This window comes from Paraburkholderia largidicola (assembly GCF_013426895.1).
In the GTDB taxonomy this organism is placed as follows: domain Bacteria; phylum Pseudomonadota; class Gammaproteobacteria; order Burkholderiales; family Burkholderiaceae; genus Paraburkholderia; species Paraburkholderia largidicola.
In genome coordinates this window covers 1,146,351-1,202,988 of the sequence record NZ_AP023175.1, presented here as the reverse complement: position 1 = coordinate 1,202,988, position 56,638 = coordinate 1,146,351, and the positions used below count along the sequence as shown (strand labels likewise).

Sequence of the window (56,638 nt, the reverse complement as noted above, 5' to 3'; positions counted from 1 at the left end):
TTCAAGACGCTCAACGACACGCTCGGTCACGACAAGGGCGATCTGCTCCTGAGCCAGGTCGCGCGACGCCTGCTCGCGAGCGTGCGCGAGGGCGACACGGTGGCGCGCATGGGCGGCGACGAGTTCGTGGTCGTGCTGGGCGACCTGAGCCGTATCCGCGAAGAAGCGGCCAGCGAGACCGAGGGCGCCGCCGAAAAAGTGCTGGCCGCGCTGTCGAGCCCTTACTACCTCGAAGGCACGGATTTCCGCACGACCGCGAGCATCGGCGCGACGCTGTTCACGGGCCACGAGACGTCGATCGACGAGTTGCTGAAGCAGTCGGATCTGGCGATGTACAAGTCGAAGGAAAGCGGGCGCAACGCGATCTGCTTCTTCGATCCGGCGATGCAGACGGTGGTGATGGAGCGCGCAGCGCTGGAAGCGGCGCTGCGCCGCGCGATCGATGAAGACCAGTTGCTCGTGCATTACCAGGCGCAGGTGTTCAACGGCAACCGCGTGACGGGCGCCGAGGCGCTGGTGCGATGGCAGCATCCCGAGCATGGCCTCGTGCCGCCTGCCGAATTCATTCCGCTGGCCGAAGAGACGGGACTGATTCTCTCCGTTGGCGACAAGGTGCTCGATACGGCCTGCCGGCAGCTCGCGCAGTGGGCACAGCGCGCCGACCGGGCGCATCTGTCGATCGCCGTCAACGTGAGCGCGCAGCAGCTACGCGAGGAAAATTTCGTCGCCACCGTGCTCGACGCGCTCGCGCGCACGGGCGCCGAACCGAGCCGTCTGAAGCTCGAACTGACGGAGAGCGTGCTGGTCGACAATGTCGAGGACATCATCGGCAAGATGATGTTGCTGCGCACGAAAGGCGTCGTGTTTTCGCTCGATGATTTCGGCGTCGGGTATTCGTCGCTGTCGTATCTGAAGCGGCTGCCGCTGGGGCAACTGAAGATCGACAGGTCGTTCGTGCGCGACGTGCTCGACGATCCGAACGATGCCGTGATCGCGCGCGCGATCGTTACGCTCGCACAGAGTCTCGGTCTGGGCGTGATCGCGGAAGGCGTGGAGACGGAAGCGCAGTGGCAGTTCCTGGCCGACGCGGGGTGTCAGGCGTATCAGGGCTATCTGTTCTGCCGGCCGTTGCCGATCGAGGACTTCGAGGTGTTCGCGGATACCTTCGATTCGAAGGAGTGGGCGCTGGAGACGCCTTGAGACGGAGTTGTTAAACTTGCGGATTCAATCGCGCGCTTCACGCGTCGTGCCGTTGTACGTGGGGCGCCCCGTCATCCTCAAGGAAAAGCACATGATCGATTTGCGCAGCGATACCGTGACCCGTCCGACCAAGAACATGCTCGCGGCAATGACAGCCGCCGAAGTCGGCGACGACGTCTGGGGCGACGATCCGACGGTCCTGCGGCTGCAAGCCACCGTCGCCGAGCGCGCGGGCAAGGAGGCCGGGCTGTTCTTCCCGAGCGGCACGCAGAGCAATCTCGCCGCGCTGATGGCACACTGCGCGCGCGGCGACGAGTACATCGTCGGCCAGGCGGCGCACACGTACAAATACGAAGGCGGCGGCGCGGCCGTGCTGGGCAGCATCCAGCCGCAGCCCATCGAGAATGCGCTCGACGGCTCGATTCCCCTCGACAAGATCGCCGCCGCGATCAAACCCATCGACAATCACTTCGCGCGCACGCGCCTGCTTGCGCTGGAAAACACGATCGGCGGCAAGGTGCTGCTGGCGGGCTATGTCGCCGAGGCCACGCAGCTGGCGCGCGATCGCGGGCTGTCGACACACCTCGACGGCGCGCGTGTATGCAATGCGGCCGTCGCGTCGAAGCAGCCTGTCGAAGCGTTGTGTGCGCCTTTCGATACAGTTTCGATCTGCTTTTCGAAAGGGCTCGGCGCGCCTGTGGGATCGGTGCTGGTGGGTAGCAAGGCGCTAGTCGACGTTGCGCACCGCTGGCGCAAGGTGCTCGGCGGCGGCATGCGCCAGGCGGGCGTGCTGGCGGCTGCGTGTCTGTATGCGCTCGATCACAACGTCGAACGGCTTGCTGAAGATCACGACAATGCCGCGCATCTCGCGGCGGGACTTGCGCAGATCGATCAGGTAAAGGTGCAGTCGCAGGCCACCAATATGGTGTTCGCGCAGTTCCCGCAAGAGCATTGCGCGCCGCTTGAGACGTGGCTCAAGGAGCGGGGTATCCTGACGCAGATGTTGTACGCGTCGCGGTTCGTTACGCACATGGATGTGTCGCGTGCGGATATCGATACGTTTGTGACGGCGGTGAAGGAGTATTTTGCGCGGTAAGTGAGGGGCCGCACTTCACGCTTCTCGCGTGAAGTGCGGTGGCGGCGAGCGCAATACTCGCCCTTGCTAGCTACTGCTCTTCTGCCGCAACCGTCGTAACCGTCACGCTTGCCTGCCCCCGATGCGACGGCGCAAACAGCCGCAACCCGCTGGCAATACTCGCGGCCCCCGCGAACACCGCGCCCGTCGCCAGCGAAAGCGTCGGGCCATGACGTCCGGCAATGCTGAAGCTCAACGCAACCAGCGCTGCGCCCGTCGTTTGCCCGATCAGCCGCGACGTCGCGATGATCCCACTCGCGCCGCCACTACGATTGGGCGGCGCGCTCGCCATCAGCGCCTTCAGATTCGGTGACTGGAAAAATCCGAAGCCTGCGCCGCAGATCGCCATACGGATCGAGATGTCGATCACGCTCGGATGCGGCGGCAGCATCGCGAGCGCCGCCATGCCGGCGCACAGAATCGCAAGGCCGATTGCGCCGAGTAGTCCAGGCGGATAGCGATCCGACAACCGTCCCGCGAACGGCGCCGCCAGCGCGACGATCACAGGCCAAGGCGTCATCAGGAAACCCGTTTCGACCTGGCTGCGATGCAAGACGTCCTCGAAATAGAACGGCAGCGACACGAACGCGAGCCCTTGCGCAGCGAACGAGCACACGGCCGTTACCGCCGACAACGCGAACACCGGCAGCTTGAACAGATCGACGGGCAGCATCGGTGCGGGGTGACCGGACTCGCGGCGCATCAGCAGCGCGCCGAATACGATCGCGACAGCCGCGGCACCGAGCACGACGGCAGCCGACGCGCGCTGCGCCGCTTCGCCGAGCGCGAACACCAGCGCGGCGAACGTGATCACGTTGAGCAACGCCGCAACCCGGTCGAAGTGATGCGTGCCGCGCGGCGTGCGCGGCAGTCCCGGCAACGCGAACGACAGCGCCAGCACGCCGAGCGGCACATTGACGGCAAACAGCCACGGCCAGCTTGCCACCGACAGGATCAGCGACGCCACCGTCGGCCCCACGGCAAACGACACGCCCACCACCAACGCATTCAGCCCGACGCCCGCGCCCAGCCGATGTGGCGGATACAGGTGCTTGATGAGCGCGGTGTTCACGCTCATGATCGCCGCCGCGCCGAGGCCCTGCACGACGCGCGCGCCAGCCAGCCATGGCAGCGTCGGTGATAGCGCGCAGGCCAGCGAGGCCGCCGTGAACACGATGATCCCGCTGATGTAAATGCGCCGATGCCCGACGATATCGCCGAGTGCCGCGAGCGGTAGCAGCGTCGCGACCATCGCCAGCTGATAGGCGTTGATGATCCATACCGACGCGGCGGGCCGCGCGTGCAGATCCGCGGCCATTGCGGGCAGCGCAGTGTTGGCGATGGCGGTATCGAGTGAGGCGAGGGCGACCGACAGCATGATCGCCGCCATCGCGAAACGGTGACCGGCGGACATCGGCACGTCGGCGACGCGGGCCGGATTGGGTGTGTTCTCGGACAAGGACAGGCTCTGCAGAGGACTGAGCGGGGCGCATATCGGCATCGGCCACATCATGGGGCGACGCGCGTGCTCGAAGCGAATGAAGCGATTGTTACAGAGCGGCGCGGATCGTGCTGGGAGCCGCCCAAAAATGGGCCTTCTGAAAGCTGCCTGGAAGCTCAGCCCCCCACGCCGTCGTCGCAACTAACTGTCGACACCCGAGCGCGCCAACAGGACAAAATGCGCCGACGGCGACACGACGTCAGTTACACGACGCCAGCAGAATCGACAGCTTGCGGATATGCGCCTTGAATGCGTCGGTCATTTCTCGGTCGTGACCGGCGCTCAGATGCGGAGCCTCGGCCAGTTCGACCTGATCCTGGAACTCGTCGGACACTTTGCGCCGTTCGCCGGGCGGAAGCGCGCGGATCAGCGACACAATGAGCAGTTCCTGCGCATGGATGATACCGAGCACGGATTGTGCGTTCATTTCGACCTCCGTCGGAGCACGACGACGCTAGCGGCTTTTACAGCAGGACCCGGCGGGACGCGGCACGGCGATACTGTCTCCGATCCGCCTTGTTACTCATCCATACTAGTGCAAGGAACAGAGCCGTCTGCACCGGCATCGTGCTAGTCGCAAGGACTTCAGCGTTAAGCCAGGCAAAATCCAACCCGGCAGTCACGGAACTGCGCGGCGGTAGGTGTTGTCTGCTTGGATTAGCGGGTTTTCGATAACGCAATGGCCGCAGACGCGGGATTACGCAAAATGTCCTACTCTGCTTATTTATCCACCAGACCGGCTCGCGCCGCCCGCACCCGATACGCAAGCCATTCAGCGCGCGCCGCGTCGTTCTACCGGAGGCTTCGATGACAGCGGTGGATCTGGAATTCGACCAGCTCAACAGTACCGTCGATGCGCTGCGGCGCTCGATTTCCAACCGCATGATGTACGGCGTCGGCAAGGACGCTGTGACGGCGCGTCCGCAGGACTGGCTGCACGCCGCGGCGCTCGCCGTGCGCGACCGGCTCGTCGCGCGCTGGATGAAGACCACGCGCCTGCAGTACGAGCAGGATGTGAAGCGCGTGTATTACCTGTCGATGGAATTCCTGATCGGGCGCACGTTCACCAACGCGCTGCTCGCGCTCGGCATCTACGATCAGATGAAGGAGGCGCTGTCGGGCCTCGGCGTCGATATGGAAGCGCTCACCGATCTCGAGCCCGATGCCGCGCTCGGCAACGGCGGCCTCGGGCGCCTTGCCGCATGTTTTCTGGATTCGATGGCGACGCTCGGCATTCCGGGCTTCGGCTACGGCATCCGCTATGAGTACGGGATGTTCAGGCAGCAGATCGTCGACGGCGAGCAACTCGAAACGCCCGACTACTGGCTGCGTGCCGGCAACCCATGGGAATTTCCGCGTCCTGAAGTGCAATACATCGTGCATTTCGGCGGGCGCACGGTACAGCGTGACGGTCATGTCGAATGGATCGAAACGCAGCACGTGAACGCGATGGCGTACGACACCGTGATTCCCGGCTTCGCGACGAGCGCGACGAATACGCTGCGTCTGTGGTCCGCGCGCGCGACGGAAGAACTCGACCTGTCTGCGTTCAATAAGGGCGACTATCGTCGTGCCGTCGATGCGAAGAACATGTCGGAGAATGTCTCGCGTCTGCTGTATCCCGACGATTCGACGCCTGCCGGCCGCGAACTGCGTCTGCGCCAGGAGTACTTCTTCGTGTCGGCGACGATGCAGGACCTGATCCGCCGCTATCAGCGCACGCACAGCACGTTCGGCCGCTTTGCGGAGAAGGTCGCGGTGCACCTGAACGACACGCACCCGGTGCTCGCGATTCCCGAGCTGATGCGTCTACTCGTCGATGTGCATCATGTGCCGTGGGCGAAAGCGTGGAAAGACATCCAGCAGATGTTCTCGTACACGAACCACACGCTGATGCCCGAGGCGCTCGAGACATGGGACGTCGAAACGCTCGCGCGCCTGTTGCCGCGCCACCTCGAAATCATCTTCGAGATCAACGCCGAGTTTCTGAAGCACGTCAGCGAGCATTCGGGCCATGACGTCGACATGATCCGGCGCATTTCGCTCGTCGACGAGTATGGACAGCGCCGCGTGCGCATGGCGCATCTGGCGATCGTCGCGAGCCAGAAGGTCAACGGCGTGTCGAAGCTGCACTCGCAACTGATGACGCGCGACATCTTCTCGGACTTCGCAAAGATCTGGCCCGAGCGCTTCACTAATGTCACGAACGGCGTGACGCCAAGGCGCTGGCTTGCGCAGTCGAGCACATCGATGTCGCATCTGATCGACGAGCAGATCGGCACGCACTGGCGGCGCGATCTGTTCGAGCTTGGCAAGCTACGCGATCTGCGCGACGACCCGTCGTTCATCCACGCGTTTCATGAAGCGAAGCGGCAGAACAAGCTGCGTCTGATCCAGCGCCTGCAGCAGCACACGAAGATGACGTTCGATCCCGATGCGCTGTTCGATCTGCAGGTCAAGCGCATTCATGAATACAAGCGGCAATTGCTGAACGTGCTGCATGTGATCGTGCGCTACAACCAGATTCGTGCGAACCCGGAGCGTGAGTGGGTGCCGCGCGTCGTGATGTTCGCGGGCAAGGCGGCGTCCGCGTACCGGATGGCGAAGACGATCATCAAGCTGATCGGCGACGTCAGCAAGGCGGTGAATGAAGATCCCATCATCGGCGACAAACTGAAGGTCGTGTTCGTGCCGAACTACGGCGTGAGCGTGGCCGAGCTGATCATTCCTGCCGCCGATCTGTCGGAGCAGATTTCGATGGCGGGCACGGAAGCGTCGGGCACGGGCAACATGAAGCTCGCGCTGAACGGCGCGCTGACCATCGGCACGATGGACGGCGCGAACATCGAGATCTGCGATGCAGTGGGGCGCGAGAACATTTTCATCTTCGGGCACACGGCGGATCAGGTCGATGAGTTGCGCGCGACGGGGTATCGTCCGCGCGAAATCTACGAGCACAATCCGGAACTGAAGGTCGCGCTCGACCAGATTCGCACGGGCTTCTTCTCGCCGGACGATCCACTGCGCTTCTCTGACATCTTCCATACGCTGGTCGATTGGGGCGATCACTACATGGTGCTCGCCGATTTCGCGGCGTTCGCGAAGGCGCAGGACGAAGTCGACAAGCGCTATCTCGACCGGCGCAGTTGGACCAAGAGCGCGATCGAGAATGTCGCGGGCATGGGGCAGTTTTCGTCGGACCGCACCATCGCCGAGTACGCACGCGATATCTGGAAGGTGAAGCCGCTCGAACTCGAATGACGCGACGTGATGTGTGCATGATAAAAAGCCGCCGCGCGATTGAGCATCGCGCGGCGGCTTTCTGTTTGCAGTCTGAGTGGAACTTGCGTCAGTTGCCCATGCGCTCGATGTTGCGCGGCGCGCGCAGTCCGAGCTGGCCATGCGCGAAGTCGAAGTACAAGTCGATGTTCTGCAGCGCCATCAGCCCGATCACGATGCGGTTCCCGCCGCGCGCGGCCTTCGCGATGATGGTTTGCGCGTCGTTGAAGCGGTGTGCCCAGTCGCCTACGCCCAGCACCACGTCGTAGTTGCCTTGCGCGAACGGCTTGTGTTCGTCGACGTCGTCGGCCCAGTCGGGTGCCTTGTCGGTTTCGACTCGGATCATGTCGGTGCCGCCCGTCGAAAACACCACGGGCGCGCAGAAGCGCATCTTGCTGCCGACCTGCACGCAGCCGACCGGCCATTGCGCGGAGCCGTCCTTGCCCATCGTGAGCGGGACGAGCGTGAAGTCTTTCGTCAGCGCATTCGATGGACTCAACACGAGCAACGGACGATCGAGATTGGCGCGCACCAGATAGCGCTGGCCGATGTTCGCAGGCAGCGCGCGCAGCGGCTGCGTGCAGCAGGCATCGCGCGGATCGTCGGCGCCGATACCGAGAATGCCCGAGAACGCCCAGCCGAACTCGCCCGTGTATCCATCCTGCGCAACGCAGCGCTTGTTGATCTTCAGACAGCTGACTTCGTCGACGGCTTGCACGGCGAGATCGACGGGCTTCGTGCCGGCGATGCTGAACGGCACGGTGACGGTTGCGCCGGAAACCTGCGCGTCCGTGGCGAACGTGTACGAGGTCCGCGTGCCCGCAACGGGATAGCTCGAACGCGGCAAGACCTTCGACAGCACGCGCACGCCCGTCGTGCCCGTATCGAGCATCAGATAGACAGCCTTGCCGTCCATCTGCACGGGCAAGCCGATCGACGCGCGGCCGCGCGTGTCGCTGCGTTCCGCGGACAGCAGCACGAGCAGGCCGTCGCGTCCTTCGTTGATGAGGCTTGCTTTCGTCGCGGGCGGGACGGGCGTGGAAATCGGCGTTGAACAGGCCGAGAGCGAGGCCGCGAGCGCGAGCACGATCGACGCGCCCGCAAAGCCGGCGAGGCGCCGGAAGAAATGGACAGACATCGCACACACCTTGCAGAAGTGCGTGACCTCCGATGCCAGCCGTGCGAGCCGTTCAGGCGTCGGCGGGTGCAGTCGATCCGGCCCGACGGTGTGCGCGGGCCTGGCGCGAGGACACGCGAGATGACAGGAGCGCCGACTCTACGCGCGCGAGCATCGCGACCTGCAAAAATGTGTGAAGGTGTGGCCTTGCTTCAGTGCTGCGGCACGACCTGATGCGCGAGCGCGATCGAGCGCACGCGGCCAATCGTCGCGCGGCGCAGCACGCCCGCGAGTGCGCCGACCACATCGCCGACACTGCGCGCCATCACATCGACGCGAAACGTGATGGCGTCGTTGCGTTTGTCGACCGTCATCACGAACAGACGCGAGCCTTCGCCGAGCGCCGCGAGCAGCGCGCGGCGGCCCGCTGCCGACGAAGTGCCGGGCACGGTCACGTCGAGCGTCACGAGCGACAGGGCGGGTTGTGTGGAGCGGTCGATGGCGGGCGCGCGGCGCGGCAGCGTGCGCGATGAAGCGAAAGCGGTATGCATCGTCGATGCGCCGCCTCGAAGTGGGCGGCGCGGCTGTGGAGACGCATTCACTGTAGCGGGCTGCATCTCAACCCGATGCAAAAAAAGACTACGTGCGCCGTCAATTTTGTGTAAAGACGGCGAGGCGGCGCGCGAGTTTTATTGGTTCTTCGGCGCGGCGGCAGCGGCGCCGGCCGAGGCGAGCGCGTCACGGACCGTTTGCGCGACGCGTTCGACGAACGACAGATCGATGCTCGACAGGGCTTCGCGTTCGCTGCCCGCTGTCTGGACCATCAGGCGATGCGTGACGTCCTGCGTAATCCACGTGAGCCAGCCGACGACGATCAGCATCACGCCAACCACCACACCCGCCGGCGACGCAAACACGCCGCCGACTACCGCGGCCACGGCGCCGACCAGCGAAATCGCCCAGGGCACGAGCCTGTTCTTCTGCACGGTAACGACGCGCACGTCTTTGATCTCGCGCAACGGAAAGACCTGGCCGGCCGCCGACAGCGCATTGCGCGTGACCGACACGCCGCGTTCGTTGAAAGGGGTATCCATCTATACGGGTTCAAGCTGGGAGAAAGGGCGCAGGGTAACAGAATATTCAATCGCCCTGTCAGATGCACATCAACCCGCCCGTCAACCCGCCGATCAGGGGAAAAACGCCAGCGCGCCCGTGCTCAGGTTGTACATCGCGCCGACGATCTTGATCGCGCCTTGCTGCTCCATGTCGGCCAGCACAGGGCTATCGCGGCGTATGTTGCCGATCGTCAGTTCGACGTTCTTGCGCGCCACGGCATTCACGAACTCATAGTTGGTCGCGGAGCGCTCGCCGGTGTACTCGGTCGCCTGGACAGCGGGTTTGATCTTGTCGAGCAATGCGGTGAGATTGCCCAGCTCGGCGTTCGCAATGGCGCCCTTGATCGCGCCGCAGGCCGTGTGGCCCATCACGACGACGACCTTCGCGCCCGACAGCTTGCACGCAAACTCCATGCTGCCGAGGATGTCGGTGTTCTCGACGTTGCCCGCAACGCGGCAGTTGAAGATGTCGCCAATACCGAGGTCCATGATGACCTCGGCGGGTGCGCGCGAATCGATGCAGCTCAGCAGCACGGCGGCCGGATATTGCCCCGCTGCGCTTGCGCGTTGCTCGCGCAGATAGTTGCGTGGTTTTCGCTCGCCTTTCTGGAAGCGCGCGTTGCCCTTTTTCATGTCGTCGATGATGTCTTGCGGCGACATCCGGTCGCGCTGCGCCCGGGTCAGCGCATCGGCGCGTGCCACGCCGGACAGGAACGTGATCTGGGCAAAGCCCGCGACGGCCGCAGCACTCGTCAACCTGAGAAATTGCCGGCGGCCCGAGCCTTTGTACTGCCGTGGATATTCATACGTATTGCACATGAGCGGCCTCACTCGTTTAGCAACGTCGTTACGACTCGAGGCGCTGCGTTCGATGCGGCATGCATGAGTCGAAATATAGGCGATGCCGGATCGCGTTCAAGAGAAATGAAACCGCACGACACTTCGGTTCGCTACGGATGCGACCGCAATTGACTGTACAATATGAGTAATATTAGATGAAACGTCTATCATGAAAAAAAGCGCGTTGGCGCGGGAGCACGAGTCGCTTCTCGATCAGGTGAAGCAGATCGCCGACGGTCTGGGGCAGACGTTCGCCCCATTTTGCGAAGTCGTCGTCCACGATCTGCGCGACCCGGGGCATGCGATTCTCGCGATACACAACAACCTGTCTGGGCGCGCTGTCGGCGACCCGGCAACGGAACTCGGACTCGCGCGGATCGCGGACGAAGACTACCCGCAGTTGCTGACCAACTATCCGAACCAGTTCGGCGACGGCCGCCGCGCGAAGAGCACGTCGGTCGGGATCAAGGATTCGTCGGGACGCTATGTCGCCGCGTTGTGTCTGAACGTCGATCTGAATCTGTTTCGCGGTATCCAGAATGTGCTGGAGCAGTTTTGTACGGCTTCGGGCGCAGGCGTAAAGGAATCGCTCGATCCGGCAAATGCCGAGGCGATCAGGGAGCGCATCGACCAGTACGCGATGTCGCTGTCCACCACGCCGCAGGCGCTGAAGACGGAGCATCGGCGCGCGTTGATGCAGGAGTTGAAGCAGGCGGGTTTTCTGGAGGTGCGCAAGTCGATGGAAATCATTGCGGCGCACCTGGGCGTATCGCGAGCGACGGTGTACAACGATGCGAAGTGACGCGGCGTTGTTATTCCCGCCCGCTCACCAGCCATAAAATCGCGGCCACGCCGACACACTGCCGTCGCGTGACAGCGCGTGATACTCGGGATGTTGAGCGCCCGTCGCACATGCGTGGTTGGGCAAAATACGCAATCGCGTGCCAACCGGGAAACGCTGCGCGATCGACGTGTCCGGTACGCCGGCTTGCGAGACGATGCCATGCTCCTGATTCGCGGCGCTCATCACGAAGCCTTCGACAGGCACGCCGTCTTCGGTGCAGACGAGCCCGTAGCCGAAGTCCTGCTTCTGGCGCTGCGTGCCGCGGTCGCGGCTCATCGCCATCCAGCCCGCGTCGACGATTGCCCAGCCTTTGCTCTCCTGATGACCGATCACCGTGGTCAGCACGCTGAGCGCGATTTCGTCGATGCCGCACACGGTCACGTTGTGCATCACGAGATCAAAGAATACGTAGACGCCCGCGCGCACTTCCGTCACGCCGTCTGGATGCCGCGCGGCGAGCGCGGTGGGTGTCGAGCCGATGCTGACCGTGTCGCAAGGTAGACCCGCCGCGCGCAGCCGTTCGGCCGCATGCGCGCAGCCGGCGCGCTCCTGTTCCGCAATCCGCTCGAGCTCTGCCGACGTGCTGTAGTCGTAGCTCGAGCCCGCGTGCGCGAGCACGCCGCCCAGCTTCATTTTTCCTTCGTGCAGAATGCGCCCGACTTCGAGCAGCAGATCGTCATCCGGCGCGATGCCCGAGCGATGTCCGTCGACGTCGACTTCGATCCACACCTCGAAGGTCGCCGCATGAGCATTGCCGAACGCCACGATGGCCTGCGCCGAATGGACGCTGTCCGTGATGATCTTCAGGCGACAGCCACGGCGGAGCAGTTGTAGTGCCTGTTCGAGTTTGCCGGGCGCCATGGCCACGGCATAGACGATATCGTCTATGCCTGCAGCGAAGAATTGTTCCGCCTCCTTCAGCGTCGAAACGGTGATGCCTTGCGCGCCGGCGGCAAGCTGCGCGCGCACGACCTGCTCGCACTTGGTCGTCTTGACGTGCGGTCGGAACCTGACGCCGAGTGCGTCCATCCGCGTTTGCATGCGCTGGATGTTGCGCGTCATGACGTCGACATCGACGATGGCAGCGGGCGTATTGAGCGAGGCGAGACTCACGGTGCTTTCCTTGTGGCAAGTGTGCGCGCATTGACTGTAGAGCCGTTGGGCTATAGTGTGGTTAATGATCCATCAACCTTCCATTTAATTGAGTTTAATGATCGATCTCGACGACATGCGCATGTTCAGGGCGCTCGGCACGACGCATTCGCTTGCGGGTGCCGCACGACTGCTCGACGTCACGCCGCCCGCGCTCACCGTGCGGCTGCAGAAGCTCGAAGAGCGCCTCGGCGTGCATCTCGCCGTGCGCGAGGCGCGCGGCATCTCGCTCACGGACGAAGGCACGCGTCTGATGCTCGAAGCAATCGATCTGCTCGAACGTCTCGAAACGCTGCCTGAGCGGATCGCCGCGGAACATCAGTCGGTATCGGGGAGCTTGCGCATCGTCGCGCCGCTGGGTTTCGGACGCGTTCACGTGGCGCCCGTTCTCAGGGACTTTCACCTGATGTACCCGAACGTGAAGGCAAGCCTGACTCTCTCTGATAACCCGCTTGCTGACAGCGCGGGCGCGGATATCGTGATCCATATCGGCGAAATGAAGGATTCATCGTGGGTCGCGCATGTGCTCGCGCCGAACGAGCGTTATCTGTGCGCGAGCCCGCGACTGGCGGCCAGTCTTGCCGCGCTCGAACATCCTCATGAACTCACGCATCTGCCTTGTCTGTGCCTGCGCGAGAACGACGAGGATGTATCGCGCTGGCGTTTCGAGCAGGCGTCAGGCAAACAGGCGAAACAGGGCAAGGCGGTGACGGTGCGCGTGACGGGCGCGCTGTCGTCGAACGATGGCGGTGTGATCGGTGATTGGGCAATGCGCGGGCTCGGCATCATGATGCGATCCGAATGGGACGCGGGCGCGCTGATCGCAAGCGGAAAGCTCAAGCGTTTGCTGCCCCAATGGCGGCTGGCGCCAGCGCCCATCGTCGCGCTCGTGCCGACGCGAAAGGGCGTGCCTGCCCGCGTGCGGCTCTTTCTCGACGCGGCGCGGGCCGCGATGGATCCGCCTCCATGGCGCAAATAGCACTGCACGGCGGCGTCGATTTACAAAATGTATTGACATAGACAATATGTCTAATCACAATTCGATCAATCCAGCGGGATAATTGCGCGTCGCTGTAGCTCGCGCGTTCCACGCCCGCGTCGCTCAACACCCTGTCTCCCGGACCACCATGCTCACTCTGCCCACTTATGACGACGTCGTTGCCGCATCCAGGCGGCTCGAAGGCGTCGCGCACCGCACGCCCGTTCTGACTTCGCGGACCGTCAACGACATGTTCGGCGCCGAAGTGTTCTTCAAATGCGAAAACTTCCAGCGCATGGGCGCGTTCAAGTTTCGCGGCGCGTTCAACGCGTTGTCGAAGTTCGATGAGCAGCAGCGCCGTCAGGGCGTGGTCGCGTTTTCGTCGGGTAATCACGCGCAGGCCGTGGCGCTGTCCGCGCGTCTGCTCGGCATGCCCGCAACGATCGTGATGCCGCACGACGCGCCGCACATGAAAGTCGAGGCGACCAAAGGCTACGGCGGCAACGTCGTCATTTACGACCGCTACAAGGAAGACCGCGAGCAGATTGGCCGCGACCTCGCGCAGAAGCACGGCCTGACACTGATTCCGCCCTACGATCACCCCGATGTGATGGCCGGGCAGGGTACGGCGGCGAAAGAACTGTTCGACGAAGTCGGGCCGCTCGACGCGTTCTTCGTGCCGCTCGGCGGCGGCGGATTGCTGTCGGGCTCGGCGCTGTCGACGCGCGCGCTGTCGCCGGACTGCGCGCTCTACGCGGTAGAACCGGAAGCGGGCAACGATGGGCAGCAGTCTTTCCGCTCAGGCAAGATCGTTCACATCGAGACGCCGAAGACGATCGCCGACGGCGCGCAAACGCAGCATCTCGGCCAGTACACGTTCCCGATCATCCAGCGCGATGTCACCGATGTGCTCACGGCGAGCGACGCGGAACTCATCGATTGCATGCGTTTCCTTGCGGCCCGGATGAAGATCGTCGTGGAGCCGACCGGTTGTCTGGGCTTCGCCGCCGCACGCCAGATGAAGGACAAGCTCAAGGGCAAGCGGATCGGCGTGTTGATCAGCGGCGGCAATGTCGATGTGCAAAAGTTCGCGGAGCTGGTCTCGGCGAGTTGAAGTCGATCGGCGCTCTGGCGACGGGACTAGCAGTACACGCCGAGATGCGCTGACATCGACGGTCCGCCTGCTTGAGGCGGAAAGACGCACCAGCCGCCGTCGTGATGACGAAAGAAGAAGATTGCCCGCGCGCCGCGCGTCGTCGATGCCTCGACGTGCGCGTATCTCGTTCCGTCCCTGCGCCGATGACCGAACCGCACGACCCGAATCTGCCCCAGTGGTCCGGGGGCGAGCCACTTTTCGACCTGAGAGTGCAGCGATTGGGCGGCGGTGTTCATGATCCACTCCTGTTGCTCATCCCGGTGTTTCGCATCGCTGCTTGCGCACGATGCCGTGGGATGAACTGAAGAGTAGGATCATCGATTCATTTATGATAGTTAATGTTTTTTATATTTATCATAAGCAATGATTGATTGATATTGCCCGAACGGGGACGGCGAGGTGCATGTCAACGGCGCGGCAAGAATTTGCGCAAGCTCATAGAATCGTCGCGCGCCCGGCTACGCGGGCGCCACTTTTTGACGAACATAGCTGGCGCGGCATGCGAAATGACGCTTTCCATGTGGCCGCAGCGGGAAGGAAGTACCCGACATGGAAGAGGTTTTCACATCGAGATCGAGCGCAGTCGCGCGCATCATGGCCGCGCGTATGGCGCTGATGAAGGATTCGGACACGCTATCGTTGAACGCCGGCGAAAAGGCGGCACGGCTCGAGCGCCTGGAACGCCTGCTCTTCGACGTCCGCGCGGACCGCATCAATGACTTCACGATGCCGACGGCGGACGGGGAAGTGCGGATTTTTGTGTCGCCGGATTAGTGTAGATCTGTTACCCGTACATCACGGCCGCGCCGACCGAATGGTGCCATTAATGGTACCATTCGTGCATGACAGAAAAAATCCTTGAACAAATGCGTCGTGAACCCGCGAACGTCCGTTACACGGCATTGTTCAAGGTCTGCGAGGAGTATTTCGGAAAGCCGCGTCAATCGGGTTCGAGTCACGCAGTTTTCCGCATGCCCTGGATGGGCGATCCACGCGTCAATATTCAAAACGAAAAAGGAAAGGCCAAGGCATACCAGGTTCGCCAGGTGCTGCAGGCCATCGATAAGCTGAAGGAGAGTCAACGTGCCCGCTGATCACTACACCTACCGCGTCACCTGGTCGCCGGAAGACGGCGAACATGTGGGGCTGTGCGCGGAGTTTCCATCCCTTTCGTGGCTTGCCCGTTCGCCCGACGCCGCGCTCAAGGGAATACGCGCTGCTGTCGCGGAAGCCATCGCCGACATGATCGAACAAGGTGAAGCCGTACCTGAGCCGCTCGCGGAGAAGCGCTATAGCGGCGAGTTCAGAGTACGCATTCCACCTGAGCAACATCGCGCGCTGGCGATGCAGGCGGCCGAGCAGGGCGTGAGCCTGAACCGGCTCGTCAGCATGAAGCTGGCAGCCTGAGTTTCACTTTTCACCTATCACCACCAACAAAAACGCCCCACAAAAGCGGGGCGTTTCCAGTCCATCTGCAAGCGTTCAGGCAAAGCGCCCGCAAGCGCTTCGCCCGACAACACAGCTTAGAACTTGTGACGCATGCCGACGCGGAACGCGAGCTGGTTCTGCGAGCCCGAACCCGACGTGTTGAAGTACGACGTCGACGAACCGATCTGAGCCTGGATCGGTGCGCCCGAAGCCGTCTTGCCCGACGCGTCCTGATAGATCACCAGGCCGTAGACGTCGGTACGCTTCGACAGCGCGTAGTCGACGCTTGCGTCCACCTGGTTGAAGTGGCCCGTCGTCGCGCCCGTCAGACGCGAGTACGTGTAGCCGAGGCCCGTCGTCAGCGCCGGCGTGAACGCATACTTCGCGCCGCCTTCGAAGTTGTTGAACGTCGTCGACGCGCCCGTGATCGGCTCGAAGTGCGTGTTCGTCCACAGCGCGTACAGCGTTGCCGGTCCGATGATGTAACGGCCGCCCAGACCGAACGTACGCAGGTCGCGCACGGTGGTGGTCGTGGCGCTCGTGTTCACGTTGGCGATCGACGTCGAGAATGCCGGCGTTGCCAGGCTCGGGAAACGGATGTCCGTGTACGCTGCGCCCAGGCCGATCGGGCCGTTCGCGTAGTTCACGCCGAAGCTGTAAGCGCGCGACGAGCCCGTCGCCGTGCCGACGGTCGGTGCGCCGCCGAATGCGCCAGCCTGGTTCGAGAAGCCATACATCGCACCGAACGTGAGACCTGCGTAGTTCGCGCTGCTGAACTTGACCGCATTGTTGATACGGCTCGACGTGAGCTGGTCGACGTCGTTGATGTGGTAAGCGTAGTTACCAGCGACCGTCAGGCCACCCGTCGAATAGTTGCTGCCCAGATAGTCGGTCGTGAACGCGTATTGACGACCGAACGTCAGCGAGCCGATGCCGTCCTTCGACAGACCCACGAACGCCTGACGGCCGAACAGTGCGCCGCCCTGGCCCGACGTGCCGTTGCCGCTGTTGAAGCCGCTTTCGAGCACGAACAGTGCCTTCAGGCCGCCGCCCAGGTCTTCCGTGCCGCGCAGGCCCCAACGGCTGCCTTGCGCCACGCCGTCGTCATACTTGAACAGCTTGTCGCTGCCGCCTGCTGCGTTCTTCGAGTGGTTTGCGTAGCTGATACCTGCATCGATGATGCCGTACAGCGTGACGCTGCTTTGTGCGTGCGCGGTCCCTGCAAATGCCGAGGCGAGTAGAGCGGTGGTAAGTACTTTCTTGTTCAAAGCTTTCTCCGAATTGAAAAATGGCGATCGCGAGCCAGACTCTGCGGCAGGTCGCGCGACGGGCGCAAATGTAACGAGGAGAAAGGAAAGGAATATGACAGCAAATGTTTTTGCTAAATATGTAGTACAAATACGACAGCGATTGCTTTGCGCGCAAAAGGCTCGTGCGCAAATCTGTGCATATGCTTCATATTTGCCGCGTCGCCACGCGAGTCACGAGCAGGTTTGTTTAGTGCCCGTCACGAAACAAATGTCGTTATGCATGAATTCAGAGCCAAAGAAAACGCCCGCATAAAGCGGGCGTTTTTCATTCGATGCGACGCAGTGTGCACGCCGCGAATGTCGTCAGGCCGACAGCAACTGCCCTGTGCGGAACGCCTTCGCGCCCGCAATCCGCACGATCTCCATGCCCGCCTGCGCGAAGCGCGACAGATGGCGCGCATACATCACGCCCGCCACCGTCGACTTCAACGTAATGACCTGATCGGTCAGCGGATCGATGATATCGGCGATGGGCTCGCCGGCATCGATCCACTTGCCCACTTCCTGGCGATACACGACGATACCGCTCACGGGCGTCACGATCGGCTCGGTGCCGGCGAGCGGCGTCGCGGCGAATTCGAGCGGCGGCATCGGCGCGGCTTCGCCGGCAATCACGCCGCGATGCGTCAGATATTCGATGATGCCCTGCGCGTCGTGCTCCGCGAACTCATACGACACGTCGCGCTGGCTGCGCAACTCGACGGTCACCGAGATCGAGCCGTTCGGGATCGGGAAACGGTCGCCGACGCGCGTGCGCAATTCCGACCAGCAGAAGCTGTGAATCTCGTCGAACGGATTGCCGACGGAATCCACCGCGAGCAGCGAAGCCTTCGAATCCAGATAGCGCGCAAGCGGCTCGACATCGGGCCACAGGTCCGGGTTCGTATACAGATGCAGGGCCGCTTCCCAGTCGCAATGCAGATCGAGCACGACGTCCGCGTCGTACGACAGCTGTTGCAGCGCGAGGCGTTGCGATTCGATCTCGGTGCGCGGCTTTTGCGCGTCGAGCGCTTCGCCCATGGCCTGACGGATGATCGTGCGGTTCTGGTCGGCGTCCGTCGTCAGACGCGCTTCGATCACGGGCTCGATCAGGTCGAACAGGTTGTAGAAGTTGCGGTTGAAGTTCTGCGCGGTGTTCGTTTCGAAGCGGCCAGCGAGCAGGCCGAGCACATGCTGGTTCAGGCCGATGGGGTTCGCGACGGGCACGATCACGACTTCGCCGCGCAGCTTGCCGGCAGCTTCGAGCGCTTCGAGCTTGCGGCGCAGCGCCCACGACACCAGCATGCCGGGCAGTTCGTCAGCGTGCAGCGATGACTGGATATAGACCTTCTGTCCACCGCTCGGACCGTAGTGGAAGCTCGTCAGGCTGCGAGCGGTGCCGAGGGTCGGGGAAATCAGCGGATGATTGAGGGTTTGCATGATTGGTGTGGCGCCGCCAGCAATGCGCGGGCGCCCTATAGTTGCAGAGGTATGACTTCGGATTGACTGCTGAAAACGGTGGCGCGCGCAACGGCTGCGCCGTGAATCGTTCGATCTTAGCCCATTTGCGCAGCGCGGGCGACGCTGTGCCGCTGCATGGACTCGCCTCCTGTCTCGGCGTCAAAAGCAAAACGGGCTCCGAATGGAGCCCGTCTGCATACCGGCGCGTCGCGCGGGTGAACCGCGCTACGCACTGCCGTGTCGATCAGCCGCCGTACACGTCGAACGTGAAGTACTTCTTCTCGATCTTCTTGTACGTGCCGTCCTTGATGATCTCGGCGATCGCCTTGTCGACGGCCGCCTTCAGGTCCGTATCTTCCTTGCGCATGCCGATGCCTGCGCCTTCGCCGAGGATCTTCTTGTCTTCGAGATCCTTGCCGACGAACTGGAAGCCCGCGCCGCGCGGCGTCTTCAGGAAGCCGATGTCAGCCTGCACAGCGTCTTGCAGTGCTGCGTCCAGACGGCCCGAGATCAGGTCGGCATAGACCTGGTCCTGGTTCTGGTAAGGCACGACCTTCGCGCCCTTCGGTTCCCAGTAGGTCTTCGCGTAGGTTTCCTGGATCGTGCCCTGTTCGACGCCGACCGACTTGCCCGACAGCGATTCCGCCGTCGGCAGGATGTTCGAGCCCTTCTTGGCGACGAGGCGCGTCGGCGTGTTGAACAGCTTCGACGAGAAAGCGATCTGTTCAGCGCGTTGCGGCGTCATCGACATCGACGACAGCACGCCGTCGAACTTCTTCGCCTTCAGTGCCGGGATCATGCCGTCGAAGTCGTTTTCGACCCACACGCACTTCGCTTTCAGGCGCGTGCAGATTTCATTGCCGAGGTCGATATCGAAGCCGACCAGCTTGCCGTCAGAACCCTTCGATTCGAACGGCGGGTAGCTGGCGTCGACGCCGAAGCGGATGGTGGTCCAATCTTTGGCGTGTGCGCCGATCGATACGGTGGCGAGCAGGGCAACCGTCAAAGCCGCAAGCAGTTTCTTCACTGATGTACTCCCGGGAGTGGTTCAAAGTGTCCCGCATGCGGTTGTGCCGCTGCGCGACGTTGCCCGGCCGTTGTGCCGGGCTTGTCTCTATGTGGTTGCCGGCTGGCCCAGCCAGCAACGCGCGCCAAGCTTAACAAATCAAAATATTTGCGGTGCTAGTGAAACACCGGATGGCACAGGAGTATTGCCTCTAACGGGCGGTTTTGTGATATGGGGCAGGAAGGTCGTTCTGAAAGCAAAACGAAGGCGAACAGAAGGCGAAACAGGCGTTTGCCGCCCATGCGGCAGTGCGGCAAACGCTTTTCGTTCAAGCGCTTAGGTCGTCGACGAGGTGAAGGCGGCGATCAGACGATCCGCTCGCCGCCGCGATAGGTCGCGCGCGGCACCGGCAATGCGTCGAGCATGGTGACGCGCACGAAATCCGCGCGCAGCCCGGCTTCGATCGCGCCGCGGTCGTGCAGCCCAGCTGTGCGCGCCGGTTCCGCCGACACGGTCGCCATCGCGCGAGGCAGGCTCCAGCCGGCTTTTTCGACGAGTTCGAACGCGGCCGTCAGCAGACTGGACGGCACATAGTCCGACGACAGGATGTCGAGCAGATCCGCCTTGGCCAGTTCCAGCGCCGACACGTTGCCCGAATGCGAGCCGCCGCGCACGATGTTCGGCGCACCCATGATGGTCGCGATGCCGTGGCGATGCGCGGCTTCGGCGGCGATGCGCGTGGTCGGGAATTCGGCGAGCACGATGCCTTCTTCGGCGGCCTGCTGCACGTGCTCGACGAGCGTATCGTCGTGGCTCGCGACGGGCACGCCCAGCGCCTTGCAGCGCTCGACGATCTCGCGGCGGTGCGCATCCGCGAAACGCTGCTGTTCGTCTTCGAGTTCGACGAGCGTCGCGGCCATGTGCTCGTCCGTCATCTTGCCGTGGCGCTCCTGGAAGCGGCGCCACTGCTCGCGGTCATGCCACTGGCGCTGTCCGGGCGTGTGATCCATCACCGACGCGAGACGCAGCAGCGGATGGCCCTTGAGCGCATCGAACAGTTCGACGACATCGGCCGTTGCGATTTCGCAGCGCAGATGCAGAAAGTGCTCGGCGCGCAGCAGCTTGCGCTCGGAGAAACGCTGCAGCGCTTCGGCGCAGCGCGTTTGCGTATCGGCGCGGCGCAAGCCGACGTTCGAGCGCGAGCCGATTGCGAGCGCGTCGAACACGGTCGTGATGCCTGCAGCGGCGACCTGTGCGTCGTGAATCACGAACGCGGCATCCGTATTCCATTCGACGCCCGGCCGCGGCAACAGATGCTTCTCCAGATTGTCCGTGTGCAGTTCGATCAGGCCCGGCAGCAGATAGTCGCCCTCCCAGTCCTGCGCGTCCGCAGCCGACGTCGTGCCGCGCGCGACGTCGCGAATCACGCCGTCCTCGACGCGCACGACGCCTGTGAATACTTCGTCCCGCGTAACGACGCGGGCGTTCTTGATCAACATGTCGATGCTCCGTAGCGGATCGATATCAGTGTAATGCCGTTGCGTGACGCAGCGGTGGCGTCAATTCCAGCCTGCGTGTGGCGACCTTCGCGCGCGTGTCTTCATCGTGGAAGATGCCGACGATCGCCGCGCCGCGCCCGCGCGCCTCGACGATCAGATCGGCGACGATGTCGCGGTTTTCCGCATCGAGCGAAGCGGTCGGCTCATCGAGCAGCAACACGGGATGCCCGGCGATCAGCCCGCGCGCAATGTTCACGCGCTGTTGCTCGCCGCCCGAAAACGTTGCGGGCGCAAGCGGCCACAACCGTTCGGGCACGTTGAGCCGCGCGAGCAAGGCGGCGGCGCGCGCATGTGCTTCGTCTTCATCGACGCCGCGCGAAACCAAAGGCTCGGCGACGAGATCGAGCGTGCTCACGCGAGGAATCACGCGCAGAAACTGGCTCACGTAGCCGACCACGCCGCGCCGCAAATGCAGCACGTCGCGCGGTTCGGCGCCCGTGATCCGCAAATGTTTAGCTTGCTGCGCGTCGTCGCGAATCGCGATCGTGCCCGCACTCGCCAGATAGTTGCCGTACAGGCAGCGCAAGAACGTGCTCTTGCCCGCGCCCGACGGCCCGACCAGCACGACGCACTCGCCGCGTTCGACGTCGAGCGACACGCCCGCGAGCGCGTCGATCTGCACGCCACCCTGGCCGTGTAGCGTGAAGGTCTTGCCGATACCGACGGCGCGCAGCATCAGCGCGTCGTTGTCGATGAACGATGTTTCGATGGACGTTGTCATCGCGTGAGACCTCAAACGGGGAGAACGGAGGAAACCAGCGTCTGCGTGTACGGATGCTGCGGGTCGTCGAGCACCTGATCGGTGAGACCGGCCTCGACCACTTCGCCGCCTTGCATCACCATCAGCCGGTGCGCGAGCAGGCGCGCGACGCCGATATCGTGCGTGACGATCAGCACGGACAGATGCAGCGTCGATGTCAACGTGCGCAGCAGATCGAGCAGACGCGCCTGCACGGACACATCGAGACCCGCGGTGGGTTCGTCCATGAACACGAGACGCGGCCCCGTGACGAGATTGCGGGCGATCTGCAGACGCTGCTGCATGCCGCCCGAAAACGCGGAAGGCAATTCGTCGATACGCGATGCATCGAGTTCGACGCGCGCCATCCATTGCGTGGCCGTGTCACGAATCTTGCCGTAATGGCGCGCGCCGACAGCCATCAACGGCTCGCCGATATTCGCGCCCGCCGACACGCCGTTGCGCAGCCCGTCGCGCGGATTCTGCTGCACGAAACCCCACTCGGTGCGCATCAGAAGACGCTTGCGCGGCTCGGACAAGGCAAGCAGATCGAGCGTCTCGCCGTGCGCGCTCGCATAGTGCAGCGTGCCGGAATCGGCGGTATTACGGAGCGCGAGCGTGTTAAGCAGCGTCGTTTTGCCCGAACCCGATTCGCCGACGATGCACAGCACTTCGCCCGGATACAGATCGAAGCTGACATTGCGGCAACCGTTGCGGCCGCCGTACTGTTTGGTGAGCGCGCGTGCGCTCAGAAGCGGCGTCATGCGCTCTCTCCTTCGCTGTTTTCAGTGCCTTGCTGTTCGCGGCGGTCGTGGCAATAGTCGCTGTCGGAGCAGACGAACATGCGCTTGCCCGCATCGTCGACGATCATTTCGTCGAGGAAGCTTTCCGTCGATCCGCACAACGCGCAGGCATGATCCCAGCGCTGCACTTCGAACGGATGGTCGTCGAAATCGAGGCTTTTTACCGGCGTAAAAGGCGGAATCGCGTGGATGCGCTGCTCGCGTCCCGCGCCGAACAGTTGCAGTGCGGGGTTCATATGCATCTTCGGGTTGTCGTACTTCGGAATCGGCGACGGCGACGCGAGGTAGCGCCCGTTGACGATCACCGGGTAGTCGTACGTCGTCGCGATGCTGCCGTGATGCACGATGTCTTCATACAACTTCACGCTGATGAGGCCATAGTCAGCAAGCGCGTGCAGCTTCTTGCATTCGGCCGTGCGCGGCTCCAGCCGATACAGCGGCTCGGGCATCGGCACCTGATAGACGAGAATCTGCTTGTCGGTGAGCGGCGTTTCGGGGATGCGGTGACGCGTCTGCACGATGGTCGCTTCGCTCGTCTTGCGCGTGGTGTTGACGCCTGTCGTACGCGCGAAGAAGCGGCGAATGTTGACCGCGTTGGTCGTTTCGTCGGAGCCCTGGTCTATCACCTTGAGCGTGTCGTCGCGCCCGATGATCGACGCCGTCACCTGAATGCCGCCCGTTCCCCAACCATACGGCAACGGCATTTCGCGCGACGCGAACGGCACCTGATAGCCAGGCACGGCCACGGCTTTCAACAGCGCGCGGCGGATCATGCGCTTGGTCTGTTCGTCGAGGTAGGCGAAGTTGTAGCCTTCGGCGGCGCTGTCGTGCGCGGCCGTTTGCATCGTCGTGTCGGGCGCGTTCATGCCGCTTGCTCCTGTTGATCGTTGTCGTCGTCGCGTGCAGCATGCTTGGCGCGCAAGCGTCGCACGAGTTCGAGTTCGGACTGGAAGTCGACGTAATGCGGCAGTTTCAGATGCTGCACGAAGCCCGACGCTTCGACGTTGTCGCTATGCGACAGCATGAATTCGACGTCCTGCGTCGGCGAGCCGATCGTTTCGCCGAGTTCTTCCGCACGCAAGGCGCGATCGACGAGTGCCATCGCCATTGCCTTGCGCTCGGAATGACCGAACGCGAGACCATAGCCTTGCGTGAAGGTCGGCGGCACTTCGCTGCTGCCCGCGAACTGGTTGATCATCTGGCATTCGGTGACGTCGATTTCGCCGATCTCGACGGCAACGCCCAGTTCGTCGGGTTCCATTTCGACCGCGACCGTGCCGAAGCGGATTTCGCCCGCGAACGGATGCGAGTGCGCGTAACCGCGTTGCGTCGCGTAGCCCATTGCGAGCAGGAAGCCTTCATCGCCGCGCGCGAGGTTTTGCAGGCGCGTCGCGCGGCTGGCAGGAAACGACAACGGCTCGCGCGACAGGTCGCCGGGTTCGGGCGCGTCTTCCGATACGCGCTCCTGTTCGATCAGGCCTTCCTTGTCGAGCAGCGAGACGACGCGTGGCATGGCGTCCTGCGCGGCGGGTTCGGTGCGCTTGACGTTCAGCGCGCTTTCGCCGTCACCTTCGGCCAGCAGCGTGAAGTCGAGCAGACGCTGTGTGTAGTCGTAGGTCGCGCCGAGCATCTGTCCGCCGGGCACATCCTTGAAGGTCGCGGAGATGCGCCGTTCGATCCGCATGTCTTCCGTATCGACGGGCTGCGTGTAGCCGAAGCGCGGCAGCGTCGTGCGATACGCGCGCAACAGGAAGATCGCCTCGACGAGATCGCCCGCGGCCTGCTTGATCGCCAGCGCCGCAAGCTCTTCGTCGTAGACGGAGCCTTCCGTCATCACGCGCGCGACGGCGAGCCGCAGCTGCGTACGAATCTGCGCAACGCTCAATTCGGCGAACTGCGTGTCGCCGCGGCGTGCCTTGTCGAGCAGGCGCCACGATGCTTCGATCGCGCGCTCTCCACCTTTGACGGCAACGTACATTAGTTGAGCTCCACGTGGGTTGTGCGCGGCAAGCCGATCAACGTGTCGCCGCAGACGAGATAACAGTCGATGCCGCACGGAAAGAGCGGCGCGAGTTCGGCGCGTTCGCGCCAGAAGCGCTCGGGCAGTCCGGCGGGCGCGATCGTGTGCGTGTGTTCGATGCCGGGACCGCGCAACACGACAGGCGAACCTTGCGTCAAGGAATCGACGCGCACGATCAGCGTCACCGATTGTTCCGGCGTTTCCGGCTCGCCGAGCGCGAAGCACGACAGCGGCGGCAACGTGCTCGCGTCGTGGACATAGGCGAAGGCGGCGTCTTGCGGTTCGTCGACGAGCGGCGCGCCCGTGTGAAAGCGCAACGCGGAGCCGAGCACGGCGTCGGGCTGCGCGAGCCAGACGGGCGTCGAGTAGTCGCACAGCGCGAGCAGCGCGGCAAACGCGGCGAGATCGGCGCGCGCGTGCGGCAGCGTGTTGCGCGCGTCGCTGCGGGATGCAGGCAAGACATTGTCGATCGTGCCGATCTTGCCCGGACGCGACAGCGTATCGAGCAGCGTGCGGAACACGGATTGGGTGTCGTGCACAGGGTCAGTGAAGCCCGGCGTCAGCGTCGACAGCGCGATCTGCGGAGATTGAGCGGAAGTGTTCATCAGTCGCCTCGGACCATCGTGAAGAATTCGACGCGCGTCGATGCAGCGTCCTGCTGGCGTTGCGCCTGTTTCGCCGCGAGCTGCGAAGCGAGCGGCGCAATCAGTTGCGCCTGCAATCGTGCGTGATGCTGCGGCGTTTGCAGCAGCGCGTCTGCAATAGCAGCGAGTTCGGCGCGGCGGCGGTCGCGGCCCAGATGACAGGCAACGCCAACGGTGGTGCCTTCATCCGATTCGTCGCGCAGACGCAGCGTCGCGCGCGTCACGGTCGCTTCGCCGAGATTGAACGCGTCGCCCGTGCCGCCGACCCGCCCGCGCACCATCGCCAGCCCGATTTCGGGCGGACGCAGCCAGTCGAATGCGGGAAGCGGCAGGCCTTCCATTGCGCGGTTCAATGCGGCTTCGAGATCGGTGCGTGCGGAGCGGGCCATGACTGCCATCCACGCGCGGCGGGCAGGGTTGGCGGAAGCGGGGGAGTCAGCTAAAGGAGGAGAGGCGGCGGCACTCATCGGGTTTCCTGGAAGTTTCCTGGAGAAGGGATACTCGGTGGCGAGTCCAGACATTTGAGCATCTATTCGTCTAAACGTCTAGACGTTTAGAGCTAAACTGTCGCTTGCTCGTGACAGAAGGCGCAGTTTCATATTTCCGCCACGGCACGCGGACTACAATGCACAGAACGCTTATTGGAACCGAAGGGAATGACAGCACCATGACATCGAACGACGACGCGGCGCCGGGCACGATGCTAGAGCGGGGAGCGGGCGTCGCCGTGTGGCGGCAGATCGAGCAGATACTCGCGAAAGAGATTGCGGCAAGCGGTTTCGGCGACGACGGGCGTCTGCCGAGCGAAGGCGAACTGGCCAAACGCTTCGACGTGAACCGCCATACCATCCGCCGCGCAATGCTGGGTCTTGCGGCCCAAGGGCTCGTCAGCGTCGAACAGGGACGCGGCACGTTCGTGCAGCCGGGCGCGATCGATTACACGATCGGCCGTCGCACGCGCTTCACCGAAAACTTGCGTCAGCAACATCATTCGCCGGCGGACGCGATGTTGCTATCGGCGGCGCGCGTGAAGGCGGATCCGACTGTCGCGAAGGCGTTGGGTCTGCGAGCGGGGGCGTTCGTCTACCGCATCGAGTCGGTGCATGCAGCGGACGGCGTACCTCTCACCTACTCGCGCAGCTTCTATCCGGCTGCACGGTTCGTCGATCTGCCCGATGTGCTCGAACGCAAAGGTGGTATGACCAGGGCGATGGCCGAGTATGGCGTGACCGACTATCTGCGCAAGTGGAGCCGTATCGGCAGCGTGCTGCCCGAGCCGGAAGTCGCGCGGCGTCTTGGCATCAACCGGCAACAGCCGGTGCTGTGGGTCGAGAACGTCGATGTCGATACGGAAGGCATGCCGATCAAATACGGCTTCACGCATTTCGCCGCCGACCGCGTGCAATTGATGGTGGAGCACGACGTATGAGCGCGGCCATGCAGAACGCGTGGAGCGCGCAGGCGCGCTTCGCGATCTACTACGCGCCTGCGCGCGCGTCGGGCTGGTGGGATGCCGGCTCGATATGGCTCGCACGTGATGCCGAAAGCGATACATCACTCGATCCGCATGATGCGCCCGCGCTGTCGCAACCGCTCGCGCAACTGACGACCTCGCCGCGCCGTTACGGCTGGCACGGCACGCTGGTCGCGCCGTTTCATCTCGCGGAGCATGTGACGGTCGCCGATCTGCTCGACGTATCGGAAAGCTGGGCGCAAACGCAGATGCCGTTTGCATTGCCCGTCGAAGCGGCGACGCTGGGCGGCTTCGTTGCGCTGCGTCCGGCTACGCCATCCGGTGAAGAACAGATGCGCGCGCTCGCCGCCGATGCGCTGCGCACCTTCACGCCACTGCGCGTCGCGCCATCCAGAGCGGATATTGCGAAACGCATGGAAGCGCCGCTCACGGAACGTCAGCGCGAATTGCTCGTCGAATGGGGATATCCGTATGTGCTCGACGAATTCCGCTTCCATATGACGGTGTCCAATTCGCTCGACAACGCCGCCGATCGCGCCGCGATAGTCGAATGGTGGCATCGCGAGGCGCAGCGTCTCGGGCCGTTGACGATCGACGGTGCGGCGATCTTCGTCGAGCCGGCGCCGGGCGAGCCGTTCATGTTGTGGCAACGGCTCGCGTTCACGGCGAAAGAAGGACAGGAGAACGCATGAAAGGCCGCTTGATCTATGTGGTCGGCCCGTCGGGCGCGGGCAAGGATTCGCTGCTGCATTTCGCGCGCGAGCATGTCGCGGGCACGTCCGTCGTGTTCGCGCATCGCTACATCACACGCGAGACGGGGCACAACGAAAACCACATCGCGCTGACCCGCGAAGAGTTCGACGCACGCTCGGCGCGAGGTCTCTTTGCGCTCGAATGGTCGAGTCACGAATTGCACTACGGCATTGGCATCGAGATCGATGCGTGGCTCGAGCGGGGCTGCACGGTCGTCGTCAATGGCTCGCGCGCGTATCTGTCGCGTGCGTTGAAGCGCTATCAGCATCTCGAAGTCGTGCATGTTCACGCGGCGCCCGATATTCTCGCGGCGCGTCTGTCGGCGCGTGGCCGTGAAACGCGGGAGCAGGTCGAGGCGCGCCTCGCGCGTCAGGCGCCGTTTGCGCTGCCCGACGGCGCGCATCTGACGCATATCGACAATTCCGGTTCGATCGAAGAAGCGGGCCTCGCGTTCGTCAACGTGCTAAAGGGCTTCGCGCGCACACAAGATCGGGCGCATGCCGCCGAGTCGGCGTCCAGTGAAAGCGTCAAGTAAGCTGAAGGTGTCGTCGTCTTACGGGAAAAGTCGCGCGTTGCTATAGTCTGCGGTTTAACGCTGCGCGCAAGACGCAGTACGTGAACCCCGGAGTACACCTGATGACCGACGCCACCCGCCTGACCGAAATCGCCGACCTCGAACCTGCCGCCGCCGCGCTGCGCGACATTCGCCATCACATTCACCACCATCCGGAACTCGCGTACGAAGAGGTCGCAACGGCGGCGCTCGTCGCGGAAAAGCTGGAAGCGTGGGGTTGGCAGGTGACGCGCGGGGTTGGCAAGACGGGCGTGGTCGGCACGTTGAAGGTGGGCGACGGCGCGCGCAGCATCGGCTTGCGCGCGGATATGGATGCGCTGCCCATCATCGAGCAGACGGGGTTGCCGTACGCGAGCGGCACGCACGGCAAGATGCACGCATGCGGCCACGACGGCCACACGACGATGCTGCTCGGCGCCGCGCAGCATCTGGCCAAGACGCGCCGTTTTTCGGGCACTGTGCATCTGTATTTTCAGCCGGCCGAGGAAAGCGGCATCGACAGCGGTGCGAAGAAGATGATCGAAGACGGCCTGTTCGAGCGGTTTCCGTGCGACGCCGTGTTCGGCGTGCACAACCATCCGGGCGCGGAGCCGGGCAAGTTCCTGTTCCGCAAGGGCGCGTTCATGGCGGCGGGCGACAAGGCGACGATTACGATCGAAGGCGTCGGTGGTCACGCGGCGCGCCCGCATCTGACCGTCGATCCCATCGTGATCGCGTCGAGCATCGTAATGGCGCTGCAGACCATCGTCGCGCGTAACGTGAACCCTTCGCAGCCTGCCGTGGTGACGGTCGGCACGATGCATTCGGGCGTGGCGAACAACGTGATTCCGTCGAGCGCGAAGCTCGAATTGAGCGTGCGCTCGTTCAGTCCGGAAGTGCGCGCGCTGTTGAAAGAGCGCATCAAGGAACTCGCGGAAAGCCAGGCCGCGAGTTATGGCGGCAAGGCGCACGTCGAGTATGTGGAAGGGTATCCCGTCGTCGTGAACACGGACGCGGAAACCGAGTTCGCGATCGAGGTGGCGCGCGAACTGGTCGGCGCGGAAAACGTCGAGCCGAACGCCGACATCCTGATGGGCAGCGAGGACTTCGCGTTCATGCTCGAACAGCGGCCGGGTTCGTTCCTGCGCCTGGGCAACGGCGTCGGCGAAGACGGCTGCATGGTGCACAACCCGCACTACGATTTCAACGACCGCAATCTGCCTGTCGGCGCGGCGTACTGGGCGCGTCTGGTGGAGCGTTATCTGGGCCGTTGATCGGGTGCGTTGCGCGCAGGCGTCGAGCGACGTCAGCCGCGCAACGCGACCATGTCCGACACCGATTGCGCGGCTTTCTGCAGCGGTTCGAGAAACGCCTTCACCATCTGCTTCGCGGAATTGCGCTGCGCATTACCGCTGATGTTCATCGCGGCGATGACCTGTCCGCGCCGGTTACGGATCGGCGCGGACAGCGAGATCAACCCGCCTTCCAGTTCCTGATCGACAACGGACCAGCCCTGGCTGCGCACCTGCGCGATCACCTTCTTCAGTTCATCCTTGTCGGTGATCGTGCGCGGCGTGTGCGCGACGATGGGCGACGCGTCGAGGGTCGCGTCGAGCGTCGCCGGGTCGAGCGCCGACAGCAGCACCCGGCCCATCGACGTGCAGTACGCCGGCAAGCGGCTACCGATCGACAGATTGATCGTCATGATCTTGTGCGTCGGCACGCGCAGCACATAGACGATCTCCGTGCGGTCGAGCACGGCGGCCGAACAGCTTTCGTGAACTTCCGCCGACAGTTCTTCCATGAACGGCTCGGCGAGATTCCAGAACGGCATCGAGGTCAGATAGGCGAAGCCGAGGTCGAGAATCTTCGGTGTCAGTCGAAACAGGCGGCCTTCCGCCTCGACATAGCCGAGCGTCTGCAGCGTCAGCAGAATGCGGCGCGCGCCCGCGCGCGTGAGGCCGGTCGCCGATGCGACGTCCGTCAGCGTCTGCTCGGGGCGCTCGGCGTTGAACGCGCGAATCACTGCGAGGCCGCGCGCGAACGACTGCACATACGAGTCGCCTGGTTTGTCCGGGGCGTCCGTCTCGTTGGCGGGGACGGCTTGTGACGCGGCAGGTACTTTGCTCATGGGACTATGTGAAATCGATGCGAAACGTCCGGACGTCGGGACGGGCGTTCGTTAGTCTGCAGAAAGCCGTGACGATAGCGCAAGCGCCAGGATTCGCCAACTTTACGGCTGAGGGCATGTGGCGGGGCGTGCCGGCCGTTCAGAAGCCCGGTGGGGCACGCATTCCTGCCGTTTCCGCCGCACTTTATTGCCGTTTTCGACGACCCACCCACCCGCCGGCGCGCTTGACAGTCTTTCCGCGCCCCGCCTATTATCGAACCTGAAATGTTCGATAGATGATCGTTTGTTCGAGTATAGAACAAATCTTGCTTTGTCGACACGTTTTTTGTGGCGCTGCCCAAGGCGCCGACGCTGGCGCCTTCACCGATACGCCGGCTAGCCATTACTGGAGACATCTCATGACGGAAGCTTTCCTGTGCGACGCGATTCGCACGCCGATTGGCCGCTACGCGGGTTCGCTGTCGTCGGTGCGCGCCGACGATCTGGGCGCCGTGCCGCTCAGGGCGCTGATGGAGCGCAACAAGGAAGTCGACTGGAGCGCGGTCGCCGACGTGATCTACGGCTGCGCGAACCAGGCGGGCGAAGATAACCGCAACGTCGCGCGCATGTCGCTGTTGCTGGCGGGCCTGCCGAAAGACGTGCCGGGTTCGACCGTGAACCGCCTGTGCGGCTCGGGCATGGATGCCGTTGGCATCGCGGCGCGCGCGATCAAATCGGGCGAGGCGGGGTTGATGATTGCGGGCGGCGTCGAAAGCATGAGCCGCGCGCCGTTCGTGATGGGCAAGGCGACGAGCGCGTTCTCGCGTCAGGCCGACATCTACGACACGACGATCGGCTGGCGCTTCGTCAACCCGCTGATGAAGCAACTGTACGGCGTCGATTCGATGCCGGAAACCGGCGAAAACGTCGCGACGGACTACAACATCAGCCGCGCCGACCAGGACGCGTTCGCGGTGCGCAGCCAGTTGAAGGCGGCACGCGCGCAGCAGGACGGCACGCTCGCGCAGGAAATCGTCTCCGTGACGATCCCGCAGAAGAAGGGCGATGCGATCGTCGTATCGAAGGACGAGCATCCGCGCGAAACGAGCATCGAGGCGCTCGCGAAGCTGAAGGGCGTCGTGCGTCCGGATGGCACGGTGACGGCGGGCAATGCATCGGGCGTCAACGATGGCGCGGCGGCATTGCTGCTGGCGAACGCCGAGACCGCGAAGCGTTTCGGCCTGACGCCGCGCGCACGCGTGCTCGGTATCGCGACGGCGGGTGTTGATCCGCGGGTGATGGGCATTGGTCCTGCGCCTGCGACGCAGAAGCTGTTGGCGCGTCTGAACATGAACATTGGGCAGTTTGATGTGATCGAGCTGAACGAGGCGTTCGCGTCGCAAGGTCTTGCTGTGCTGCGCGCGCTTGGTGTTGCTGATGATGATGCGCGCGTTAATCCGAACGGTGGTGCGATTGCGCTGGGGCATCCGCTTGGGATGAGCGGGGCTCGGCTCGTGACCACGGCGATGTATCAGTTGCAACGTACGCAAGGCCGGTTTGCGTTGTGCACGATGTGCATTGGGGTGGGGCAGGGGATTGCTATCGCGATTGAACGCGTCTGATCGATACGCGGTTGAATCGTTTGTCACGCGGCGCGTGAAGGCTCGTACTGGGTGCGGGCCTTTTTTTATGGGTTTGCTGGTTGTTGCGCTGGCATTCGCGTGATGTTATTGGTGCGTCAAGCGTTGCCCCTGTGCGGGGCGGCACCTACTTTTCTTTGCCGCCGCAAAGAAAAGTAGGCAAAAGAAAGCGGCTAACACCGCCAGTTCTTGTTCCTGCCTGAGGGCCCCCAAAGGTTCTTACACTTCACACGGCAACCATGTGACCCACGATAGTTGCCAGCGCTCTAGCGGTGCGCCTCACCCGCTTCACGCGCCCGCACTACAGCGCGCCGCGCCAGACAGTCCACGGCTGCCCAGGTGGCAAACTGTGTGTAGGCCGTAGCACCTCACACGCCTCACTTCGGACCGATAGCGCATGCGCCCCACCATGTAAGAGCGCCGGGTTATATGACGCGACAACCTACACACAGTTTGCCACCTAGGCGGCGCATACCATTCGCGATCGTTAGCCGTTGTACGGGCGTGCGAAGCGGGTGAGGCGTTCATTCGAAGCGTTGGCAACGGGTAGCAGCCTGGGCACTGCCGTGTGAAGCGTGGGGACGTTGGGGGCCCGTGGATAGGAACATGGGCAGGCGGTGTTAGCCGCTTTCTTTTGCCTACTTTTCTTTGCGGCGGTGTACAGACTGGAGACATGGTTGACACATGTACAGGGACATCGCTGACACATGATGGTCAGGGTTTTACTGTCTTCAGGTCAAGTTTTGCGACTCGCTGATGGGCAAACCAGAGCTCGATCACTCCGTCTTCGTTTTCGCTCGGGCGGGCTGCCACCTGCAGCCCCTTGAGCGCAATCGAGAGCTTCACTTTCTCGCCTCGCACGCGCACCACGCCGCTTGCATTGACCTGTAGCACTTCATCGCCGCAACCGTATTCGGGCTCGGGCAGCCGCTCCGGCATCCTGCGCAGGCTGCACGCGTAGCGGGTGACCGGCACCGCCATGTCCAGTGCCTCATGCGGACGCTCGGTGTTGTACACCTGCCGCCAGCGATCCAGTACCTGCTGCACGTGCGCGTGCGTGGTGAACGTGTGCCGCTCCAGCACTTCGGCCTTCAGCGAGCGGTGAAACCGTTCATCCTTGCCATTGGTCTGCGGGTGATACGGGCGGCTATAGCTCACCTGGATGCCCAGCCGGATCAGCCAGACCGCGAGCTCGGTGAGCTGCCCCGGCGCACTGGGCGAGCCCCACGGCGCGCCGTTGTCGGTGTTGATGCGCGATGGCAGCCCGTAGCAGCGAAACGCCCGCTCAAGCTCTGCCTGCACGATCCCGGTGGTGGTGCGCGCGCAGGCGCTCAGCACGATGTTGTAGCGCGAGTGGTCATCGATGACCGTCAGCGGCGCGCAGCGCCCGCTCTCCAGCGTCGGGAAGTCGCCCTTGAAGTCCATCTGCCACAACGAGTTCGGATGCTCGTGCTCGAAGCGTTGCCAGTGCTGGCGCTGGCGGGACGCCTGCTCGTCAATGAGCCCGTGGCGTCGCAGGATCTCGGTGATGGTGGCGGGCGCGGGAACCTCAATCTGGCCCAGATCGCGCAGGCGCCGTGCGATCTTGCGTCCGCCCCAGCCATGCTCGCGGCGCAGGTCCAGCACCAGTGCCTCGATGTGCTCCGGTGAGCGTGTGGGGCTGTGATGCGGGCGCCGGGAGCGGTCGGCCAGCCCCTTGCTACCCTCAGACTTGTGGCGGGCGAGCCACTTGTAGCCGGTCTGGCGGGTGATCTTGAATTTACGGCATAGCTCGCTGAACGGGAGCGCCTGTGTGGCGGCCTCGCAGACGAAGTCTTCGCGACGATTCATGGTGTCTTTTACATCCCAGGGCATGGTTGGAATCCGGGCGTTTGATTACCCGAAAGTGTCAGTCATGTCCCTGTACACCTGTCAGCGATGTCTCCAGTCTGTACACGGCGGCAAAGAAAAGTAGGTGCCGCCCCGCACAGGGGCAACGCTAGCGAACCAATAACAAAACGCGGATGCCAGCGAAAAGGCTAGCAACCCCGAACGCCAACGCCCCCGTGCAGGCATAACGCGGACGCCAGCGAAACACCAAGCAATCCAACGCAAAAATCAAAACCACCCCAGCCCCGCTTGCGCAGCAAAAAAAACCACTCACCGCGACCGAGGCGCAAAAATATCCGCCCCCAGCGAAGAACAGCGCTCGAGCAGGCGCGCAAGCCTGCCCTGCACCCTCACCGGATGCGTGGTCAACGAAAGACGTGCCGCCACATTGCCATCCGCGCTAATCCACACGCGCTCGCCGCGATGCAACCGAAACGTCTCTCCAATCTGCAACCAGTGGTCGTATGGCGACGCCGCGCGCGTCAACCACACCCGCGCGCCTTGCACGAGAAGTTCCGTGTTCGCGTCGACGCGCCACGACATCGTCGCGCCGGGTTGCACTTCAAAGTGGATGACGACTCTCGGCAACCGCTCTTCGTGCGAGCGCGGAAAGCAGAGTGATTCGTCATCGGTGAACTGCTGGCAAGCCTTGTCCATCATGCACTCCGTCAATTGAGCCAGAGACCGGAAGGCTTACCCAAAACAAAAGGCCCCTTCCGTTTCCGGCGGGGCCTTGGGATCGTTTTGCTGACTGCTGCAGATGCTAACGCACGCACGCTCCCATAGGCCCGCCGCGATGGCGTGCCATACGGTTTTTAATGACGTAGGCGTTGGTGATGAGTGTCAGCATGCGTTCGAGTTTGTCTTGACGTCGATGTGTTGTCAACCAGTTTTGTCGTACGTGTTGCCTCGTCATGGCATTGCCCTCTCACGGGAAACGAACGTTCGCGTGCTCATGCGCGCGCCTCGGCCAGTTCTTCGGCGTGGCCCGATTGCAGCGATTCAGGCGTCGCATCGCGCCGGTCTGCGCGCACCGTGTGCCATTGCGTCACTTCGCGCGGCCGCACGAGCAGATCGGCGAGCGCCTCGTGATATCTGCGACGGTAAGGCCTGTGAACCTGTTCATCGCTCGCGTCCTCACGGCTCTCCCACGTCTCATAGAGCATCAGCCGACACGGCGAATCAGGATCGCGATGCAGTACGGCCTCACGGAAATCGTGCTCGTCGCGCATTGCGTCGAGCACGCCGTCCAGCAGCGTCAGAAAGCGCTCGAGCTTGTCGGGTAACACCTGAAAACGGACTACGTAGGTCACGTGCATGCCGCACACTCCGGATGATCTTGGTCTATAACTACCTTTATACTCGTCAATAACTGACAACCCATGTCATGAATTAAAAGGAGCGCAAAAATTGGCGACGAGCCGACTCGTTTCGATGCTGTTGATGCTCCAGGTGAAAGGCCGTGTGACCGCGCAGGCGCTCGCCGACGAATTCAACGTGTCGATCCGCACCGTGTATCGCGATATCGACCAGCTGAGCGCGGCGGGCGTGCCCGTTTACGCGGATCGCGGGCCGGGCGGCGGCTTCGCCTTGCTCGATGGATATCGCGCGAAGTTGACAGGGATCACGCGGGCCGAAGCGGAAACGCTGTCGATCGCCGGGCTGACAGGCGCGGCGTCCGATCTCGGTCTGTCCGAGCAACTACGTGCCGCGCAGCTCAAGCTCGTGACCGCGCTGCCCGACGCCGCGCCCGATACGTCGCGCATTGGCTCGCGGCTGCATATCGATCCTGTCGGCTGGTATCAGCGGCCCTCGCCCACACCGTGGCTAACGATGCTTGCGGGCGCCGTGTGGGAACAGAAGCGTATCTCGATGCAATACCGCGCGTGGAACGCCAGCGGCGAAAACGAAGGCGTGCGCGTGCGCGATCCGCTCGGGCTGGTGCTAAAGGGCGGCGAATGGTATCTGGTCACGCGCGTGCGCACGCAGTTGCGCACCTACCGCGTGTCGAGCATCGCGCAGCTCACGGTGCACGACGAAACGTTTGAACGTCCGGAAGGTTTCGATCTGCGCGACGAATGGACGGCGGCCGTCGAGTCGTTCGAGACGAGCCTGCTCAAGCACACCGCGCGTTTGCGGCTGTCGCCGGAAGGGATGACGCGGCTTCACAGGCTCGGCGCGGCCGCCGTCGAACAGGCACAGATCTCGCCGCCTTCGGAGCAGGACGGCTGGCAGGAAGTGACCTTGCCCGTCGAGCAGCTCAGCTACGCGGCCGAGCAATTGCTCGGTTTAGCCGGTCATGTCGAAGTGCTCGATCCGCCGCAGTTGCGCGAGGGCCTGCGCAAGCTGGGCGAGCAGATTGCGACGCTCAACGCAGGTTGACTGTTACCGTTGAAACGCATCAACTCCGATGCGGTCCGACGATCCCCAGTTTCGCAATCCGTCGATACAGCGTCGCGCGCGACATGCCGAGCGCTTCGGCTGCCGCGTTCGGTCGCCAGTGGTGCTGCGTCAGCGCCTCGACAATGCGCGCCCGCTCATCGTCGAGGCTAGTGAGCGCAGGGCGCGGCGCGGCTTCGTCGGGCGCGAGTAACGCCGCCACATCGGGCGACACATGTCGCAATTCGACGCGCGTCGCATCGCACACCGCGCATGCGTAGCGCAGCACGTTGCGCAGTTGCCGGATATTGCCAGGCCACGAGAAACGCGACAGGCGTTCGGCGAGCCGCGCATCCAGAGTGAGCACGTGTCCCGCGCTTTGCGCTTCTTCATCGAACACCGCGTGCACGACGTCCAGCACATCGGCGCGCTCTCGCAGTGGCGGCATGTGCAGCGTCGCGCCGCTCAGCCGGTAAAACAGATCCTCTCGAAACGTGCCTTCATCGACCATGCGGGCGAGATCGCGGTGCGTCGCGCAGATCACGTCGATATCGACGCGCACGGGCGCATCGCCGCCCAGCGGCAGCACTTCGCCTTCGGCGAGCACACGCAACAGGCGCGTTTGCAGATTGAGCGGCATGTCGCCGATCTCATCGAGGAACAGCGTGCCGCCGTTCGCCTGCGCGATCTTGCCACGCGCGCCGCGGCTGCGCGCGCCCGTGAACGCGCCCGGCGCATAACCGAACAGCTCGCTTTCGATCAGCGAATCGGGGATCGCGCCGCAATTCACGGCGACGAACGGCTTGGTGCGCCGCGCGCCCGACGCGTGCAATGCCTGCGCGAACACTTCCTTGCCGACGCCCGTTTCGCCGAGAATCAGAATCGGCAGATGCTTGCCCGCGATGCGTAGCGCGACTTCCGCATTGCGCGCGATGCGCGAGTCGCGGCTGTGCAGGAAGCGGCTGATGGCGTCGAGGCTCGTATCGGCATGCACATCGAGCGACGCATGGACGGCGCTCGCGGAAGACACGACGGGCGCAACGCGCGAAGTGCGCTTCAACGGCGCGCGAATCCGCGCATAGAGCACGGCACCCGTGGCGCGCAGACGCAGCGGCACGATCGTATCGGTGCGCGCCACGTCGTGCAGATGCACGGCGGACGTATCGAAGATTTCGTCGACGTGACGCGGACCGCTCAGGCCCGCGATGCACTCCTGCGCCTTGCGGTTCGATGCTGCGATGTTGCCGCATTCGTCGAATGCGATCAGTACTTCCGGTTGCGCCTCGACGAAATTGCGGCTCTGGTGCCCGAAGATCACCCAATGCTGCGCCGTCTGATTGAGGAAGTAGCCGTCTTCGATCAGTGCCGCGCTCTGGCGCACCAGCTGAAACACGAGCCGCTGGCTGTCGCGGTTGTCGGGCGATTGCACGGCTGACGCATCGAGCACGCCGATGAGTTCGCCCGTCAGTGAGAAGATCGGCGATGCGCTGCAGGTGAGCGTCGTGAAGGCCGCGCGAAAGTGATCGGTCTTGTGCACGGTGATGGGCGCGAGATCCGTCAGCACGTTCGCGACTCCGCACGTGCCTTCCTCGCGTTCCGACCAGCACGAGCCGATGTAAAGACCTGCATGCTTGAAGTCGCCGCGCCGGTCGCGGTCGATGCGGTAGTCGATCGTGACGCCGTGCGCGTCGGTGAGCATCACGCAGTAGTCGGCCACGCGGATCATGTCGTGCAGACGCGTGAGGCACTGGCCCGACGCACGCAAAAAGGCTTCTTCCTTGCCTTGCACCTCGCGCAGTTCGGACGAGGTCAGCACGCGAGGCCCGATCACCGAACTAGGATCGAGCTGGTATTGCTCATACGAACGCTGCCACGACGACACGAGACGCGACGAATTGGCGGGCGCGGGCAGGCGTCCTTCGATGGCGCCGCGCACGCGGTCGACATGCTGGGTTTGAGAGACGTAAGGCATGGTCGGCTCCCGTCGATAACGGACGATACCGGTGGATGAATCGCGTTGATCCCGAGGGTGATGCCTTCTGCGGACCTTCTTGTAGCACATCCCGCCCGCGCAATCACACTGCATTGCAGCACGCGAGACGCCTGAGACGATCGTCTCACCCATGCGTGAGACACCAGTGAGACGTGCATCGTTCGATGCCGCAACGCATGCGCGCTACGTCACCGCGATCGCAACGCGGCGAAAGGCGCGATGTGCGTCATGTGCGCTGCGTCATGCGACGCCCGAGGCGCCTGCGACACGCACTGTCGATAGCCCGAAACCCTTTACGTATATGGCCTTGCGCGTGCTTCGCGGGTTTGTCGAACGATTGGCATAGCTGTTGCAGTAATGCCAATCACACGAAACGGCTTCGTGCGCGACACGCAAGCCGCTCTCGATAAACACAACGGAGACAACCCAGTGGCATCGCCCATCACCGTCGGCGTGATCGCGAACCCCGCGTCGGGTCGCGACATTCGCCGCCTCACGACGCACGCGTCCGTGTTCCCGACCGCCGAGAAAGCCAACATGGTCGTGCGTCTGATCGCGGGACTCGGCGCGCTCGGCGTCGATCGCGTGCTGACGTTGCGCGATCGCACGGGCGTCGCCGCGTTGCTGCTGCGCGCAATCGACACACACGCGGCGACGGGCACGGCAGAGCGCTGGCCTGAAGTCGAATTCATCGATCTGCCCATCACCGATAGCGTCGCCGATACGCACACGGGCACCGCGCATATGGTGCTCGAAGGCGTCGAGCTGATTGCCGTGCTCGGCGGCGACGGCACGCATCGCGCGGTGGCTGCGCATTGCGGCGGCGTGCCGCTGCTGACACTGTCGACGGGCACCAACAACGCGTTTCCCGACATGCGCGAAGCGACCGTCGCGGGCATGGCGGGTGCCCTGGTTGCGTCGGGCGTCGTACCGCCCAATGTCGCGTTGACGCGCAACAAACGGCTCGTCGTGCGATGTGTCGCGGGGCCGAATCGCGGACGCGAAGAGATCGCACTCGTCGATGTGTGCGTGAGCCGCCAGCGCTTCGTCGGCGCGCGGGCCGTGTCGGAGCCGTCGGATATCGAGTCCTTGTTTCTCACGTTCGCCGCGCCCGATGGCATCGGGCTGTCGTCGATAGGCGGCGCATGGGCGCCCGTCGAACGCACGGCGCCGCATGGCTTGCATCTCACGTTCGCGCTGCGCGACGAACATGGCGTTGCAAATGGCGACGGAGTTCCTATCTTTGCGCCCATCGCGCCTGGCCGCATCGATCACGTGACGATGCGCACCTGCGAGCGCTTCGAACTCGGCGACTGGCTGCCCATCGACGCACGCCACGGCACGCTCGCCTTCGACGGCGAGCGCGAGATCGAAATAGAGCGCGACGACCGTTACGAAATCTCGCTCGACTGGAGCGGCCCGTTGACCGTCGACGTGAGCCGCACGCTGCGTTTCTCGGCGTCGCGTCAGTTGATGCGCGAAATGGCGGGCGCTTCGATGCGAACGCTTATGCAAACACAGGCACACGCGAAGTAAAGGAAGTGTATTCAACCACGCGGAGCCCATCCGCACCCGTTGCTGTAACGATCGACATCACCAAGGAGACACACCATGTCAAATCAGTTGAGCAGGGAGAAACTGCTGGAAGCGTACCGGCTGATGCGCACCATTCGCGAGTTCGAAGAGCGCCTGCACGTCGAGTTCGCCACAGGCGAGATCCCCGGCTTCGTGCATCTGTATGCAGGCGAGGAAGCATCGGCCGTCGGCACGATGCTGCATCTGAACGACCGCGATTATGTAGCGACCACGCACCGTGGCCACGGCCACTGCATCGCGAAGGGCGTCGACGTGCACGGGATGATGGCCGAGATCTACGGCCGGCAGACGGGCGTGTGCAAGGGCAAGGGCGGCTCGATGCACATCGCCGATCTGTCGAAGGGCATGCTGGGTGCGAATGGGATCGTCGGCGCGGGCGGTCCGCTCGTGTGCGGCGCGGCGCTCGCGGCCAAGCTGAAGAAAACGGGCGGCGTGGGCGTGTGCTTCTTCGGCGACGGCGCGTCGAATCAGGGGACGATCTTCGAATCGATGAATCTCGCGAGCGTGTGGCGCTTGCCGGCCATCTTCGTCGCGGAGAACAACGGCTATGCGGAGGCGACGTCGTCGACGTGGTCCGTTGCGTCCGACAACATCGCGGACCGCGCGAGCGGCTTCGGCATGCCGGGCGTGATCGTCGACGGCTTCGATTTCTTTGCGGTCCATGAAGCGCTAGGCGAAGCGATCGATCGCGCGCGCGGCGGCGGTGGGCCGACGCTCGTCGAAGTGAAGCTGTCGCGTTACTTTGGTCACTTCGAAGGCGATGCGCAGACGTATCGCGCGCCGGGTGAAGTGCAGAAGCTGCGCGACGAGAAGGATTGCCTGAAGCGCTTCGCAGAGCGTGTGGTGCGCGCGGAGATGCTGACGTCCAACGATCTGAGCAAGATCGATGCGGATGTGAAAACGCTGATCGACGATTCTGTCCTGAAGGCGAAAGCCGCGCCGCTGCCGACGGAAGCGGATCTGCTGACTGACGTCTACGTGTCGTATCCGTAATTCAACCAGTTTTATTCCAGGCAACCGCAGCTTCGCTGCATGGGACGAGAGTAAGGCGCTAAAGCGCCAACTCGCGTCGACCGCAGCTTCGCTGCATGGGATCGGAGTAAGGCGCTAAAGCGCCAACTCCGATCGACAGGAGACAAGACATGGCACGCAAGATCACATACTCTCAGGCAATCAACGAAGCACTGAGTCAGGAAATGGCACGCGACGAAAGCGTCATCGTGATGGGTGAAGACAACGCGGGCGGCGCGGGCTCGCCGGGCGAACAGGACGCATGGGGCGGTGTGCTCGGCGTCACGAAAGGGCTCTTTCACAAGTATCCGGGCCGCGTGCTCGACACGCCGATTTCGGAAGGCGGCTTCATCGGCGCAGCGGTCGGCGCGGCGGCAGCGGGCATGCGCCCTGTCGCGGAACTGATGTTCATCGACTTCATGGGCGTGTGCTTCGATCAGATCTTCAATCAGGCCGCGAAATTCCGCTACATGTTCGGCGGCAATGCCGTCACACCCGTCGTGATTCGCACGATGCAGGGCGCGGGCTTGCGCGCCGCCGCGCAGCACTCGCAGATGTTGACCTCGCTGTTTACGCATGTACCGGGGCTGAAGGTGGTGTGCCCCTCGACGCCGTACGACGCGAAGGGCCTGATGATCCAGGCGATCCGCGAAAACGATCCCGTCATCTTCTGCGAGCACAAGCTGCTGTACACCCGCGAAGGCGACGTGCCCGAAGAGCTGTACGCGATTCCGTTCGGCGAAGCGAACGTAGTGCGCGAAGGCGATGACGTGACCATCGTCACGTATGGCCGCATGGTGCACTACGCCACGGACGCCGCCGACCGGCTCGCGAAAGAAGGCATCAAGGCCGAAGTGATCGATCTGCGCACCACGTCGCCGCTCGATGAAGAGACGATTCTGGAAAGCCTGGAGCGCACGGGCCGTCTGGTCGTCGTCGACGAAGCGAATCCGCGCTGCTCGGTCGCCACCGATATCGCCGCGCTCGCCGCGCAGAAGGCCTTCCATTCGCTGAAGGCGCCGGTGGAAATCGTCACCGCGCCGCATACGCCCGCGCCTTTCTCGGGCGTGCTGGAGGACCTGTATATCCCGTCGGCGGACAAGATTGCCGCAGCCGTCAAAGCAACGCGACACTGAGCGAGGAACTGAGCAATGTCGATTCACATGATCACGATGCCCAAGTGGGGCCTGTCGATGCAGCAGGGGCAGGTCAACGGCTGGTTGAAGTCGATTGGCGACACGGTGGCGAAGGGCGACGAAGTGCTCGACGTCGAAAGCGACAAGATTGCTTCGGGTGTGGAGTGCGCGTTCAACGGCACGTTGCGTCGCCAGGTCGCGCAGGAGGGCGACACGCTGCCCGTCGGCGCGCTGCTCGGCGTGGTCGCGGATGAGCAGGAGGCGGATGCCGACATCGATGCAGCCGTCGAAGCGTTCCAGCGCGATTTCGTGCCGCTCGCCGAAGACTCCGCCGATGCAGGCCCGCAGCCGGAGAAAGCGCAGATCGGCGGGCGCACCATTCGGTATCTGAAGATCGGCGACGGCGGCACGCCCGCCGTGCTGATCCACGGTTTCGGCGGCGATCTGAACAACTGGCTGTTCAATCACGCCGACCTCGCCGCGCATCGCACGGTGTATGCGCTGGACCTGCCGGGGCATGGCGAATCGACGAAAGCGGTGGAGTCGGGCAGCGCCGATGAGCTGGCCGATAGCGTGATCGCGTTTCTTGACGATCGCGGTATCGAACGTGCGCATTTCGTCGGGCATTCGATGGGCAGTCTCGTCGCGATGACGGTCGCAGCGAAAGCGCCGCAGCGTGTGGCGTCGCTTTCGCTGATCGCGGGGGCGGGTCTTGGCAATGAGATCAACCGCGAGTACATCGACGGATTCGTGTCGGGCAACAGCCGCAATACGCTGAAGCCGCATCTGACGAAACTGTTCGCCGACGGTTCTCTCGTCACGCGGCAACTGGTCGAGGATATCGTCAAGTACAAGCGGCTCGAAGGGGTGGGCGAGACCTTGCAGAAGATCGCGGCGTCGGCGTTCAAGGATGGCGCGCAGCAGCGTAGCTATCGCGATCGTCTCGACAGGCTCGCGCCGCGCACGCTGGTGATCTGGGGCGAGCTCGACCAGATCATTCCTGCGAGCCACGCGCAAGGGCTGCCCGGCGATATCCGCGTGCATGTGCTGCCGGGCAAGGGGCATATGGTGCAGATGGAGTCGGCATCGGAGGTGAACCGCCTGCTCAACGACTTCTTCGGAGCCTGACGATGGCAGCCGCGCCGCAGATGTCTACCCACGACAGCGTTACCGCGCTGGGGCAGCACGGCTTGAGGAGCCGTGACAAACTCGCGCGCATTCCCGTGAAGGTCGTGCCACCGGAGCCGGGCGGCGCGCTGCCGAAGCCTGCATGGCTGCGCGCAAGGCCGATGATGAGCGAGACGGTGGCGGGCATGGCGTCGATACTGCGCGAGCATCGTCTGCATTCGGTGTGCGAGGAAGCGATGTGCCCGAATATCGGCGAATGCTTCGCGCAGCGCACGGCGACGTTCATGATCATGGGCGGCATCTGCACGCGGCGTTGTGCGTTTTGCGATGTCGCGCATGGAAGGCCGCTGCCGCTCGACGATGAAGAACCGGCGCGGCTGGCTGACGCCGTCGCTGCGTTGGGGCTGCGGTATGTGGTGATTACATCGGTGGATCGCGATGATCTGCGCGACGGTGGCGCGGCGCATTTTGCGCGTTGTGTTGCGTTGCTGCGTGAGCGCGTGCCGGGGATACGCGTCGAGGTGTTGACGCCGGATTTCCGGGGGCGTGTCGAGCGGGCGCTCGATGCGTTGTCGGCGGCGTGGCCGGATGTGTTCAATCACAACGTCGAAACGGTGCCTTCGCTGTATCGCGCGGCACGGGCGGGCGCGGATTATCGTGGGTCTTTGATGTTGCTTCGGCGGGTGAAGGAGGCGAATGCTTCAGTGGTCACTAAATCCGGCTTGATGGTGGGGCTCGGGGAAAGTGATGATGAACTTCTGGAGACGATGCGGGATATTCGTGCGCATGGCGTTGATGTGCTCACGATCGGGCAGTATCTCGCGCCTTCCAGGTTTCATATGGCTGTTAAGCGCTATGTCGTGCCGGAGACTTTTTCTGCTTTCAGAGAGGAGGGGTTGAAGATGGGGTTTCGTGAGGTGGTGTCGGGGCCGCTGGTGCGGTCTTCTTATCATGCGGGGGATACTGTTCTTGCTTGATTCTGTGGCTGGCATCCGCGTGATGTTATTGTTTTGGGTTCTTATGTCTGCGACGCTGGTTTGGTTGTTTTGGCGTTTGTGCTGGCATCCGCTTGATGTTATTGGTTCGCTAGCGTTGCCCCTGTGCGGGGCGGCACCTACTTTTCTTTGCCGCCGCAAAGAAAAGTAGGCAAAAGAAAGCGGCTCACACCGCCAGCCCATGTTCCTATCCACGGGCCCCCAACGTCCCCATGCTTCATTCGGCAGAGCCCTTGGCTGGTACCCGTTGCCAACGCTTCGAATGAACGCCTCACCCGCTTCGAATACCCTACTTGGGCCAGCGGCAGCGAATGGTATGCGCCGCCCAGGTGGCAAACGGTGTGTAGGTTGTCGCGTCGTATAACCTGGCGCTCTTACAGGGTGGAACGTGTGTGCTATTGGTCCGGAGTGAGGCGTGTGGAGTACCTGTGCCGACACACAGTTTGCCACCTGGGCGGCCGTGGACTATCTGGCACCGCGTGCTGTAGTGCGGGAGCGTGAAGCGGGTGAGGCGCGCCGCAAGAGCGCTGGCAACGGACGTGGGTCACGTGGTTGCCGTGTGAAGCGTAGGAACCTTTGGGGGCCCTCAGGCAAGAAGAAATGTTGGCGGTGTGAGCCGCTTTCTTTTGCCTACTTTTCTTTGCGGCGGCAAAGAAAAGTAGGTGCCGCCCCGCACAGGGGCGACGCTAGCAGACCAATAACATCACGCGGATGCCAGCGACACTGGCCGAAGACCAAAAACCAAAAAGCGTCGCAGACGAAAAAAATCAAACCCCGCCAATACACATGTACTTGATCACGACATACTCATCAATGCCGTAATGCGAGCCTTCACGCCCAAGCCCTGACTGCTTGACCCCACCAAACGGCGCCACTTCATTCGAGATCGCACCGGTGTTGATCCCAACCATACCGAACTCGAGCGCTTCGGCAACGCGCCAGATACGACCGATATCGCGGCTATAGAAATACGACGCCAGCCCGAATTCCGTGCTGTTCGCCATCTCGACCACTTCCGCATCCGACGAGAAGCGGAACAGCGGCGCGAGCGGACCGAAGGTTTCGTCGCGCGCGACCTTCATGTCCGGCGTGACATCGGCGAGCACGGTCGGCTCGAAGAAGCCGTGACCGAGCGCATGACGCTTGCCACCCGTGACGACGCGCGCGCCCTTGCCGAGTGCATCCTCGATATGCGACTCGACCTTGAGCACGGCCGCCTCGTTGATGAGCGGGCCTTGCTGCACGCCTTGTTCGGTGCCGAAGCCGACCTTGAGCTTCGTCACGGCTGCGGCGAGTTTTTCGGCGAACGCATCGTAGACGCTGTCATGCACGTAGAAGCGGTTGGTGCAGACGCAGGTCTGACCGCTGTTGCGGTACTTCGAAGCAATGGCGCCTTCGACGGCCGCGTCGAGATCGGCGTCATCGAACACGATGAACGGCGCGTTGCCGCCCAGTTCCAGCGACACCTTCTTGACGGTCGGCGCGCACTGCGCCATCAGCAGACGTCCCACTGCCGTTGAGCCCGTGAACGACAGTTTGCGCACGGTTGCGTTGCTGGTCATTTCGCCGCCGATCGGTTTCGGATCGCCGGTGACGACGCTGAAGATGCCGGCGGGCACGCCAGCGCGCTCGGCGAGTACGGCGAGCGCGAGCGCGGAGAGCGGCGTCGCTTCAGCGGGCTTGACGACGATCGGGCAGCCTGCGGCGAGGGCGGGTCCGACCTTGCGGGTGATCATCGCAGCGGGGAAGTTCCACGGTGTGATGGCGGCGCAGACGCCGACCGGTTCCTTCGTGACGACGATGCGTTTGTCGTTCGCGACGGTGGGGATCGTATCGCCGTAGACGCGCTTGGCTTCTTCGCCGAACCATTCGAGGAAGGAGGCGGCGTAGCCGATTTCGCCTTTTGCTTCGGCGAGCGGTTTGCCTTGTTCCGTGGTCAGGATTAACGCCAGGTCATCGGCGTTCGCGAGCATCAAGTCGTTCCACTTGCGGAGGATTTCTGCGCGTTGTTTGCCGGTTTTTGCCTTCCAGGCGGGCCATGCCTTGTTTGCCGCTTCGATGGCGCGGCGGGTTTCTTGTGTGCCCATTCGCGGCACTTGTGCGATCAGTTCGCCTGTTGCCGGGTTCAGGATCTCGAAGGTTTCTTTGTTTTCGGCATCCTGCCACTCGCCATTGATGTATGCATTGCTTTGCAGCAGGGAAGGGTCTTTTAGTTTGCTACGCAAGTCAGTCATTTTCACTCGTCCTTTTGGGTTCTTATGTCTGCGACGCTGGTTTGGTTGTTCTGGCGTTTGTGCTGGCATCCGCATTTTGTTACTGGTGCTTCAAACGTTGCCCCTGTGCGGGGCGGCACCTACTTTTCTTTGCCGCCGCAAAGAAAAGTAGGCAAAAGAAAGCGGCTAACACCGCCAACATTTCTTCCCGCCTGAGGGCCCCCAAAGGGTCTTACACTTCACACGGCAACCACGTGACCCACGCTCGTTGCCAGCGCTCTTGCAGTGCGCCTCACCCGCTTCATGCCCCAGCGTCGCGGCACACCGTGCCAGACAGTCCACCGCCGCCCAGGTGGCAAACTGTGTGCAGGCCGTAGTACCTCACACGCCTCACTTCGGACCGATAGCGCATGCGCCCCACCATGTAAGAGCGCCGGGTTATATGACGCGACAACCTACACACCGTTTGCCACCTGGGCGGCGCATACCATTCGCGGCCGTTAGCCGTTGTACGGGCGTGCGAAGCGGGTGAGGCTAACACTCAGAACGTTGGCAACCAACGTTAGATCAGCGCGATGCCGTGCGAAGCGTAAGACCCTGTGGGGGCCCTCAGGCGAATACAAGAACTGGCGGTGTGAGCCGCTTTCTTTTGCCTACTTTTCTTTGCGGCGGCAAAGAAAAGTAGGTGCCGCCCCGCACAGGGGCAACGCTAGCGAACCAACAACAAAACGCGGATGCCAGCGCAAACACAAAAACACCGCACAGCGTCGCAGACAAACAAAACACAAACAAACCCGGCGACTTCAAAAAAAGCCGCCGCAGGCAAAAAAAAGATCAGGCCGTCACGCCCACAGTCTCCTTCAGCACTTCTTCGAGAATCGAAAGCGCCTCATCAAAGACAGAATCCTGAACAGTCAGCGGGAACAAGAACCGAACAACGTTCGAATAAACACCACACACGAGCAGCAACAACCCACGCTCCAGAGCCCGCGTCTGCACGCGCTTGGTGAAATCAGCATCCGCATCGGAAGTACCGGGCTTGCAGAACTCGACGGCGACCATGCCGCCAGGACCCCGCACATCGGCGATCTGCGGCACTTCCGACTGCAGCGCAGTCAAGCGCGACTTCAGCTTGTCGCCAAGCAGAACAGCTCGCTCGCAGAGCTTCTCTTCATCGATGATATCGAGCACGGCAAGCGCCGAAGCCACCGCCAACGGATTACCCGCATACGTGCCACCCAGCCCGCCGGGCGCAGCGGCATCCATCACATCCGCGCGACCAACGACGCCCGACAGCGGCATGCCACCCGCCAGGCTCTTGGCCATCGTCATCAGATCAGGCACGACGTCGTAGTGATGCATCGCGAACAGCTTGCCCGTACGCGCAAACCCCGTTTGCACTTCATCGGCGATCAGCAGGATGCCGTGCTCGTTGCACAGCTTGCGCAGCGCGCGCACGAATTCGGCAGGCGCCGGATAGAAACCGCCTTCGCCTTGCACCGGCTCGAAAATGATCGCCGCGACGCGCTTCGGATCGATGTCGGCCTTGAACAGAAACTCGATCGCCTTCAACGAGTCCGCCGTCGTCACACCGTGCAGCGGATTCGGGAACGGTGCGTGGAACACGTCAGCCGGGAACGGGCCGAAGTTCAGCTTGTACGGCGCAACCTTGCCCGTCAGCGCCATGCCCATCATCGTGCGGCCATGGAAGCCGCCCGTGAACGCGATCACGCCCGGACGGCCCGTCGCGGCACGCGCGATCTTGATCGCGTTTTCAACAGCCTCGGCGCCCGTCGTGAAGAACGCCGTCTTCTTCGGATAGTCGCCCGGCGCACGCTGGTTGATCTTCTCGGCCAGCTCGACATACGACGCGTACGGCACGATCTGATAAGCCGTGTGCGTGAAGTTGTCCAGTTGCGCGCGCACAGCCTCGACGATCTTCGGATGACGATGACCCGTGTTGCACACCGCGATGCCCGCCGCGAAATCGATGTAGCGGCGGCCCTCGACGTCCCACAACTCCGCATTCTCGGCGCGCGCAGCGTAGAAATCGCACATCACGCCCACGCCGCGCGGGGTGGCGGCGTCCTTGCGGCTCTTCAGTTCAGCATTCTTCACGGAGATCTCCTGTTCGGGTTTGTTCAGGCGCTCGCGTCCTTCGCGGCACATGCTGCGACTATAATCAGATTTGGCTCTAAATTTCAGAGCCATTTTGGTAAAAAATCAGGAGCCAATTCATGCGCGCGAGTGTTTTGTCCGACTGGCTGGCCCAGCGTCTGGACCGCGGCAGCGGCCAGCCTATCTATCGCCAGCTGCATCGGCTGCTGCAACAGGCCATCCTGACGCGTGAACTGCCCGCTGGCAGCAAGGTGCCGTCGTCACGCCTGCTCGCCAACGAGCTCGGCATCGCGCGCAACACCGTCACCCAGGTCTACGAGCAGCTCGCGCTGGAGGGCTACGTGACATCTGCGACGGGGCGCGGCACGTTCGTCGCCGATACGTCGCCGGATGAAATCGTCGGATCGCCAGACGGACAGACTGCGCCTGTTTCGGCGTCCGTGCAGCAGTTGCAGCAGGCGTTGCCGTTGCCGCATTCGAAATCCGCTCTGCACGCGCAACAGCCCGCCGCGCGCGCGCTGTCGCAGCGCGGCGCGCGGCTGATTGCGGGCGCGGGCGTGTCGAAGCGGCAGTGGGGCGCGTTCATGCCGGGCGTGCCGGACGTCACGCGCTTTCCGGCGCGCGCCTGGAGCCGCTTGCACAACAAGTACTGGCGGCGTCTGCGGCCCGATCTGCTGACCTACGCGCCTGGCGGCGGCCTGTCATTGCTGCGCCACGCGCTGGCGGACTATCTGCGCACGTCGCGCTCGGTGCGCTGCACGCCCGAGCAGATCATCATCACGACGGGCATCCATCAATCCGTCGATCTGGCCGTGCGCCTGCTGTCCGATCCCGGCGACGTCATCTGGACGGAAGACCCGTGCTATTGGGGCGTGCGCAGCGTGATGCACGTGTCGGGCCTCAAATCGCGCCCGATCGCCGTCGACGACGAAGGCATCAACCCGTCACCCGACGATCTCGCGCATCCGCCGAAGCTGATTCTCGTCACGCCGTCGCATCAGTACCCGCTCGGGATGGTGATGAGCCTCGCGCGCCGGCGGATGCTGCTCGAATACGCGCGGCAGAACCAGTGCTGGATCATTGAGGACGACTACGACAGCGAGTACCGCTACGGCAGCCGGCCGCTCGCGTCGCTGCAAGGGCTCGATACGGCGGGGCAGGTGATCTATGTCGGCAGCTTTGGCAAGACGCTGTTTCCGGGGCTGCGGATCGGCTATCTGGTCGTGCCCGAGGCGCTGGCCGAGAGCTTCGCGACGGCCAGCGCCGAGCTGTATCGGGAAGGTCAGTTGCTGCAGCAGGCGATGCTCGCGGAGTTCATCGCCGAAGGGCATTTCACGTCGCACATCCGCAAGATGCGCACGCTGTATGGTCAGCGCCGCTCGACCTTGCTCGATGCCGCGGCACGGCGTTATGGCGATGCGTTGCCGGCTGTCGGCGGCGATGCGGGCCTGCATCTCGTGATGCAGCTACCCGAAGGCACGGACGATCGCGCCGTGGCGGCGGCTGCGCTCGAACGCAATATCGTCGTGCGTCCGTTGTCGGGGTATTACGCGCAACCGTCGCGCGCGCAGTCGGGGTTGCTGATCGGCTATGCGTGCGTGCCCGACGAGGAGATCGCGCCCGCGTTCGACACACTCGCCGATGCGATCGACGCGACGTTACCGCTGTTCGCGTGATCGACGCGCACTGACGTTAGAAGCGTATCAGCACGGCGCCGAGCGTGACGAGCGTGCAGGCGAACACGCGGCGCGCGGTCAGCTTTTCGTGCATGAACGAGAAGCCGATCAGCACCGCGAAAATCGAGCTGAGTTCGCGCAGCGCGGACACCATGGCGATGGGCAGAAAGCGATACGCCTCGATGATGAGGCAATACGCGACCAACGCGATCACGCCTGACAGCATGCCTTTCAACACCGTTTCGCGCGACGTGAAGAGTCCTTTTGCGCCGCCGCGCCAATGCCACACGAGCAGGAACTGCGGCACGTTCCACAGCAGATAGACCCACATGATGTAGCTGAGACCATTGCCCGCGACGCGCGCGCCGATTCCGTCGACGACGGAGTATGCCGAGATGAAAAGACCCGTGAGCAAAGCGTAGGGCACGCTTTCGCCGGAGAAGCGCATGTTGCGGCGAAACGCGAGCGAGACGATGCCGAGCGACACCAGCGCGACGCCTGTTGCTGCGAGTGGTTTGAGGGTTTCGTGCGCGAACACGAGCGCGCCGGCGAACACCAGCATGGGCGAGAGCCCGCGCGCGATCGGATAGATCTGCCCGAAGTCACCGCTGCGGTAGGCACGCACGAGCGCGAGGCAATAGCCGAATTCCAGCACGACCGATGCAGCTATGTAGGGCCATGCGGCGGGCGCGGGAATGGGCAGGACGATGACGCCGATGGCGCTCACGGCGAGGTAGGGGATCGACATCATGCCGAGGAGCCAGATGCGGTCTTCGGCGAGACGCAGGAAGGCGTTCCAGCTCGCGTGGAGCATGGCGGATGCTAGAACTAGCAGGACGATGAAGGATTCCATCCAGGGTTTTGTTTCAGGCTAAAGCCGGTATTATTCCGTAGATGTGGTTTTTTGTGTTGATGTGAGGGGGTTTGTGTGGTTTTTGTCTGCGACGCCAGGTGGTTTGCTTGGGTTTGCGCGGGCATCCGCGTTCTGCCTTCGTGCTTCAAGCGTTGCCCCTGTGCGGGGCGGCACCTACTTTTCTTTGCCGCCGCAAAGAAAAGTAGGCAAAAGAAAGCGGCTAACACCGCCAGCCCGTGTTCCTGTCCACGGGCCCCCAACGTCCCCATCCTTCACGCGGCAGTGCACTTGTTCGCGTTCGTTGCCAACGCTCTCAACGTGCGCCTCACCCGCTTCGAATACCCACGCAAAGGCCAGCGGCAGCGAATGGTCTATGCCGCCCAGGTGGCAAACTGTGTGTAGGTTATCGCGTCGTATAGGGCAGCGCTTTTACAGGGTGGAACGCGTGCGCTATTGGTCCGGAGTGAGGCGGGTGGAGTACCTTGGCCTACACACAGTTTGCCACCTGGGCGGGTGTGGACTGTCTGGCACGGCGTGCTGTAGTGCGGGAGCGTGCAGCGGGTGAGGCGCACCTCAAGAGCGCTGGCAACGGACGTGGGTCACGTGGTTGCCGTGTGAAGCGTAAGACCCTGTGGGGGCCCTCAGGCAAATACAAGAACTGGCGGTGTGAGCCGCTTTCTTTTGCCTACTTTTCTTTGCGGCGGCAAAGAAAAGTAGGTGCCGCCCCGCACAGGGGCAACGCTAGCAAACCAATAACATCACGCGGATGCCAGCGAACAAGAAAGCCAACCACCCAAGCATAGCAAGACAATAAAACCTAAATCACCCGCTCCCGCAATCTAGCCGACAGCAAGTCAATAACAGTAACCACAACGATGACCATCAACATAACAGCCGCCGTCTGCGAATAGTTGAACGACCGAATCGACTCATAAAGCACGACCCCGATGCCGCCGGCACCAACCATCCCTACGACCATCGCCGACCGCACATTCGATTCAAACCGATACAACGCATAAGAAATCCACAACGGCAAAACCTGCGGCAGCACGCCATAAATGATCTCATCGAGACTGGTAGCGCCCGTCGCCCGCACACCCTCGGCGGGACGAGGATCGATCGCCTCGACGGCTTCGGCGAACAGCTTCGCCAGCACGCCCGTGGTATGCACCCACAACGCAAGCACACCCGCAAACGGCCCGAGCCCAACCGCCACGATGAACAGCATCGCGAACACCATCTCGTTGATCGCGCGACACGCATCCATCAAGCGCCGCACCGGCTGCACAACCCACGCCGGCGCCATGTTATGCGCCGACATCAGCCCGAAAGGAATCGCGCACACGATCGACAGCGCCGTGCCCCACACCGCGACCGCGAGCGTGACGCCCATTTCGTGCAGATAGGTGCGCCATTCCGTGAAGTCGGGCGGGAAGAAGTCCTTGGCGAACTGCCCCATGTTGCCCGAATCGGTGAGCAGATCGAGCGGGCGCATGTCGGCGGCGTGCCACGACAAGCCCAGCACGCCGATCACGACGATCCAGCCGAGCAGCGAAGTCCAGCTCCGCTTACCCGCCGCCGCGGCCAGCACCTCGCGCGAAGGCGTGGCCGGCGACGGCGGCGTCGAGCGTCCAGCGCTCAGGTCGGCTAAGTTCATTGCTTTTGCGCGTTCAGTGCGGACAGCTTCGCATCGATCGCCGCCATCTGCGTCTTGCGATCCGAATCCGACAGCGACGCATCTGCTTCGATCTTCTGCTTCTGCTCGAACAGCTTGATCTGGCGAATCGGCTGCAGCTGCGCATCCGTCGACGGCGCAAAGCCGCCATAGCTGAAGATGTTCGCCATCACGGTTTTTTCACGCGGATCGGTCTTCGCGTAGTTGTAGAAGAACTTGCGCAGCTTGTCCTTCGTCGCGTCGGGCAGATCCTTGCGCCATACCAGCGGGTCCGACGGAATCAGCGGCGATTGCCACAGCACGCGCACCTGCGCGAAGCGGTCGGGATGCTGCTTCTTCAGCGTTTCGAGCATCTCGGTGTTGTTCGTCGCGATGTCGATCTTGTTGTTCACGACGGCGAGCAGGTTCGCTTCGTGGCTCGACGGCAGCACCGTCTTGAACGATGTGCGCACGGGCGCGTTGTGCTGCGCGAACAGGTAGTAGCCGGGGACCAGCGTGCCCGATGTCGAGTTCGGGTCGCCGAAGCCGAGCGTCACGTCCTTCGTGTTCTTGAACACGTCGTCGAGCGTCTTGAAGCGGCTGTTGACGTTGGTGATCAGCACCGAGTAGTAGCCGGCGTCGCCGTTCGCGTAGGTCGTCTTGCCGAATACTTCGCCATTCGAACGATCGACGGCTTCGATCGCCGACGCATTGCCGAGATACGCGACCTGCACCTTGTTGAAGCGCATGCCTTCGATGATGCCCGCATAATCGGTCGCGAAGAACGCCTTGATGTTCAGCCCCGTCTGCTTGTTCATGTCATCGATCAGCGGCTGCCAGCGCTGCTTGAGCACAGCCGACGAATCGGTCGAGATGATGCCGAGATTCAGGTCTTCGGCGTGGGCGGCGAAGCTCGCGAATGCCGACACGGCGGCGACGCCGGCGAGCAGTGAGCGCAGAAATTTCATGAGTTCTGTTCCAGGTGAGTGAATCGGGTACTGCGTTTCTTTCCGGAAAGGGGATCAGGCCGAGCGCGCCGTGTTGAGCGGCAGCACGCGCGCGCGAGGCGCGGCGCTCGCGGCACTGTCAGCGTTGTCGGGTTGCTGACTGTCGTCGAGCAGCTCGCGCGCATCGTCGCCATAAAGGTTCTGCAGAAGCGCGGGCGTCAGCGCCGAAGACGGTCCGTCGTACACGACCTTGCCGCGCCGCATCGCGATCGTGCGCGTGCAGTACTGCATCGCGATATCGACCTGATGCAGCGAGACCAGCACCGTCAAACGATGCTCGATGTTCAGCGTGCTCAGCATGTCCATCACGCGGCGCGACGATTCGGGGTCGAGCGACGCAATCGGCTCGTCGGCGAGGATGATGCGTGCCTGCTGCACGAGCGCGCGCGCCAGCGCGGCGCGCTGCTGCTGACCGCCCGACAGGTTCGAGGCGCGTTCGAACGCATGCTCGCCGATGCCGACTTCGTTCAATGCCGACATCGACAGCGCGCGCTCGTTGCGCGGAAAGCAGCCCGTTAGACGGCGCCACAGCGGCAGGCGCGCGAGCGCGCCGATCAGCACGTTCGCTTCAACCGTCAGCCGGTTCACGAGATTGAACTGCTGGAACACGAAGCCGATGTCGCGGCGAATGCTGCGCACCTCGCGCACGATGCGACCGTTCTGCTGGATCGGACGCCCAAGTATCGCAATCTGCGAAGGCTGCGCATCCGACACCATGAAGCCCGCAATATGGCGCAGCAGCGTCGACTTGCCCGAGCCCGACGCGCCGATCAGCGCGACCATTTCGCCCTGCTCGACGCGCAGGGCGATTTCGTCGAGCGCCTTGCGGCCGTTGCCGAATGTCTTGCTCAGGCGTTCGATGCGGATTGCTTCCATGTATGTCCTGTCGATGGCTCCGGTGCGTGCCGGAAGTTGTGGGACATTCTAGAAAGCGTCTGTGACGGTTGAGTGAAGGCGTCGCAACATCTAGACGACTATATCTTTGCGATGATTTGCCCGGCAGCGTGCGGCGCGCCGCAGTGCCGGATCGCGCCGTGTGTCATCGATATGACAAACGCAACGACGCGACCCACTGTCATCCATTGGCAAGCACGAAACGCTATAGTTGGAAACGTCACGCGTGAGCCGTCTCCAATAACCGCACACCACAACCGGCGCAGCCCATGCAGGCTCTGAGTTTTTTGCCCGATACGTTTACGGAGTACGAAGAACTGCAGGCGATACTCGACGTCGGCAGCGGCAGCTTCGAAATTCATTCCGTGTGCGAAGCGCAGGTGCGCGGCAGGACGTTCGCCGTGCAGACGGCGAGCATCGGCTCGCGCGATCCGCGGGCGCCCGCGATCGGCTTCTTCGGCGGCATACACGGGCTCGAGCGGATCGGCACGCAACTCGTGCTCGACTACATGCGCGCGTTGCTCGGGCGGCTCGAATGGGACGAACTGCTGGTGCGCCAGCTTCAGTCGATCCGCTTGATCTTCGTACCCATCGTCAATCCAGGTGGAATGTGGGCCGCGACGCGCGCCAATCCGAACGGCGTCGATCTGATGCGTAACGCGCCGCAGGACGCCGAAGAGCGCGTGCCTTTACTCGCGGGCGGACAGCGCGTCGGCTCATGGCTGCCGTGGTATCGCGGACGGCGCGGTGCACCGATGGAAGCGGAGGCGGAGGCGCTGTTACGCGTGGTCGCGCAGGAACTGGCGGCGCGGCCGCTGTCGTTCGCGTTGGATTGTCATTCGGGCTACGGCTGGAGCGACAGCATCTGGTTCCCGTACGCGAAGACACGTCGCCCGATGCCGCATCTGCCGGAAATGTACGCGCTGAAGACGATGTTCGAGCGCGCGCATCCGCATCACGGCTACATGTTCGAGCCGCAGAGCCATCAGTATCTGCTGCACGGCGACCTGTGGGACTGGGCATACGATCACGCGCCTGCGCCCAACATCTTTCTGCCGATGACGCTCGAACTCGGCTCGTGGCTGTGGATCAAGAAAAATCCCCGGCAGATCTTTTCGCGCCAGGGCATGTTCAACCCGCTGAAAGCGCACCGCACCGCGCGCGTGTTGCGGCGTCACGCGAACCTGCTCGACTTCCTGACGCGCGCCGCCTATGCGTCGCAACGCTGGCTGCCGCAGGGCAGCCGCCGCGAGCAGTTGCTCGATAGCGCGACGGAACTCTGGTACAAGCCAGGCAAATCATGAGCACGTGGATTCTGCTGCGCGGCCTGACGCGTGAGGCACGGCACTGGGGCGCATTGCCCGACATGTTGCGCGCGGCGCTCGACGGCGCGAACCACGGCGCGCCTGCCGCGGACACTGCGGCCACGCGCGTGCTGACTATCGACCTGCCCGGCAACGGCGAATATGCGGGCCTGCGCGCGCCGCCGGACGTCGCCGGAATGGTCGACTTCGTGCGCGCGGCGGCGCGCGCCAGCGGCGCGCCGGGACCGTATTACGTGCTGGCGATGTCGCTGGGCGGCATGGTCGCGACCTGTTGGGCGCAACGTCATCCGGCCGACATCGCCCGGCTCGTACTGATCAACACCAGCATGCAGCCGTTCAGCCGCTTCGACGAACGGTTGCGCCCTCAGGCATGGCCGGGGCTGGCGCGCATTGCTTCGCATTGGAGCGACGCGCGGGCTGCGGAAGAGGCGATCCATCGCCTGACCTGCAATCACCGGGACACGGTCGAGGCCGACCTGAACGAATGGATCGCGATCCGCGAGAGCGCGCCCGTCAGCCGGGCGAACGCGCTGCGTCAATTGCTCGCGGCCGCGCGCTTCAGCGCCGGCCGGCAACGGCCGGCGTGCGCGACGCTGGTGTTGTCGTCGCGGGCGGACGGGCTGGTCGATCCCGCGTGCTCGGCAGCGCTGGCCGCGGCGTGGAGCGCCGATCACTGGCGGCACGCGTGGGCCGGTCACGATTTGCCGCACGACGATCCCGCGTGGACCGTCGAACGGATTTGCGCCTGGCTCGTGCAACCGCCCGTCGATTCAGACCTCGAAGATGCGCAATCCGATTTAACCGATGAATAACCAATAATTAAATATCCCATTAAGTTTTAAACGCTATGAAAATACGTGTCTTTGATGCACTGCATTAGTGCGTTGCAATATCGCCGCATTGCCTTTATCAGTAATATCGCGGCAGATCTGATTTTAGTGGACGTGCGGCGCTGTTAATGGCAAATTGATGCTTCGCGCCATTAACATTGCGA

At 63.2% G+C, this 56,638-nt stretch carries 52 protein-coding genes (1 of these 52 running past the window's edge); 23 read left to right on the top strand and 29 right to left on the bottom strand.

What is annotated here, in order from left to right; all coding sequences use genetic code 11:
- A protein-coding gene (locus tag PPGU16_RS21960; protein ID WP_180724900.1) for a bifunctional diguanylate cyclase/phosphodiesterase crosses the window boundary here: on the top strand, window positions 1-1,200 show its 3' portion. 1,548 nt of this gene lie to the left of the window's left edge; only the last 1,200 of its 2,748 coding nucleotides appear in the window; the start codon falls outside the window, past its left edge; it ends in the stop codon at window positions 1,198-1,200.
- A 91-nt stretch (window positions 1,201-1,291) separates the two neighbouring features.
- Window positions 1,292-2,296 carry a low-specificity L-threonine aldolase gene (gene ltaE, locus PPGU16_RS21955; RefSeq protein WP_180725175.1) on the top strand — a complete coding sequence of 335 codons (1,005 nt, stop codon included), beginning with the start codon at window positions 1,292-1,294 and terminating at the stop codon, window positions 2,294-2,296.
- Window positions 2,297-2,366: 70 nt separating this feature from the next.
- Here the strand turns inward: ltaE and PPGU16_RS21950 are convergent, their stop codons facing one another.
- Together PPGU16_RS21950 and PPGU16_RS21945 are read right to left on the bottom strand one after the other, a co-directional pair.
- Window positions 2,367-3,749 (bottom strand): MFS transporter, encoded by a 1,383-nt coding sequence (locus PPGU16_RS21950; RefSeq protein WP_180725174.1) that lies wholly within the window; start codon window positions 3,747-3,749, stop codon window positions 2,367-2,369.
- Between the two features lie 286 nt (window positions 3,750-4,035).
- Entirely contained in the window at window positions 4,036-4,263 is a 228-nt protein-coding gene (locus tag PPGU16_RS21945) for a hypothetical protein (protein WP_042307667.1), read from the bottom strand.
- A 380-nt stretch (window positions 4,264-4,643) separates the two neighbouring features.
- Here PPGU16_RS21945 and PPGU16_RS21940 point away from each other — a divergent pair, with 380 nt between their 5' ends.
- Window positions 4,644-7,097 carry a glycogen/starch/alpha-glucan phosphorylase gene (locus tag PPGU16_RS21940; RefSeq protein ID WP_180724898.1) on the top strand — a complete coding sequence of 818 codons (2,454 nt, stop codon included), beginning with the start codon at window positions 4,644-4,646 and terminating at the stop codon, window positions 7,095-7,097.
- A gap of 88 nt (window positions 7,098-7,185) precedes the next feature.
- Here PPGU16_RS21940 and PPGU16_RS21935 read toward each other — a convergent pair whose 3' ends face one another.
- The 4 genes from PPGU16_RS21935 to PPGU16_RS21920 all read right to left on the bottom strand — a co-directional run bounded on the left by PPGU16_RS21935 (window position 7,186) and on the right by PPGU16_RS21920 (window position 10,166).
- Complete coding sequence (locus PPGU16_RS21935) at window positions 7,186-8,253, bottom strand: hypothetical protein (RefSeq protein ID WP_180724896.1); 1,068 nt, start codon at window positions 8,251-8,253, stop codon at window positions 7,186-7,188.
- A gap of 191 nt (window positions 8,254-8,444) precedes the next feature.
- Window positions 8,445-8,783: a hypothetical protein gene (locus PPGU16_RS21930; RefSeq protein WP_180724894.1), complete on the bottom strand. Its 339-nt coding sequence runs from the start codon at window positions 8,781-8,783 to the stop codon at window positions 8,445-8,447.
- A 138-nt stretch (window positions 8,784-8,921) separates the two neighbouring features.
- Window positions 8,922-9,326, bottom strand: coding sequence for a DUF6232 family protein (locus tag PPGU16_RS21925; protein WP_180724892.1), 405 nt, complete (start codon window positions 9,324-9,326; stop codon window positions 8,922-8,924).
- 93 nt (window positions 9,327-9,419) lie between these two features.
- Window positions 9,420-10,166: a carbonic anhydrase family protein gene (locus PPGU16_RS21920; protein WP_180724890.1), complete on the bottom strand. Its 747-nt coding sequence runs from the start codon at window positions 10,164-10,166 to the stop codon at window positions 9,420-9,422.
- A gap of 190 nt (window positions 10,167-10,356) precedes the next feature.
- Here PPGU16_RS21920 and PPGU16_RS21915 point away from each other — a divergent pair, with 190 nt between their 5' ends.
- On the top strand, window positions 10,357-10,989 hold the full coding sequence (locus PPGU16_RS21915) for a helix-turn-helix transcriptional regulator (RefSeq protein ID WP_180724888.1): 633 nt from the start codon (window positions 10,357-10,359) through the stop codon (window positions 10,987-10,989).
- A gap of 24 nt (window positions 10,990-11,013) precedes the next feature.
- Here the strand turns inward: PPGU16_RS21915 and PPGU16_RS21910 are convergent, their stop codons facing one another.
- Window positions 11,014-12,144, bottom strand: a complete 1,131-nt coding sequence (locus tag PPGU16_RS21910; protein WP_180724887.1) for a DSD1 family PLP-dependent enzyme — start codon at window positions 12,142-12,144, stop codon at window positions 11,014-11,016.
- Between the two features lie 97 nt (window positions 12,145-12,241).
- Between PPGU16_RS21910 and PPGU16_RS21905 the strand changes: the two genes are divergently transcribed.
- Window positions 12,242-13,162: a LysR family transcriptional regulator gene (locus PPGU16_RS21905; RefSeq protein WP_180724885.1), complete on the top strand. Its 921-nt coding sequence runs from the start codon at window positions 12,242-12,244 to the stop codon at window positions 13,160-13,162.
- Window positions 13,163-13,310: 148 nt separating this feature from the next.
- Entirely contained in the window at window positions 13,311-14,276 is a 966-nt protein-coding gene (locus PPGU16_RS21900) for a threo-3-hydroxy-L-aspartate ammonia-lyase (protein ID WP_180724883.1), read from the top strand.
- Window positions 14,277-14,302: 26 nt separating this feature from the next.
- Here PPGU16_RS21900 and PPGU16_RS21895 read toward each other — a convergent pair whose 3' ends face one another.
- Window positions 14,303-14,554 (bottom strand): hypothetical protein, encoded by a 252-nt coding sequence (locus tag PPGU16_RS21895; RefSeq protein WP_180724882.1) that lies wholly within the window; start codon window positions 14,552-14,554, stop codon window positions 14,303-14,305.
- A gap of 313 nt (window positions 14,555-14,867) precedes the next feature.
- Here PPGU16_RS21895 and PPGU16_RS21890 point away from each other — a divergent pair, with 313 nt between their 5' ends.
- From PPGU16_RS21890 to PPGU16_RS21880, 3 genes are all read left to right on the top strand, one after another.
- The gene (locus PPGU16_RS21890; RefSeq protein WP_180724880.1) at window positions 14,868-15,092 is read left to right on the top strand and encodes a hypothetical protein; all 225 of its coding nucleotides are present in this window, start codon (window positions 14,868-14,870) and stop codon (window positions 15,090-15,092) included.
- Between the two features lie 68 nt (window positions 15,093-15,160).
- The gene (locus PPGU16_RS21885; RefSeq protein ID WP_197986851.1) at window positions 15,161-15,412 is read left to right on the top strand and encodes a toxin HicA; all 252 of its coding nucleotides are present in this window, start codon (window positions 15,161-15,163) and stop codon (window positions 15,410-15,412) included.
- A complete protein-coding gene (locus PPGU16_RS21880; protein WP_180724879.1) occupies window positions 15,402-15,725 on the top strand; it encodes a type II toxin-antitoxin system HicB family antitoxin in 324 nt (107 codons plus the stop codon). The genes PPGU16_RS21885 and PPGU16_RS21880 overlap by 11 nt, the downstream gene beginning before the upstream one ends.
- 116 nt (window positions 15,726-15,841) lie before the next feature.
- Here PPGU16_RS21880 and PPGU16_RS21875 read toward each other — a convergent pair whose 3' ends face one another.
- The 10 genes from PPGU16_RS21875 to phnG all read right to left on the bottom strand — a co-directional run bounded on the left by PPGU16_RS21875 (window position 15,842) and on the right by phnG (window position 25,734).
- Window positions 15,842-17,014 carry a porin gene (locus tag PPGU16_RS21875; protein ID WP_180724877.1) on the bottom strand — a complete coding sequence of 391 codons (1,173 nt, stop codon included), beginning with the start codon at window positions 17,012-17,014 and terminating at the stop codon, window positions 15,842-15,844.
- A gap of 345 nt (window positions 17,015-17,359) precedes the next feature.
- Window positions 17,360-18,475, bottom strand: coding sequence for a succinylglutamate desuccinylase/aspartoacylase family protein (locus tag PPGU16_RS21870; protein ID WP_180724875.1), 1,116 nt, complete (start codon window positions 18,473-18,475; stop codon window positions 17,360-17,362).
- 265 nt (window positions 18,476-18,740) lie between these two features.
- Entirely contained in the window at window positions 18,741-19,523 is a 783-nt protein-coding gene (locus PPGU16_RS21865; RefSeq protein WP_180724874.1) for an ABC transporter substrate-binding protein, read from the bottom strand.
- A gap of 344 nt (window positions 19,524-19,867) precedes the next feature.
- Window positions 19,868-21,001: an alpha-D-ribose 1-methylphosphonate 5-triphosphate diphosphatase gene (locus PPGU16_RS21860; protein ID WP_180724872.1), complete on the bottom strand. Its 1,134-nt coding sequence runs from the start codon at window positions 20,999-21,001 to the stop codon at window positions 19,868-19,870.
- A 25-nt stretch (window positions 21,002-21,026) separates the two neighbouring features.
- Window positions 21,027-21,782: a phosphonate C-P lyase system protein PhnL gene (phnL, locus tag PPGU16_RS21855; protein ID WP_180724870.1), complete on the bottom strand. Its 756-nt coding sequence runs from the start codon at window positions 21,780-21,782 to the stop codon at window positions 21,027-21,029.
- Between the two features lie 11 nt (window positions 21,783-21,793).
- Window positions 21,794-22,564, bottom strand: coding sequence for a phosphonate C-P lyase system protein PhnK (gene phnK / locus PPGU16_RS21850; protein ID WP_180724868.1), 771 nt, complete (start codon window positions 22,562-22,564; stop codon window positions 21,794-21,796).
- A complete protein-coding gene (locus tag PPGU16_RS21845) occupies window positions 22,561-23,469 on the bottom strand; it encodes an alpha-D-ribose 1-methylphosphonate 5-phosphate C-P-lyase PhnJ (protein WP_180724867.1) in 909 nt (302 codons plus the stop codon). Before PPGU16_RS21845 ends, phnK begins: the two co-directional genes overlap by 4 nt.
- Window positions 23,466-24,581 carry a carbon-phosphorus lyase complex subunit gene (locus tag PPGU16_RS21840; protein ID WP_180724865.1) on the bottom strand — a complete coding sequence of 372 codons (1,116 nt, stop codon included), beginning with the start codon at window positions 24,579-24,581 and terminating at the stop codon, window positions 23,466-23,468. The genes PPGU16_RS21845 and PPGU16_RS21840 overlap by 4 nt, the downstream gene beginning before the upstream one ends.
- Window positions 24,581-25,228, bottom strand: a complete 648-nt coding sequence (gene phnH, locus PPGU16_RS21835) for a phosphonate C-P lyase system protein PhnH (protein ID WP_180724863.1) — start codon at window positions 25,226-25,228, stop codon at window positions 24,581-24,583. The genes PPGU16_RS21840 and phnH overlap by 1 nt, the downstream gene beginning before the upstream one ends.
- Window positions 25,228-25,734 (bottom strand): phosphonate C-P lyase system protein PhnG, encoded by a 507-nt coding sequence (phnG, locus tag PPGU16_RS21830; RefSeq protein WP_180724861.1) that lies wholly within the window; start codon window positions 25,732-25,734, stop codon window positions 25,228-25,230. The genes phnH and phnG overlap by 1 nt, the downstream gene beginning before the upstream one ends.
- Before the next feature lie 200 nt (window positions 25,735-25,934).
- Between phnG and phnF the strand changes: the two genes are divergently transcribed.
- The 4 genes from phnF (at window position 25,935) to PPGU16_RS21810 (ending at window position 29,321) form a co-directional block, all read left to right on the top strand.
- Window positions 25,935-26,696, top strand: coding sequence for a phosphonate metabolism transcriptional regulator PhnF (phnF, locus tag PPGU16_RS21825; RefSeq protein WP_180724859.1), 762 nt, complete (start codon window positions 25,935-25,937; stop codon window positions 26,694-26,696).
- Window positions 26,693-27,433: a DUF1045 domain-containing protein gene (locus PPGU16_RS21820; RefSeq protein ID WP_180724857.1), complete on the top strand. Its 741-nt coding sequence runs from the start codon at window positions 26,693-26,695 to the stop codon at window positions 27,431-27,433. The genes phnF and PPGU16_RS21820 overlap by 4 nt, the downstream gene beginning before the upstream one ends.
- The gene (gene phnN / locus PPGU16_RS21815; protein WP_180724856.1) at window positions 27,430-28,029 is read left to right on the top strand and encodes a phosphonate metabolism protein/1,5-bisphosphokinase (PRPP-forming) PhnN; all 600 of its coding nucleotides are present in this window, start codon (window positions 27,430-27,432) and stop codon (window positions 28,027-28,029) included. Before PPGU16_RS21820 ends, phnN begins: the two co-directional genes overlap by 4 nt.
- 101 nt (window positions 28,030-28,130) lie before the next feature.
- Complete coding sequence (locus PPGU16_RS21810; protein WP_180724854.1) at window positions 28,131-29,321, top strand: M20 aminoacylase family protein; 1,191 nt, start codon at window positions 28,131-28,133, stop codon at window positions 29,319-29,321.
- 32 nt (window positions 29,322-29,353) lie between these two features.
- On the opposite strand, the gene PPGU16_RS21805 is transcribed toward PPGU16_RS21810, so the two are convergent.
- Window positions 29,354-30,178, bottom strand: a complete 825-nt coding sequence (locus tag PPGU16_RS21805) for an IclR family transcriptional regulator (protein ID WP_180724852.1) — start codon at window positions 30,176-30,178, stop codon at window positions 29,354-29,356.
- A gap of 398 nt (window positions 30,179-30,576) precedes the next feature.
- Between PPGU16_RS21805 and pcaF the strand changes: the two genes are divergently transcribed.
- Entirely contained in the window at window positions 30,577-31,779 is a 1,203-nt protein-coding gene (pcaF, locus tag PPGU16_RS21800) for a 3-oxoadipyl-CoA thiolase (protein ID WP_180724851.1), read from the top strand.
- Between the two features lie 732 nt (window positions 31,780-32,511).
- Here the strand turns inward: pcaF and PPGU16_RS21795 are convergent.
- The 3 genes from PPGU16_RS21795 to PPGU16_RS21785 all read right to left on the bottom strand — a co-directional run bounded on the left by PPGU16_RS21795 (window position 32,512) and on the right by PPGU16_RS21785 (window position 34,985).
- A complete protein-coding gene (locus PPGU16_RS21795) occupies window positions 32,512-33,651 on the bottom strand; it encodes an IS481 family transposase (RefSeq protein WP_180720102.1) in 1,140 nt (379 codons plus the stop codon).
- A gap of 285 nt (window positions 33,652-33,936) precedes the next feature.
- Window positions 33,937-34,323: a DUF2917 domain-containing protein gene (locus tag PPGU16_RS21790; RefSeq protein WP_180724849.1), complete on the bottom strand. Its 387-nt coding sequence runs from the start codon at window positions 34,321-34,323 to the stop codon at window positions 33,937-33,939.
- A gap of 296 nt (window positions 34,324-34,619) precedes the next feature.
- On the bottom strand, window positions 34,620-34,985 hold the full coding sequence (locus PPGU16_RS21785) for a putative quinol monooxygenase (protein WP_180724846.1): 366 nt from the start codon (window positions 34,983-34,985) through the stop codon (window positions 34,620-34,622).
- 91 nt (window positions 34,986-35,076) lie between these two features.
- Here PPGU16_RS21785 and PPGU16_RS21780 point away from each other — a divergent pair, with 91 nt between their 5' ends.
- Complete coding sequence (locus PPGU16_RS21780) at window positions 35,077-36,048, top strand: helix-turn-helix transcriptional regulator (RefSeq protein ID WP_180724844.1); 972 nt, start codon at window positions 35,077-35,079, stop codon at window positions 36,046-36,048.
- 19 nt (window positions 36,049-36,067) lie between these two features.
- Here PPGU16_RS21780 and PPGU16_RS21775 read toward each other — a convergent pair whose 3' ends face one another.
- Window positions 36,068-38,017, bottom strand: coding sequence for a sigma-54-dependent Fis family transcriptional regulator (locus PPGU16_RS21775; RefSeq protein WP_180724842.1), 1,950 nt, complete (start codon window positions 38,015-38,017; stop codon window positions 36,068-36,070).
- 450 nt (window positions 38,018-38,467) lie between these two features.
- On the opposite strand from PPGU16_RS21775, the gene PPGU16_RS21770 reads away from it, so the two are divergent.
- The 5 genes from PPGU16_RS21770 (at window position 38,468) to lipA (ending at window position 43,886) form a co-directional block, all read left to right on the top strand.
- Window positions 38,468-39,574, top strand: coding sequence for an ATP-NAD kinase family protein (locus PPGU16_RS21770; protein WP_180724841.1), 1,107 nt, complete (start codon window positions 38,468-38,470; stop codon window positions 39,572-39,574).
- 75 nt (window positions 39,575-39,649) lie between these two features.
- The gene (locus tag PPGU16_RS21765; protein WP_180724839.1) at window positions 39,650-40,627 is read left to right on the top strand and encodes a thiamine pyrophosphate-dependent dehydrogenase E1 component subunit alpha; all 978 of its coding nucleotides are present in this window, start codon (window positions 39,650-39,652) and stop codon (window positions 40,625-40,627) included.
- Window positions 40,628-40,776: 149 nt separating this feature from the next.
- Entirely contained in the window at window positions 40,777-41,781 is a 1,005-nt protein-coding gene (locus PPGU16_RS21760) for an alpha-ketoacid dehydrogenase subunit beta (RefSeq protein WP_180724838.1), read from the top strand.
- Between the two features lie 15 nt (window positions 41,782-41,796).
- The gene (locus tag PPGU16_RS21755; protein ID WP_180724837.1) at window positions 41,797-42,909 is read left to right on the top strand and encodes an acetoin dehydrogenase dihydrolipoyllysine-residue acetyltransferase subunit; all 1,113 of its coding nucleotides are present in this window, start codon (window positions 41,797-41,799) and stop codon (window positions 42,907-42,909) included.
- A 2-nt stretch (window positions 42,910-42,911) separates the two neighbouring features.
- The gene (lipA, locus tag PPGU16_RS21750) at window positions 42,912-43,886 is read left to right on the top strand and encodes a lipoyl synthase (RefSeq protein ID WP_180724835.1); all 975 of its coding nucleotides are present in this window, start codon (window positions 42,912-42,914) and stop codon (window positions 43,884-43,886) included.
- 785 nt (window positions 43,887-44,671) lie between these two features.
- Here lipA and PPGU16_RS21745 read toward each other — a convergent pair.
- Both PPGU16_RS21745 and PPGU16_RS21740 read right to left on the bottom strand, forming a co-directional pair.
- The gene (locus tag PPGU16_RS21745) at window positions 44,672-46,138 is read right to left on the bottom strand and encodes an NAD-dependent succinate-semialdehyde dehydrogenase (RefSeq protein WP_180724833.1); all 1,467 of its coding nucleotides are present in this window, start codon (window positions 46,136-46,138) and stop codon (window positions 44,672-44,674) included.
- An 813-nt stretch (window positions 46,139-46,951) separates the two neighbouring features.
- Complete coding sequence (locus PPGU16_RS21740) at window positions 46,952-48,235, bottom strand: 4-aminobutyrate--2-oxoglutarate transaminase (protein WP_180724831.1); 1,284 nt, start codon at window positions 48,233-48,235, stop codon at window positions 46,952-46,954.
- A 119-nt stretch (window positions 48,236-48,354) separates the two neighbouring features.
- Between PPGU16_RS21740 and pdxR the strand changes: the two genes are divergently transcribed.
- The gene (gene pdxR / locus PPGU16_RS21735; protein WP_180724829.1) at window positions 48,355-49,911 is read left to right on the top strand and encodes a MocR-like pyridoxine biosynthesis transcription factor PdxR; all 1,557 of its coding nucleotides are present in this window, start codon (window positions 48,355-48,357) and stop codon (window positions 49,909-49,911) included.
- A 16-nt stretch (window positions 49,912-49,927) separates the two neighbouring features.
- Here the strand turns inward: pdxR and PPGU16_RS21730 are convergent, their stop codons facing one another.
- The 4 genes from PPGU16_RS21730 to phnC all read right to left on the bottom strand — a co-directional run bounded on the left by PPGU16_RS21730 (window position 49,928) and on the right by phnC (window position 54,301).
- Window positions 49,928-50,764: a DMT family transporter gene (locus tag PPGU16_RS21730; RefSeq protein WP_180724827.1), complete on the bottom strand. Its 837-nt coding sequence runs from the start codon at window positions 50,762-50,764 to the stop codon at window positions 49,928-49,930.
- Window positions 50,765-51,581: 817 nt separating this feature from the next.
- A complete protein-coding gene (gene phnE / locus PPGU16_RS21725) occupies window positions 51,582-52,421 on the bottom strand; it encodes a phosphonate ABC transporter, permease protein PhnE (protein WP_180724825.1) in 840 nt (279 codons plus the stop codon).
- Window positions 52,418-53,386, bottom strand: coding sequence for a phosphonate ABC transporter substrate-binding protein (gene phnD / locus PPGU16_RS21720; RefSeq protein WP_180724823.1), 969 nt, complete (start codon window positions 53,384-53,386; stop codon window positions 52,418-52,420). Before phnD ends, phnE begins: the two co-directional genes overlap by 4 nt.
- Before the next feature lie 54 nt (window positions 53,387-53,440).
- Window positions 53,441-54,301 carry a phosphonate ABC transporter ATP-binding protein gene (gene phnC, locus PPGU16_RS21715; protein ID WP_180724822.1) on the bottom strand — a complete coding sequence of 287 codons (861 nt, stop codon included), beginning with the start codon at window positions 54,299-54,301 and terminating at the stop codon, window positions 53,441-53,443.
- A gap of 287 nt (window positions 54,302-54,588) precedes the next feature.
- Between phnC and PPGU16_RS21710 the strand changes: the two genes are divergently transcribed.
- On the top strand, window positions 54,589-55,623 hold the full coding sequence (locus PPGU16_RS21710) for a M14 family zinc carboxypeptidase (RefSeq protein ID WP_180724821.1): 1,035 nt from the start codon (window positions 54,589-54,591) through the stop codon (window positions 55,621-55,623).
- Complete coding sequence (locus PPGU16_RS21705) at window positions 55,620-56,456, top strand: alpha/beta fold hydrolase (protein ID WP_180724819.1); 837 nt, start codon at window positions 55,620-55,622, stop codon at window positions 56,454-56,456. The genes PPGU16_RS21710 and PPGU16_RS21705 overlap by 4 nt, the downstream gene beginning before the upstream one ends.
- The last annotated feature ends 182 nt before the right edge of the window (window positions 56,457-56,638 follow it).

Coding starts and splice junctions, on each gene's coding strand:
- ltaE (WP_180725175.1), top strand. CDS start 1,292: ATGATCGATTTGCGCAGCGATACCGTGACCCGTCCGACCAAGAACATG.
- PPGU16_RS21950 (WP_180725174.1), bottom strand. CDS start 3,749: ATGTCCGCCGGTCACCGTTTCGCGATGGCGGCGATCATGCTGTCGGTC.
- PPGU16_RS21945 (WP_042307667.1), bottom strand. CDS start 4,263: ATGAACGCACAATCCGTGCTCGGTATCATCCATGCGCAGGAACTGCTC.
- PPGU16_RS21940 (WP_180724898.1), top strand. CDS start 4,644: ATGACAGCGGTGGATCTGGAATTCGACCAGCTCAACAGTACCGTCGAT.
- PPGU16_RS21935 (WP_180724896.1), bottom strand. CDS start 8,253: ATGTCTGTCCATTTCTTCCGGCGCCTCGCCGGCTTTGCGGGCGCGTCG.
- PPGU16_RS21930 (WP_180724894.1), bottom strand. CDS start 8,783: ATGCATACCGCTTTCGCTTCATCGCGCACGCTGCCGCGCCGCGCGCCC.
- PPGU16_RS21925 (WP_180724892.1), bottom strand. CDS start 9,326: ATGGATACCCCTTTCAACGAACGCGGCGTGTCGGTCACGCGCAATGCG.
- PPGU16_RS21920 (WP_180724890.1), bottom strand. CDS start 10,166: ATGTGCAATACGTATGAATATCCACGGCAGTACAAAGGCTCGGGCCGC.
- PPGU16_RS21915 (WP_180724888.1), top strand. CDS start 10,357: ATGAAAAAAAGCGCGTTGGCGCGGGAGCACGAGTCGCTTCTCGATCAG.
- PPGU16_RS21905 (WP_180724885.1), top strand. CDS start 12,242: ATGATCGATCTCGACGACATGCGCATGTTCAGGGCGCTCGGCACGACG.
- PPGU16_RS21900 (WP_180724883.1), top strand. CDS start 13,311: ATGCTCACTCTGCCCACTTATGACGACGTCGTTGCCGCATCCAGGCGG.
- PPGU16_RS21895 (WP_180724882.1), bottom strand. CDS start 14,554: ATGAACACCGCCGCCCAATCGCTGCACTCTCAGGTCGAAAAGTGGCTC.
- PPGU16_RS21890 (WP_180724880.1), top strand. CDS start 14,868: ATGGAAGAGGTTTTCACATCGAGATCGAGCGCAGTCGCGCGCATCATG.
- PPGU16_RS21885 (WP_197986851.1), top strand. CDS start 15,161: ATGACAGAAAAAATCCTTGAACAAATGCGTCGTGAACCCGCGAACGTC.
- PPGU16_RS21870 (WP_180724875.1), bottom strand. CDS start 18,475: ATGCAAACCCTCAATCATCCGCTGATTTCCCCGACCCTCGGCACCGCT.
- PPGU16_RS21860 (WP_180724872.1), bottom strand. CDS start 21,001: ATGTTGATCAAGAACGCCCGCGTCGTTACGCGGGACGAAGTATTCACA.
- phnL (WP_180724870.1), bottom strand. CDS start 21,782: ATGACAACGTCCATCGAAACATCGTTCATCGACAACGACGCGCTGATG.
- phnK (WP_180724868.1), bottom strand. CDS start 22,564: ATGACGCCGCTTCTGAGCGCACGCGCGCTCACCAAACAGTACGGCGGC.
- PPGU16_RS21845 (WP_180724867.1), bottom strand. CDS start 23,469: ATGAACGCGCCCGACACGACGATGCAAACGGCCGCGCACGACAGCGCC.
- PPGU16_RS21840 (WP_180724865.1), bottom strand. CDS start 24,581: ATGTACGTTGCCGTCAAAGGTGGAGAGCGCGCGATCGAAGCATCGTGG.
- phnH (WP_180724863.1), bottom strand. CDS start 25,228: ATGAACACTTCCGCTCAATCTCCGCAGATCGCGCTGTCGACGCTGACG.
- phnG (WP_180724861.1), bottom strand. CDS start 25,734: ATGAGTGCCGCCGCCTCTCCTCCTTTAGCTGACTCCCCCGCTTCCGCC.
- phnF (WP_180724859.1), top strand. CDS start 25,935: ATGACATCGAACGACGACGCGGCGCCGGGCACGATGCTAGAGCGGGGA.
- PPGU16_RS21820 (WP_180724857.1), top strand. CDS start 26,693: ATGAGCGCGGCCATGCAGAACGCGTGGAGCGCGCAGGCGCGCTTCGCG.
- phnN (WP_180724856.1), top strand. CDS start 27,430: ATGAAAGGCCGCTTGATCTATGTGGTCGGCCCGTCGGGCGCGGGCAAG.
- PPGU16_RS21810 (WP_180724854.1), top strand. CDS start 28,131: ATGACCGACGCCACCCGCCTGACCGAAATCGCCGACCTCGAACCTGCC.
- PPGU16_RS21805 (WP_180724852.1), bottom strand. CDS start 30,178: ATGAGCAAAGTACCTGCCGCGTCACAAGCCGTCCCCGCCAACGAGACG.
- pcaF (WP_180724851.1), top strand. CDS start 30,577: ATGACGGAAGCTTTCCTGTGCGACGCGATTCGCACGCCGATTGGCCGC.
- PPGU16_RS21795 (WP_180720102.1), bottom strand. CDS start 33,651: ATGCCCTGGGATGTAAAAGACACCATGAATCGTCGCGAAGACTTCGTC.
- PPGU16_RS21790 (WP_180724849.1), bottom strand. CDS start 34,323: ATGGACAAGGCTTGCCAGCAGTTCACCGATGACGAATCACTCTGCTTT.
- PPGU16_RS21785 (WP_180724846.1), bottom strand. CDS start 34,985: ATGCACGTGACCTACGTAGTCCGTTTTCAGGTGTTACCCGACAAGCTC.
- PPGU16_RS21775 (WP_180724842.1), bottom strand. CDS start 38,017: ATGCCTTACGTCTCTCAAACCCAGCATGTCGACCGCGTGCGCGGCGCC.
- PPGU16_RS21765 (WP_180724839.1), top strand. CDS start 39,650: ATGTCAAATCAGTTGAGCAGGGAGAAACTGCTGGAAGCGTACCGGCTG.
- PPGU16_RS21760 (WP_180724838.1), top strand. CDS start 40,777: ATGGCACGCAAGATCACATACTCTCAGGCAATCAACGAAGCACTGAGT.
- PPGU16_RS21755 (WP_180724837.1), top strand. CDS start 41,797: ATGTCGATTCACATGATCACGATGCCCAAGTGGGGCCTGTCGATGCAG.
- lipA (WP_180724835.1), top strand. CDS start 42,912: ATGGCAGCCGCGCCGCAGATGTCTACCCACGACAGCGTTACCGCGCTG.
- PPGU16_RS21745 (WP_180724833.1), bottom strand. CDS start 46,138: ATGACTGACTTGCGTAGCAAACTAAAAGACCCTTCCCTGCTGCAAAGC.
- pdxR (WP_180724829.1), top strand. CDS start 48,355: ATGCGCGCGAGTGTTTTGTCCGACTGGCTGGCCCAGCGTCTGGACCGC.
- PPGU16_RS21730 (WP_180724827.1), bottom strand. CDS start 50,764: ATGGAATCCTTCATCGTCCTGCTAGTTCTAGCATCCGCCATGCTCCAC.
- phnE (WP_180724825.1), bottom strand. CDS start 52,421: ATGAACTTAGCCGACCTGAGCGCTGGACGCTCGACGCCGCCGTCGCCG.
- phnD (WP_180724823.1), bottom strand. CDS start 53,386: ATGAAATTTCTGCGCTCACTGCTCGCCGGCGTCGCCGCCGTGTCGGCA.
- phnC (WP_180724822.1), bottom strand. CDS start 54,301: ATGGAAGCAATCCGCATCGAACGCCTGAGCAAGACATTCGGCAACGGC.
- PPGU16_RS21710 (WP_180724821.1), top strand. CDS start 54,589: ATGCAGGCTCTGAGTTTTTTGCCCGATACGTTTACGGAGTACGAAGAA.
- PPGU16_RS21705 (WP_180724819.1), top strand. CDS start 55,620: ATGAGCACGTGGATTCTGCTGCGCGGCCTGACGCGTGAGGCACGGCAC.